The sequence below is a fragment of the Pontibacillus yanchengensis Y32 genome (assembly GCF_000770635.1).
GTDB classification, from domain to species: domain Bacteria; phylum Bacillota; class Bacilli; order Bacillales; family BH030062; genus Pontibacillus; species Pontibacillus yanchengensis.
In genome coordinates, this window is sequence record NZ_AVBF01000004.1 from 1 (window position 1) to 57,671 (window position 57,671).

Annotated in this window: 50 protein-coding genes (1 of these 50 running past the window's edge); 10 read left to right on the plus strand and 40 right to left on the minus strand. The window is 41.6% G+C overall.

What is annotated here, in order from left to right; translation table 11 throughout:
- Positions 1-574: 574 nt before the first annotated feature.
- The 5 genes from glpX to N782_RS02410 form a co-directional block, all read right to left on the minus strand.
- Positions 575-1,543, minus strand: coding sequence for a class II fructose-bisphosphatase (glpX, locus tag N782_RS02390; RefSeq protein ID WP_036815724.1), 969 nt, complete (start codon positions 1,541-1,543; stop codon positions 575-577).
- Between the two features lie 319 nt (positions 1,544-1,862).
- Complete coding sequence (locus N782_RS02395; RefSeq protein ID WP_036815726.1) at positions 1,863-3,149, minus strand: UDP-N-acetylglucosamine 1-carboxyvinyltransferase; 1,287 nt, start codon at positions 3,147-3,149, stop codon at positions 1,863-1,865.
- Between the two features lie 73 nt (positions 3,150-3,222).
- Positions 3,223-3,864 (minus strand): fructose-6-phosphate aldolase, encoded by a 642-nt coding sequence (gene fsa, locus N782_RS02400; RefSeq protein ID WP_036815727.1) that lies wholly within the window; start codon positions 3,862-3,864, stop codon positions 3,223-3,225.
- Between the two features lie 177 nt (positions 3,865-4,041).
- Positions 4,042-4,905, minus strand: coding sequence for a class II fructose-1,6-bisphosphate aldolase (fba, locus tag N782_RS02405; protein WP_036815728.1), 864 nt, complete (start codon positions 4,903-4,905; stop codon positions 4,042-4,044).
- Between the two features lie 194 nt (positions 4,906-5,099).
- The gene (locus tag N782_RS02410; RefSeq protein WP_036815729.1) at positions 5,100-5,459 is read right to left on the minus strand and encodes a response regulator; all 360 of its coding nucleotides are present in this window, start codon (positions 5,457-5,459) and stop codon (positions 5,100-5,102) included.
- Positions 5,460-5,725: 266 nt separating this feature from the next.
- Between N782_RS02410 and N782_RS02415 the strand changes: the two genes are divergently transcribed.
- A complete protein-coding gene (locus N782_RS02415) occupies positions 5,726-6,241 on the plus strand; it encodes a DUF2529 family protein (protein ID WP_036815730.1) in 516 nt (171 codons plus the stop codon).
- A 275-nt stretch (positions 6,242-6,516) separates the two neighbouring features.
- Here N782_RS02415 and N782_RS02420 read toward each other — a convergent pair whose 3' ends face one another.
- From N782_RS02420 to N782_RS02470, 10 genes are all read right to left on the minus strand, one after another.
- Entirely contained in the window at positions 6,517-8,121 is a 1,605-nt protein-coding gene (locus N782_RS02420; RefSeq protein WP_036815731.1) for a CTP synthase, read from the minus strand.
- Positions 8,122-8,476: 355 nt separating this feature from the next.
- Positions 8,477-9,079, minus strand: a complete 603-nt coding sequence (rpoE, locus tag N782_RS02425) for a DNA-directed RNA polymerase subunit delta (protein WP_036815732.1) — start codon at positions 9,077-9,079, stop codon at positions 8,477-8,479.
- A 651-nt stretch (positions 9,080-9,730) separates the two neighbouring features.
- Positions 9,731-12,973 carry a fused isobutyryl-CoA mutase/GTPase IcmF gene (gene icmF, locus N782_RS02435; RefSeq protein ID WP_036815734.1) on the minus strand — a complete coding sequence of 1,081 codons (3,243 nt, stop codon included), beginning with the start codon at positions 12,971-12,973 and terminating at the stop codon, positions 9,731-9,733.
- 18 nt (positions 12,974-12,991) lie between these two features.
- Complete coding sequence (locus N782_RS02440; RefSeq protein ID WP_036815735.1) at positions 12,992-13,609, minus strand: TetR/AcrR family transcriptional regulator; 618 nt, start codon at positions 13,607-13,609, stop codon at positions 12,992-12,994.
- A 10-nt stretch (positions 13,610-13,619) separates the two neighbouring features.
- Positions 13,620-14,558, minus strand: coding sequence for a methylmalonyl Co-A mutase-associated GTPase MeaB (gene meaB, locus N782_RS02445; RefSeq protein ID WP_036815738.1), 939 nt, complete (start codon positions 14,556-14,558; stop codon positions 13,620-13,622).
- 14 nt (positions 14,559-14,572) lie between these two features.
- On the minus strand, positions 14,573-15,715 hold the full coding sequence (locus N782_RS02450; RefSeq protein ID WP_036815739.1) for an acyl-CoA dehydrogenase: 1,143 nt from the start codon (positions 15,713-15,715) through the stop codon (positions 14,573-14,575).
- An 11-nt stretch (positions 15,716-15,726) separates the two neighbouring features.
- Positions 15,727-16,872: an acyl-CoA dehydrogenase gene (locus N782_RS02455; RefSeq protein WP_036815740.1), complete on the minus strand. Its 1,146-nt coding sequence runs from the start codon at positions 16,870-16,872 to the stop codon at positions 15,727-15,729.
- 15 nt (positions 16,873-16,887) lie between these two features.
- On the minus strand, positions 16,888-17,742 hold the full coding sequence (locus N782_RS02460; RefSeq protein WP_036815741.1) for a 3-hydroxybutyryl-CoA dehydrogenase: 855 nt from the start codon (positions 17,740-17,742) through the stop codon (positions 16,888-16,890).
- Positions 17,743-18,169: 427 nt separating this feature from the next.
- Positions 18,170-19,357 carry an acetyl-CoA C-acetyltransferase gene (locus N782_RS02465; protein ID WP_036815742.1) on the minus strand — a complete coding sequence of 396 codons (1,188 nt, stop codon included), beginning with the start codon at positions 19,355-19,357 and terminating at the stop codon, positions 18,170-18,172.
- Between the two features lie 196 nt (positions 19,358-19,553).
- Positions 19,554-21,692 carry a (Fe-S)-binding protein gene (locus tag N782_RS02470; protein ID WP_036815743.1) on the minus strand — a complete coding sequence of 713 codons (2,139 nt, stop codon included), beginning with the start codon at positions 21,690-21,692 and terminating at the stop codon, positions 19,554-19,556.
- A gap of 230 nt (positions 21,693-21,922) precedes the next feature.
- Between N782_RS02470 and cls the strand changes: the two genes are divergently transcribed.
- Together cls and uvsE are read left to right on the plus strand one after the other, a co-directional pair.
- Complete coding sequence (gene cls / locus N782_RS02475) at positions 21,923-23,116, plus strand: cardiolipin synthase (RefSeq protein WP_052111121.1); 1,194 nt, start codon at positions 21,923-21,925, stop codon at positions 23,114-23,116.
- Positions 23,117-23,393: 277 nt separating this feature from the next.
- Positions 23,394-24,347 carry a UV DNA damage repair endonuclease UvsE gene (gene uvsE / locus N782_RS02480; protein ID WP_036815745.1) on the plus strand — a complete coding sequence of 318 codons (954 nt, stop codon included), beginning with the start codon at positions 23,394-23,396 and terminating at the stop codon, positions 24,345-24,347.
- A gap of 3 nt (positions 24,348-24,350) precedes the next feature.
- Here the strand turns inward: uvsE and N782_RS02485 are convergent, their stop codons facing one another.
- From N782_RS02485 to speE, 9 genes are all read right to left on the minus strand, one after another.
- A complete protein-coding gene (locus N782_RS02485) occupies positions 24,351-24,530 on the minus strand; it encodes a XapX domain-containing protein (protein ID WP_036815746.1) in 180 nt (59 codons plus the stop codon).
- A 356-nt stretch (positions 24,531-24,886) separates the two neighbouring features.
- A complete protein-coding gene (gene argS, locus N782_RS02490) occupies positions 24,887-26,557 on the minus strand; it encodes an arginine--tRNA ligase (protein ID WP_036815747.1) in 1,671 nt (556 codons plus the stop codon).
- Positions 26,554-26,994 (minus strand): YwiB family protein, encoded by a 441-nt coding sequence (locus tag N782_RS02495; protein WP_036815750.1) that lies wholly within the window; start codon positions 26,992-26,994, stop codon positions 26,554-26,556. Before N782_RS02495 ends, argS begins: the two co-directional genes overlap by 4 nt.
- A 615-nt stretch (positions 26,995-27,609) precedes the next feature.
- Positions 27,610-28,701, minus strand: coding sequence for an AimR family lysis-lysogeny pheromone receptor (locus tag N782_RS02505; RefSeq protein WP_036815752.1), 1,092 nt, complete (start codon positions 28,699-28,701; stop codon positions 27,610-27,612).
- 9 nt (positions 28,702-28,710) lie between these two features.
- Positions 28,711-29,802, minus strand: a complete 1,092-nt coding sequence (locus N782_RS02510; protein WP_036815754.1) for an AimR family lysis-lysogeny pheromone receptor — start codon at positions 29,800-29,802, stop codon at positions 28,711-28,713.
- Positions 29,803-29,948: 146 nt separating this feature from the next.
- Complete coding sequence (locus N782_RS02515; protein ID WP_036815757.1) at positions 29,949-30,698, minus strand: alpha/beta hydrolase; 750 nt, start codon at positions 30,696-30,698, stop codon at positions 29,949-29,951.
- 111 nt (positions 30,699-30,809) lie between these two features.
- Entirely contained in the window at positions 30,810-31,772 is a 963-nt protein-coding gene (locus N782_RS02520; RefSeq protein WP_161783064.1) for an AimR family lysis-lysogeny pheromone receptor, read from the minus strand.
- Between the two features lie 454 nt (positions 31,773-32,226).
- Positions 32,227-33,099: an agmatinase gene (gene speB / locus N782_RS02525; RefSeq protein ID WP_036815760.1), complete on the minus strand. Its 873-nt coding sequence runs from the start codon at positions 33,097-33,099 to the stop codon at positions 32,227-32,229.
- Between the two features lie 10 nt (positions 33,100-33,109).
- Positions 33,110-33,937 carry a polyamine aminopropyltransferase gene (gene speE / locus N782_RS02530; protein ID WP_036815761.1) on the minus strand — a complete coding sequence of 276 codons (828 nt, stop codon included), beginning with the start codon at positions 33,935-33,937 and terminating at the stop codon, positions 33,110-33,112.
- A 265-nt stretch (positions 33,938-34,202) separates the two neighbouring features.
- On the opposite strand from speE, the gene N782_RS02535 reads away from it, so the two are divergent.
- The gene (locus N782_RS02535; protein ID WP_084102953.1) at positions 34,203-36,275 is read left to right on the plus strand and encodes a transglycosylase domain-containing protein; all 2,073 of its coding nucleotides are present in this window, start codon (positions 34,203-34,205) and stop codon (positions 36,273-36,275) included.
- 344 nt (positions 36,276-36,619) lie between these two features.
- Here the strand turns inward: N782_RS02535 and N782_RS02540 are convergent, their stop codons facing one another.
- The 5 genes from N782_RS02540 to N782_RS02560 form a co-directional block, all read right to left on the minus strand.
- Positions 36,620-38,788: a TRAP transporter permease gene (locus N782_RS02540; RefSeq protein ID WP_052111122.1), complete on the minus strand. Its 2,169-nt coding sequence runs from the start codon at positions 38,786-38,788 to the stop codon at positions 36,620-36,622.
- A 5-nt stretch (positions 38,789-38,793) separates the two neighbouring features.
- On the minus strand, positions 38,794-39,276 hold the full coding sequence (locus tag N782_RS02545; protein WP_052111123.1) for a DUF1850 domain-containing protein: 483 nt from the start codon (positions 39,274-39,276) through the stop codon (positions 38,794-38,796).
- Between the two features lie 43 nt (positions 39,277-39,319).
- Positions 39,320-40,327, minus strand: coding sequence for a TAXI family TRAP transporter solute-binding subunit (locus N782_RS02550; RefSeq protein ID WP_036815763.1), 1,008 nt, complete (start codon positions 40,325-40,327; stop codon positions 39,320-39,322).
- 251 nt (positions 40,328-40,578) lie between these two features.
- Positions 40,579-41,283, minus strand: a complete 705-nt coding sequence (locus N782_RS02555) for a response regulator (protein ID WP_272913635.1) — start codon at positions 41,281-41,283, stop codon at positions 40,579-40,581.
- Entirely contained in the window at positions 41,273-42,883 is a 1,611-nt protein-coding gene (locus N782_RS02560) for an ATP-binding protein (RefSeq protein ID WP_152600699.1), read from the minus strand. Before N782_RS02560 ends, N782_RS02555 begins: the two co-directional genes overlap by 11 nt.
- Before the next feature lie 94 nt (positions 42,884-42,977).
- Here N782_RS02560 and N782_RS02565 point away from each other — a divergent pair, with 94 nt between their 5' ends.
- Positions 42,978-44,036, plus strand: coding sequence for a DctP family TRAP transporter solute-binding subunit (locus N782_RS02565; RefSeq protein ID WP_036815765.1), 1,059 nt, complete (start codon positions 42,978-42,980; stop codon positions 44,034-44,036).
- 245 nt (positions 44,037-44,281) lie between these two features.
- Here the strand turns inward: N782_RS02565 and N782_RS02570 are convergent, their stop codons facing one another.
- From N782_RS02570 to N782_RS02585, 4 genes are all read right to left on the minus strand, one after another.
- Positions 44,282-44,806 (minus strand): YwhD family protein, encoded by a 525-nt coding sequence (locus tag N782_RS02570; protein ID WP_036815766.1) that lies wholly within the window; start codon positions 44,804-44,806, stop codon positions 44,282-44,284.
- Positions 44,807-45,430: 624 nt separating this feature from the next.
- The gene (locus N782_RS02575) at positions 45,431-45,931 is read right to left on the minus strand and encodes a YwgA family protein (RefSeq protein ID WP_036815768.1); all 501 of its coding nucleotides are present in this window, start codon (positions 45,929-45,931) and stop codon (positions 45,431-45,433) included.
- A 13-nt stretch (positions 45,932-45,944) separates the two neighbouring features.
- Positions 45,945-47,240 carry an HD domain-containing protein gene (locus N782_RS02580; protein WP_036815771.1) on the minus strand — a complete coding sequence of 432 codons (1,296 nt, stop codon included), beginning with the start codon at positions 47,238-47,240 and terminating at the stop codon, positions 45,945-45,947.
- 393 nt (positions 47,241-47,633) lie between these two features.
- Positions 47,634-47,876, minus strand: a complete 243-nt coding sequence (locus tag N782_RS02585) for a YuzB family protein (protein WP_036815773.1) — start codon at positions 47,874-47,876, stop codon at positions 47,634-47,636.
- Positions 47,877-48,117: 241 nt separating this feature from the next.
- On the opposite strand from N782_RS02585, the gene lipL reads away from it, so the two are divergent.
- Entirely contained in the window at positions 48,118-48,960 is an 843-nt protein-coding gene (lipL, locus tag N782_RS02590; protein WP_036815774.1) for an octanoyl-[GcvH]:protein N-octanoyltransferase, read from the plus strand.
- 204 nt (positions 48,961-49,164) lie between these two features.
- On the opposite strand, the gene pta is transcribed toward lipL, so the two are convergent.
- Positions 49,165-50,139, minus strand: coding sequence for a phosphate acetyltransferase (gene pta / locus N782_RS02600; RefSeq protein ID WP_036815777.1), 975 nt, complete (start codon positions 50,137-50,139; stop codon positions 49,165-49,167).
- A gap of 255 nt (positions 50,140-50,394) precedes the next feature.
- Between pta and hemQ the strand changes: the two genes are divergently transcribed.
- Positions 50,395-51,138, plus strand: a complete 744-nt coding sequence (hemQ, locus tag N782_RS02605) for a hydrogen peroxide-dependent heme synthase (protein WP_036815779.1) — start codon at positions 50,395-50,397, stop codon at positions 51,136-51,138.
- Positions 51,139-51,224: 86 nt separating this feature from the next.
- Here the strand turns inward: hemQ and N782_RS02610 are convergent, their stop codons facing one another.
- On the minus strand, positions 51,225-51,515 hold the full coding sequence (locus N782_RS02610) for an EMC3/TMCO1 family protein (RefSeq protein WP_036815780.1): 291 nt from the start codon (positions 51,513-51,515) through the stop codon (positions 51,225-51,227).
- A gap of 199 nt (positions 51,516-51,714) precedes the next feature.
- Between N782_RS02610 and N782_RS20925 the strand changes: the two genes are divergently transcribed.
- The 3 genes from N782_RS20925 to N782_RS02635 all read left to right on the plus strand — a co-directional run bounded on the left by N782_RS20925 (position 51,715) and on the right by N782_RS02635 (position 53,914).
- Positions 51,715-52,206: a hypothetical protein gene (locus N782_RS20925; RefSeq protein ID WP_161783065.1), complete on the plus strand. Its 492-nt coding sequence runs from the start codon at positions 51,715-51,717 to the stop codon at positions 52,204-52,206.
- A gap of 414 nt (positions 52,207-52,620) precedes the next feature.
- The gene (gerQ, locus tag N782_RS02630; RefSeq protein ID WP_036815786.1) at positions 52,621-53,136 is read left to right on the plus strand and encodes a spore coat protein GerQ; all 516 of its coding nucleotides are present in this window, start codon (positions 52,621-52,623) and stop codon (positions 53,134-53,136) included.
- Between the two features lie 478 nt (positions 53,137-53,614).
- Positions 53,615-53,914: a hypothetical protein gene (locus N782_RS02635; protein WP_036815792.1), complete on the plus strand. Its 300-nt coding sequence runs from the start codon at positions 53,615-53,617 to the stop codon at positions 53,912-53,914.
- On the opposite strand, the gene N782_RS02640 is transcribed toward N782_RS02635, so the two are convergent.
- From N782_RS02640 to N782_RS02660, 5 genes are all read right to left on the minus strand, one after another.
- On the minus strand, positions 53,911-54,276 hold the full coding sequence (locus N782_RS02640) for a DUF423 domain-containing protein (protein ID WP_036815797.1): 366 nt from the start codon (positions 54,274-54,276) through the stop codon (positions 53,911-53,913). The two genes, N782_RS02635 and N782_RS02640, sit on opposite strands and share 4 nt — an antisense overlap.
- 32 nt (positions 54,277-54,308) lie before the next feature.
- Positions 54,309-54,626, minus strand: coding sequence for a YwdI family protein (locus tag N782_RS02645; RefSeq protein ID WP_036815801.1), 318 nt, complete (start codon positions 54,624-54,626; stop codon positions 54,309-54,311).
- A gap of 13 nt (positions 54,627-54,639) precedes the next feature.
- A complete protein-coding gene (locus N782_RS02650) occupies positions 54,640-55,623 on the minus strand; it encodes a potassium channel family protein (protein ID WP_036815807.1) in 984 nt (327 codons plus the stop codon).
- 273 nt (positions 55,624-55,896) lie between these two features.
- Complete coding sequence (locus N782_RS02655) at positions 55,897-57,255, minus strand: sodium-dependent transporter (RefSeq protein ID WP_036815808.1); 1,359 nt, start codon at positions 57,253-57,255, stop codon at positions 55,897-55,899.
- 200 nt (positions 57,256-57,455) lie between these two features.
- Positions 57,456-57,671 carry the end of a LysR family transcriptional regulator gene (locus N782_RS02660; RefSeq protein ID WP_036815809.1) on the minus strand. The gene runs 624 nt beyond the window's last position, so 216 of the gene's 840 nt are visible here — the last part of the coding sequence; its start codon lies beyond the right edge, outside the window; its stop codon occupies positions 57,456-57,458.

Consider the following 57,671-nt stretch of genomic DNA (forward strand, 5'->3'; position numbering starts at 1 on the left):
AACTGTATGTCCCTTTCGAATGCAAATTAGCCTTCAAATCGAAGAATAAGAGACTATATGTCCGCGAGCATAGCATCACACTGCCTCGCAATCCATTCCTCGCTTCGTGGATACCACCATTTAGAAAACGTCCCCTTCTAATCAGGCCATGTTTCCGTTCTTCTCAATAAAAGCAAAGGTGGCCGTGGAACAAGGAGACTCCCGCCGGAGAAAGAGGTAGGCGAGACCCCGGAAACCCCCGAACTTGGGCTTGAGGAGGCTTGGAAGGGGAGGTTCGACTAAGATTGTCACATCGTGTGACAACGTCGAACGACCCTACATCGTGTAGGGCCGCCGGCAGGACGCGAGTTGTTCCACGGCCACCTTTATTCACTAAAACAACGGAAACATCTCTCTCCCACATAATATCTCGAATCCAAGTCTTCAACATAATGATGCTATTATGGAGGAACAAAAAACTATTTCTTTATTATCTCAACAACAAACTTTAACATAGCCTAATAAAAAGGCTTGGGGTAACCCCAAGCCTTCTGTGCGTTAGATAGTATAACTCTACAACAATACTATTACTTATCTATGGTCTAATAACTAAGTTTGGTTTTTTCTTCAAGGAGTGGTTACCGTCAATGAAGCGTACGGTTCCAGATTTGGCGCGCATGACTAAGGTTTGGGTGGTTGCTTTCATCCCTTTGAATTGTACGCCTTTAAGTAATTCGCCATCTGTTACTCCTGTGGCTGCGAATATAGCATCATCGCCTCCACACATGTCTTCCAAGTGAAGAACTCGGTCGATATCGTCGATACCCATGCCAGTACAACGAAGTCGTTGTTCTTCATTTTCTGGTAATAGCTTACCTTGGATTTCTCCTCCTAGGCATTTCAATGCTGCGGCAGCTAGCACCCCTTCTGGAGCACCGCCACTTCCAAGGAGAATGTCGACACCGGTGTGGTCAAAGGCTGTATTGATTGCGGCTGCAACATCGCCATCCGAAATCAACTTAATTCGAGCACCTGCTTCACGAACTTCATCGATAATAGCTTGATGTCGTTCCCGATTTAATATAATCGCTACCACATCTTCTACATCTTTATTCTTCGCTTTTGCTACGGCTTTTAAGTTTTCTGTTACGGAGGCATTGATATCCACTTTTCCCACGCATTCAGGGCCGACAGCGATTTTGTCCATATACATATCAGGAGCATGTAGTAGCTTACTATGATCCGCTACGGCTAGCACGGAAAGTGCATTCCATGTCCCCTGAGCTACAATATTGGTTCCTTCTAATGGATCAACGGCTACATCCACACGTGGACCATAGCCATTTCCTAGCTTCTCGCCGATATATAACATCGGTGCTTCGTCCATTTCGCCTTCCCCAATGACAACAGTACCTTTCATTGGAATGGTATCAAAAACGTCACGCATTGCGCTTGTTGCAGCGTCGTCCGCTTCGTCTTTTTTCCCTCTTCCCATCCAACGTGCGGATGATAATGCTGCTGCTTCTGTTACTCTTACTAACTCCATTGATAGGCTTCTTTCCATGGTTAAGTTCCTCCTCTTATCCTTTGAAATGATCCTAAACGTAACGGCGTATCTGAAGGTCCCTCAACCTTCAAACGCATACCATTATCGTTATATTGGTTTACCAATTGAGATCATCTTTGAATGAATAGTTGAAAAGACTTTACTCCCTCATCTCCATGGATCTTGAAGTACCCATCTCCTTTATATGGATGAACACGAAACATATAGCACCAATCTGCTGAGAGGCATGATCGACTTTTCCCTCAAAAAGTCTAGCACTCACCAGCAGATAGATGCTTTATCATTATTCTACTTTTGTGCACATGAAAGCCTGGACCTAAGAATTCTGAAATTGTTCAATCTCAGCTTCTGTCATTTTTTCACGCCAAATATTAGCGCCTAGATCTTGTAGTTTCTCGACAATGTTCTCATAGCCACGATCTATGTGGTCTAATCCAGTAATTTCTGTGACTCCGTTTGCAAGCAATCCTGCTACAACAAGCGCTGCACCGGCACGTAAGTCACTTGCTTTCACTTTAGCGCCTTCCAATACTACAGGGCCATTCACAATTGCTGAGCTACCTTCTACTTTGATATCAGCATTCATGCGACGAAGTTCATCGATATGCTTAAATCTTGCTTGATAAATGGTGTCAGTCACAACGCCAGTACCACTAGCCTGTGTTAGCAAAGAAGTAAATGGTTGTTGCAAATCCGTTGGAAATCCTGGGTGAACAAGTGTCTTAATATCTACACTTTTCAATGGATTTGACCTGCGAACAATCAATTGATCATTTAAACTCTCAATTGTTACACCCATTTCTCTAAGCTTAGCGAGCAAGGATTCCAAGTGTTGAGGAATAACGTTATCAATTAACACTTCCTCCCCTTTTGCTGCTGCCATAATTGTGTATGTTCCTGCTTCAATACGGTCTGGGATAATTGTATGACGGCAACCACTTAGAGACTCAACACCTTCAATGCGAATCACATCTGTGCCAGCGCCTTTAATTTTTGCACCCATACTAGTCAGTAAAGTGGCTACATCAATGATTTCAGGCTCTTTTGCAGCATTTTCAATGATGGTTTTCCCTTTCGCCTTCACAGCGGCAAGCATTATATTGATCGTTGCTCCAACACTTACAACATCTAAGTAAATGCGAGCGCCACGTAATTCCTCGGCACGCAAATAAATCGCGCCTTGTTCATTCGTAACCTCTGCACCAAGTGCTTCAAAGCCTTTAATATGCTGGTCAATTGGACGTGGGCCAAGATGGCAACCTCCTGGCAATCCGATGACCGCCTTTTTAAAACGACCAAGCATTGCGCCCATAAAATAATAAGAGGCACGCAGCTTTTTCACTTTTCCATTTGGTAGTGGCATTGAAATCATACGGGACGGATCAATATAAACGTCTTGTCCTTGCTTTTGGACTGTGCCGCCAATTTCTTCTAACAATTGACTTAATGTGCCTACGTCAGATATATTCGGTAACCCTTCAATCGTAACAGGAGACTCAGCTAGTATAGCAGCAGGCAATAAAGCAACTGCGCTATTCTTAGCTCCGCTTACGCGTACGCTCCCGTTTAAAGAGTGACCTCCTTCAACAAGCAGTTTTTCCATGGTGGACTCCCTTCTAATCTAGGCAAACCCATAATTTGTTACGCTTATTTTGCACAAAATTTCCATTATCATACTAGTTTTGTTTCTTCCAGTCTGCAAGAAATTTTTCAATTCCAGCATCTGTTAATGGATGCTTTACTAATTGTTTTAACACTTTTAGTGGTACCGTTGCAATATGAGCACCATGACTAGCTGCGTCTGTTACATGAACTGGGTGGCGGACGGAAGCTGCGATGATTTCTGTTTCAATTCCATGAAGATCAAATATTTCAGCGATTTGACTTACTAAGTTCATACCGTCTTGTCCGATATCATCAAGACGCCCAATAAATGGGGATACGTATGTAGCACCTGCACGAGCAGCAAGTAAGGCTTGGTTAGCAGAGAAAATGAGTGTAACGTTTGTTTTGATGTTCATCTCAGAGAATTGCTTTACTGCTTTTAGCCCTTCCAATGTCATTGGAACTTTTACAGTGATATTTGGAGCAATAGCAGCTAAGTCTTTCCCTTCATTGACCATGCCTTCTGCATCTTCTGAAATAACTTCTGCACTTACAGATCCATCTACTTCATTCGTGATTTCTTTTAAACGATCATGAAACGAAATGTTTTCTTTCGCTACTAGTGATGGGTTCGTTGTTACTCCCGCTAATACACCTAAAGCATTTGCCTCACGGATTTCTTCGATGTTCGCTGTGTCTACAAAAAATTTCATTTGTTTATTCCTCCCCATTTTGTGTGCGTTTTCAAATTTCAGAAAAACATGACTTTTCACCAGTTACGGAGAAAAGTCGATGTGTTTTCATATTCATGATACTTTAAAGAAAGCCATTCTTTAAAGGGAAAATAATAAAAGGGAACCGCCTAGGGCGGCTCACTTTTCATTTAATAGTTATGCTTTTTGAGAAGAACCAAATTCACGCATCTTGCCGATAACCGTTGCTTTGATGGCGTCACGGCCAGGTCCAAGATATTTACGTGGATCGTATAGGTCTGGTTTTTCAGCTAATGTTTCTTTTACTGCGTTCACTTGTGCTACTTGGTTTTCTGTATTCACGTTAATTTTAGCAGTACCGAAACGGATTGCTTTCTTAACGTCTTCAGATGGGATGCCTGTACCACCGTGAAGAACTAGTGGCTTATCTACAAGGCCCATGATTTCTTCCATGCGGTCGAAACCTAAGTTAGGCTCACCTTTGTAGTGGCCGTGTACAGAACCTAGTGCCGGTGCGAATACGTCAACGTTTGTTTCGTCAACAAGTTGCTTACATTCAGAAGGAATTGCGTATGCTGCTTCAGCATCTTCCACAACGATATCATCTTCTTGACCACCAACACGGCCAAGCTCTGCTTCAACAGATACACCATGAATGTGAGCAAGCTCTACAACTTTACGAGTTAGAGCAATGTTCTCCTCCAGTGGATCGTGGGAAGCATCAATCATAACGGAAGTGAAACCAGCATGAATGGCTTCAGCACACTTCTCGAAACTAGAACCATGGTCAAGGTGAATCGCTACTGGAACAGTAGTACCGTAAGAATTCATAAGCTCTCTAACCATAGCAACAACTACGTTAAAGCCACCCATGTAACGGCCTGCACCTTCAGATACACCAAGGATAACAGGAGACTGTTCTTCTTCAGCTGCTTGAAGAATCGCTTGAGCGTATTCTAAGTTATTTAGATTAAATTGGCCAACGCCGTAGCGTTCTTCTTTAGCCTTTTCTAACATTTCTTTCATTGAAACTAGTGGCATGACTAGATCCTCCTTTATGTTCTTTCACACAGAATATGTCAACTGTTCCAACGTGCACCTGTCAGTTGGCAACATTCCGTTATGTACGTGTTTTCATCAACATTAATAGCATACCAAGTCCATACCACTGGTGCAAGAACACATTGTAAAGATAGCGTTTACATCCATAAATTTCACCAAATTGACATCTTTTCCTACTCTAATAGGCCTATAATCATTTCTCTTACATCTTGTATATTAAAAGGTTTGGCAATAACACCTTTAATATTTGAGGAGAATTCTTTCCCTTCTAGTTCATCCTCTGCCAAACCACTCATGATAATAGTAGGAACAATTCTCTCTTCCTCTTCTAGTTCCTTTACTACCTGCATTCCATCTTTAATAGGTAATTTTAAATCAACCAACATCAAGTCTGGTTGGTGTTTCAATACTTGATCAATCGCTTCTTGTCCCGTTTGTGCTAGTAGAATTTGATACCCCTCGGTTTTAATAACCTCTTCTAATAGCATGCGTATTCCTGGTTGATCATCTACTACTAATACTGATTTCGTCATAATTGCCCTCCAAAAATCAAAAGTGTGTTTTCTTCTATCTATTTCCATCCCAACTATCATCTTTCTCCCTAGGAGGGCTATTTTCCTGCTTTGTATAAAAATACAATTGTTTCCAATTAGAAAGTAGAAAAGTAGGTATGCTATGCTTACATACATGATTGTTTTTATAGGAATAAGTCTTAAGACAATGCTAAGCCAATTTGCTTATATGCGTACCCTTCCATAAATGTAGAGTTTTTATATTGAACTAAAAGGAGGAGCTTCTTATGATGAAGATGCTAACCACCCAGTTAAATGGTGCATTTGAACGAATTTATGAAAAAGAGGAATTGCGAATCGAGGATGCTGCTCGTGCCCTCTCTCAAGCTATTGTGGGAGAAGGTCATGTGTATGTGATAGGGACTGGAGAAATGCAAGCATTGCATAACGAGGTAGAATCAGGACCTGAAGCATTGCCGAAGACTGTATTGTACACAGATGATGCGGAGCTTTCTCATATTGACCGAGTCATTATCGCATCTCGTTTTGCAAATGATGAAGAAGCACTAGCGCTTACGAAAAAAGTCCAAGCCCAAGATGCCCAGGTCATCCATATTTCTGCTTCAACGAAAGAAGAAAACCCAATCCAAGAGTTGGCTGACTTCTACATCGACACACACATCTCTGGTCCCATGCTACCATTTGATATGGATCGTATTGGGTTCCCATCTATTATGGGGATGCTGTATGTGTATCATGCTCTATTTGTTATTACGAAAGAAATTACGTCGGAGTATGAATAGGAATAGAGATGAAGGGCGAAATCTTATGCGATTTCGTCCTTTTTTTGATAGTTGGCATCGTGAAGTGCGGTGGTGATCTGGGCGGAAAAGGGCGGTCGCTCATATATTTAGGATCTCGATCATATATCGAGGATGTCGCTCATATTTTCAGGATCTCGCTCTTATATTGAGAATGTGGCTCATATATTCAGAATCTCGCTCATAACGCCACTCCCTTGTATGCAAAAAAGCTCAGAGTATTCTACTCTGAGCTTTTCTTTATGCTAAAACTGCTATTATTCACCTTTATATTGAATACTTGCGCCAACAAAGTCATGGAATAGGCTTTGTGGGTTAGTTGGTCTTGACTTGAATTCTGGGTGGAATTGGCAAGCCACGAACCATGGGTGGTCGCTAAGTTCAATGATTTCAACGAGGCGGCCATCTGGGCTTGTACCAGAGAAGACCATGCCTGCATCGGTCATTTGTTCACGGTACTGATTGCTAAATTCGTAACGGTGGCGATGACGTTCGTAAATGACTTCTTCACCGTATGCCTCTTTCGTCTTCGTACCTTCTGTTAGCTTACAAGGGTACACGCCAAGACGAAGTGTTCCACCTAAGTCTTCTACATCTTTTTGCTCAGGAAGCAGGTCGATGATTGGGAATTCTGTAAGTGGATCAATTTCTGCAGAGTGAGCCCCTTTATGACCTAGCACGTTACGCGCGAACTCTACAGAAGCTAATTGCATTCCAAGGCAAATACCGAAGAATGGTACTTGTTCTTCACGAGCATAGCGAATTGCTTCAATTTTTCCTTCAATGCCACGATCTCCGAAGCCACCTGGTACTAGCACGCCGTCGACATTTTGAAGTTTGTCCGCGACGTTCTCTGCAGTAATCTCCTCAGAGTTAATCCATTCAATGTTAATGTCACTATCAAAAGCATAGCCTGCGTGCTTTAATGCCTCGACAACAGAAATATACGCATCTGGTAACTCCACATATTTTCCAACCAGACCTATGGTTGTTACCTTATTCAAGTTTTTCACACGATTAACGAGCTCATTCCACTCGGTCATTTCAGCTGTGCCGCAGTCTAGTCCAAAGTGTTCACACGTTAGTTGGTCGAGATTTTGTTCTTGAAGGGTAAGTGGTACATCGTATAATGTTTCCGCATCCCCAGCTTCAATAACGGCATTTTCATTAATGTCGCAGAACAAGCCAATCTTCTGTTTCATCTCTTGGCTGATTGGCATTTCTGTACGGAGCACAATGACATCTGGCTGAATTCCTAATGAACGCAATTCTTTTACAGAGTGCTGCGTTGGTTTGGTTTTCATTTCCCCTGCTGCTTTGATGTAAGGTACTAGCGTACAGTGAATGTACATCACATTATCTTTTCCAATATCACTCTTGATCTGACGGATTGCTTCTAGGAATGGCAAGGATTCGATATCTCCAACCGTACCGCCAATTTCAGTTATAACAACATCCGCATTCGTTTCATTACCAGCGCGGAATACACGTTCCTTGATTTCATTCGTAATATGCGGAATAACCTGAACCGTACCGCCAAGATAGTCGCCGCGACGTTCTTTTTTGATAACGGTTGAGTACACTTTACCTGTTGTTACGTTGCTGTACTGACTTAAATTAATATCAATAAATCGTTCATAGTGACCTAAGTCCAAGTCCGTTTCTGCACCGTCTTCTGTTACGAAAACTTCACCATGCTGATATGGACTCATCGTACCTGGGTCCACGTTAATGTATGGGTCAAACTTCTGAATTGTCACTTTTAGGCCTCGGTTCTTCAATAAACGACCAAGAGATGCTGCTGTAATTCCTTTACCAAGAGAAGAAACAACGCCACCTGTTACGAAAATATACTTTGTCATATTTACCCCTCTTCCATTCGATGTTCTAAGGAGACTTGTGTGTCATTATCGTTCACGTACTCCACATGTTTTATTAGAAAAAATTCTATACCTGAAAAGCTCAGGGCGCCTTGGTCACCCCCGACAGGCTTAAGACAAGCCTCGAAGTGGCGTTTTTTGCCACAGCGAGGATTGACTTAAGACCCCGAGGGGGTAGGCGCTGGAGCTAGACATATATGCGCCAGAAACTTATACTTTCTATTCTATAAAATAAGAAAGGCGCCCCCGCAATAATACGGGAGCGCCTTTACATAACGATCTCAATTTAAGAGCCCAAATAAAATAATACTTATATCACTCTATAAAGTCAAGATGATTATGAATTATCGTCTTCTTTATCATTGTAATAGCTATTTTCCTCGCTATCATCGCCATCATCACTATCATCTTCTTCGTCATCATCACCAAAGACGTTATTATCCTCTTCGCCTTCAGTATAGCCGGATTCTGTTTCTTCGTCTAAGTCAAAGTCTTCATCCAGACCACTGTTTTCTTCGCCGTCTTCATCTAGGTCTAGTTCTTCATCATCTAGGTCTAGATCCTCTTCAATATCGTCTTCTACGATATCCTCTTCTTCTTCCACTTCTTTTGCTTTCTTCTTGCTCTTAGCAGCTGCTTTTTTCTTTTTCTTCTTCACAGGAGCTTGTACTTCTTCTTCTTGCTGTTCTACTGGGTACCATCGCTTTAGCCCCCACATATTAGAGCCGATTGTCATAAAACGACCATCTGTATTCATGTCAGTGTACAACTGGGCAATACGAGCTTTTTTCTGCTCCTCATTAAACCCTTTTGCTGCAGCTACCTTATCCATTAATTCGTTAAAATCTAGCGCTTGCTTTTCGTCTGATAGAATCTCATTCGCGATCTCAATCATAGACATTTCAGCAATTTCGTCGTGGCTATAGTTTTTAAAGCTCACGTCCAGCACTCCCTTTATATCAAAAATTTATTCATAAACATGTAAAGAAAACTTGCCGAGTGACAAGCCTTTGTCGCAGTCAGAGACTCACTCTACAAGGTGATAAAATCCTCTGAAAGTGTAAAAAGACGGAGAAGTTTATTACCGCTCCTCCCATACTTTTCTATTTTATACGCTTTGTAAGTATAAAATCTATAGTTATCCGAATCAAGCCTACCATACATTATAAACAATTCAATAATGTTTATGCTAGACATAAACGCTATTATTTCAGATTTTACTATTACCTTTTTTAATGTTGGGAAAACATTTTAGGCTCAATCTGGTCTAATATGGTGATTTTTATACTTTTGATTGGGTTGCTATCGGGCAGGGATTGATTGCGAATATTGGGGCGACTGTCCGAGCGAGCGCGGCTCATTCCCAATTCGCAGCTCCACCATGGGGTTGTGAGCGACTTTTTCCATTTTGGAGCGACTACGACCGGATTCCGAGCAACTTTTCCAAATTTGGAGCGACTTCGCCTGTTTTGCGATCAACTTCGCGAATTTTGGAGCGACCGCCCACGCTGGTCGTCTCGCAAATATCTGTGCTCCTACCGAAACGACCCCGCCCAAACAAAAAGGCGCCCCCTAGATGGGCGCCTCCTCTTTACATATTCCTGCGATATTGTCCGCCTACTTCATAGAGGGCGTTGGTGATTTGGCCTAGGCTTGCGACTCTTACGGTTTCCATCAATTCTTCGAATACGTTGCCACCTCCAGCGGCTACTTGCTTGAGGCGTTGGAGTGCTGCTTCTGTTTCGTCGGAGTGGTCTTGTTGGAACTCGCGTAAGGAATTGATTTGGTGCATTTTTTCTTCCTTAGAAGCACGAGCTAATTGCATGGAGTTAATGTCATCCTCTGACGATGGTTTTGGATTCAAGTACGTGTTTACGCCTACGATTGGAAGCTCACCACTATGTTTCTGACCTTCATAGTATAGAGATTCTTCTTGAATCTTGCCTCGTTGATACTGACGCTCCATCGCTCCTAGTACACCGCCACGGTCGTTAATGCGTTCAAACTCTTGTAAAACGGCTTCTTCTACTAGTTGCGTGAGCTCCTCTACAACAAATGATCCTTGTAGCGAGTTTTCATTCTTCGTTAAGCCAAACTCTTTGTTAATGATCATTTGAATCGCCATTGCACGACGAACCGATTCTTCTGTAGGTGTGGTAATCGCTTCATCATACGAGTTGGTATGCAAGGAGTTACAGTTGTCCTGGATCGCAATAAGTGCTTGTAGCGTTGTACGGATATCATTAAAATCAATTTCTTGCGCGTGTAGGGAACGACCAGATGTTTGAATATGGTATTTCAACTTTTGGCTACGTTCGTTCGCACCATATTTATCGCGCATTGTAATGGCCCATATGCGTCTAGCTACACGGCCAATCACAGTATATTCAGGATCTAATCCATTGGAGAAGAAGAAAGATAGGTTTGGTGCAAATTTGTTAATATCCATTCCTCTACTTAAATAGTACTCTACATACGTAAATCCGTTAGCGAGCGTGAAGGCAAGCTGTGTAATAGGATTTGCGCCGGCTTCGGCAATATGATAGCCGGAGATTGATACAGAGTAATAGTTTTTCACTTGTTGGTCAATAAAGTATTGCTGGATATCGCCCATCATACGTAGTGCGAATTCAGTCGAGAAGATACAGGTGTTTTGACCTTGGTCCTCTTTTAAAATATCCGCTTGCACCGTACCTCGAACGACGGAAATCGTTTCATCTTTTATCTTCGCTCGTTCTTCCGCGGAAGGTTCTCGCCCTTCTTTTTCCTTAAACATGTCGAGTTGCTGATCGATGGCTGTGTTAAAGAACATCGCCAGAATAATTGGAGCTGGCCCGTTAATCGTCATCGATACGGACGTTGTAGGATTACATAGATCAAATCCTGCATAAAGCTTCTTCATATCGTCTAGTGTACAGATGGATACGCCGCTCTCGCCGACTTTTCCGTAAATATCCGGACGCTCATTTGGATCTTCTCCATACAACGTAACTGAATCAAATGCTGTACTTAAGCGCTTCGCTGGCTCTCCTTCAGATAAGTAGTGGAAACGACGATTCGTTCGTTCTGGCGTGCCTTCTCCTGCAAATTGGCGCGTTGGATCTTCTCCTTTTCGCTTGAACGGGAATACACCAGCTGTAAACGGAAACGCGCCTGGTACGTTTTCTTTTAACAGCCAAAGTAAACGATCTCCCCAGTCATGATAGTGAGGCAAGGCTACTTTAGGTACTTTCAAACCGGATAAGCTTTCGGTGTTCAAGTCCATCGTGATTTCTTTGTCGCGAATCTTGAACGTCATTTCGTCTTGAGCATAACGCTCCTTAACCTCATCCCACTCGTCAAGCATTTGCTTATTCGCTGGCTCTAGCTTTTGTTCGTACTCTGCTGCAAGGTTCTCCATTGTTTCTTTGGAAGACTCATCTTCAATAAGCTCTGAAGTCCCCTTCACTTGATACCATTTACGAGCAAGATCACTTTGCTCTTCCGCCTTTTCATGATAATTGTGAACGGTTTGCACGATGTCGCGTAAGTATTGACGGCGTTCTGGAGGGATAATCAGGTTTTGCTTTTCAACATCTGTTACTCGTTCAAAAGGCGTCGATTCTTCCCATCCATATGCTTCATTTAATTTATCGATTAGGGCTGCAAACAGCGTGTTTGTGCCGGGATCGTTAAACTGACTCGCAATGGTCCCAAACACAGGAAATGCTGTTTGGTCTTCGTGGAACCTCATATGGCTACGCTCGTATTGCTTACGAACTTGACGAAGCGCATCTGCTGAACCTTTTTGTTCAAATTTGTTAATGACGATAAAGTCAGCGAAGTCGATCATGTCGATTTTTTCAAGTTGTGATGGAGCTCCGAATTCAGCTGTCATCACGTACATGGAAAGGTCTGTTACATCGGTAATCGCTGCATCCCCTTGGCCGATACCACTCGTTTCTACGATGATAAAATCAAACCCGGCAGCTTTCACGACATCAATCGCTTCTTGTATGGCTTTGGAAAGCTCGCTTCTGGAATCACGGGTTGCTAGGGAGCGCATATATACCCGGTCCGAGAATATCGCGTTCATACGAATACGGTCTCCAAGTAATGCGCCACCGGTTTTCTTTTTGGTAGGGTCAACGGATAGAATCGCAATTTTGCGGTCCGGTACTTCGTTTAAAAAGCGACGGATCAGCTCATCCGTTAAGGAGCTTTTTCCTGCGCCACCCGTACCTGTGATACCTAGCACTGGAGCTGCTTTCTTTTGAGAATCGAGCACTTTTTCCAGAGCGGCAGCTGCGCCATGCTCCTGACCTGCAGTATTTTCTACATAGGAAATAAACCGTGCAATGGATTGGCTATCTCCTTCTGTGAGGCGCTGTAAATCTTTTTCTACATCTAATGGTGTTTGAAAATCGCACTGCTCCAGCATGAGATTGATCATGCCTTGTAGGCCAAGTTCGCGACCATCTTCTGGAGAATAGATACGTGCTACCCCGTAATCATGCAGTTCGGTAATTTCTCGAGGGATAATAACCCCGCCACCTCCGCCATAAACGCGGATATGGGATGCTTCTTTTTCCTTCAATAAATCGACCATGTATTTAAAATATTCGACGTGTCCACCTTGATAGGATGAAATTGCAATGCCCTGCGCATCCTCTTGAATCGCTGCATTCACTACTTCTTCCACAGAACGGTTATGTCCTAAATGAATCACTTCGGCACCGCTAGACTGTAGGATACGGCGCATAATGTTAATCGATGCATCATGGCCATCAAATAAGCTCGACGCTGTCACAAAACGTACAGCATTCTTGGGCTCATACACTTGTGCTTGTTCCATACCAGTTCCTCCTGTCTATTATGCTTTTTCAGGAATCGGTAGTCCCTGAAATAAAAAATGCATTTGTCTTTCTGTGTAGCTCTCGATTGTGAAATGCTTATGTAGCATCCAACGGCGAAAGCCCCACATTTGTCCTTGAACGAAAATGTTGTTGGCGATCAGTTCAATGTCGAGATCAGAAAGTGGTTCAGGTAAGCTATGACGAATGACGTGTTCAAGTAAATTCAACATATCTCGCTCTTTTTTCAGCACATATTCCTGCGCTTCTTTTGATAAGGATTTCACTTCTTGATACATAACGACGACTTCATCTTGCATCTCATCCATTAACTGAAAATAGGACTGAATGGCACCCTTTAGACTATGTGAATTAGTGTCATTCATATCAATGGCGTCTTCCATCCGTTCTTTTACATGCTCATAAATAAAATCGCATACAAGAAAAAGAACATCTTCCTTCGTTCGAATGTATTCATATAGGGTGCCAATACTAAACCCAGAAGCTTTGGCGATCTCACGAGTCGTCGTTTTGTGAAATCCTTTTTCTTTAAATAAAGCAACTGCTCCTTTGATCATTTGATCTCGTCGCATTTTAATGAGCTTCTCGTCTTTGATTGATGAGGGTACTTTTTTCATGACTGCATTCTCAACCTCCCCCTTGCTTCCACTCCTCTAACCAAGTCTTCGCCATTTGATAAGGGTCAGCATCCGCGTCTTCCAACTGATTACGCTTTGTGTTATCGCTTTCAACAAAGGCTTCAACTGATTGCCACAGCTCTTCTCTCATTAATTCGTACACTTCATGAACGAGCTGCTGTTTTCGCTGTTCTTTACCTAAATTCGTTTCATATAGATACGTGCGATGCCGCTTCATTTCTTCCCATAACGACTCTATCCCTTTGTTTTCTGTAGATACCGTTTGGACGATAGGAGCTTGCCAACCTTTGGAGTGACTGATCATCATAAACTCCTCGAGCTGAGTCTTTAATTTTCGAACTCCAGGTAGGTCAGCTTTATTGATAATAAATAAGTCGGCAATTTCCATAATCCCTGCTTTGAAAATTTGCAGGACGTCGCCACTATTCGGCGTCAATACGACAGACGTTGTATCGACTACTTTCATAATGTCTAGCTCTGACTGCCCCACACCGACTGTTTCCACTAAAATGACATCAAACCCATACGCATCACAGACACGAATCGTATCCTTCGTCGCTCGAGATAATCCCCCTAGACTCCCTCTTGTTGCCATACTCCTTATAAAGACGCCAGGATCGGTAAAGTGGTCATTCATGCGAACCCGATCGCCCAGTAGTGCTCCCCCACTAAATGGACTGGTTGGATCGACAGCAATGACGGCTACCGTCAGTCCTTGAGCACGTAAGAAGGAAATCATCCGATTGACAAGCGAGCTCTTCCCGGCACCAGGTGAACCTGTTATGCCGATGTAATGAGCCTGCTTTTGTATCGAAAATAAATCACTCAGTAAATCGAGTTTGTCAGGATCATCATTTTCTATAAGAGTGATGGCTCTTGCTAGTGCTCGCAGATTTCGTTGTTGGATCCGTTCAGCAAGCTCGTGCATAATCGCCTTCCTCTCTACTCTTTCGTAAGCATTCGCCCGATAACTAGACGTTGAATTTCATTTGTACCTTCATAGATTTGAGTGATTTTCGCGTCCCGCATGTACCGTTCAACTGGGTAATCTTTTGTATAGCCATATCCTCCGAATACTTGCACTGCTTCGGTTGTAATACGCATCGCTGCATCTCCGGCGAAGAGCTTCGACATAGCGGAAGCTTTGCCGTACGGCTTTCCTTCTGATTCTAACCAGGCAGCTTGATACGTAAGTAAACGAGCTGATTCGATATCTGTTGCCATATCCGCTAGCTTAAAGGAAATACCTTGATTTTGTGCGATTGGTTTTCCGAATTGCTCCCGTTCTTTGGCATAGCCAACAGCTGCATCCAGTGCACCTTGAGAAATACCTAAGGCTTGAGCTGCAATACCGTTACGTCCACCATCTAGCGTGGTCATGGCAATTTTAAAGCCATCCCCTTCGTTTCCAAGCATGTTGGAAGCTGGAATCTTACAATCTTCGAAAATAAGTTCTGTTGTCGGAGAGGAACGAATACCAAGCTTCTTCTCTTTCTTTCCAAACGTAAACCCTGGTGTGCCTTTTTCTACGATAAACGCACTAATGCCTCTATGCTTGGCGTCCGCATCGGTTTTGGCGAAGACGATGTAAATATCGCCAACTCCTCCATTGGTAATCCAAACTTTATTGCCATTTAGAACATAATGGTCGCCATCTTTTTTGGCCATCGTTTTCATAGAAGCTACGTCTGATCCAGCACCTGGCTCTGACAACGCATATGCACCAAGTTTTTCTCCTTGAGCTAATTGATATAGAAATGTCTTTTTCTGTTCTTCGTTTCCGTATTTGAATAGTGGCCAGCTTGCTAGTGAGATGTGAGCGGATAGCGTTACGCCTGTTGAGGCACATACTCTTGAAAGCTCCTCGACTGCAATGACGTAGCTCAAGTAGTCCGATCCAATTCCCCCATATTCTTCCGGCCATGGAATGCCTGTAAGTCCTAATTCAGCCATTTGGTCAAAAATTTCACGGTCAAACCGTTCTTCTTCATCTCGCTCAGCAGCTGTTGGCTCGACTTCGTTTTTGGCAAAATCACGCACCATTTTACGAAGCATTTCTTGTTCTTCTGTTAATTGAAAATTCATGTCTTCTCCCCCTATTTCCCTTCGAATAAGTGTTTTCCAATGACAATACGCTGAATTTCATTTGTTCCTTCGTAAATTTCACACACTTTGGCATCTCGGAAAAAGCGTTCGACTGGATAATCCTCTGTATAGCCGTAACCCCCATGCACTTGGATGGCTTCAGTCGTAACACTCATTGCAGTTTGCGATGCATGCATTTTCGCCATGGATGCTTCTTTTCCACAATCTTTCCCTCGTGTGCGAAGACTTGCGGCATTGTACGTTAATAGTTTAGAAGCCTCAACAGCTGTCGCCATATCTGCTAGTTTAAAAGATATACCTTGATATTGAGCAATTGGCTTTCCAAATTGTTCTCTCTCTTTGGCATAGGCAACGGATTCCTCAAGAGCAGCTTCTGCAATACCTAGCGATTGTGCTGCGATACCAATTCGGCCAATATTCAAGTTCGCCATGGCAATCTTAAATCCTTCGCCCTCTTCTCCTAACAGTTGCGATGCTGGCACCTTACAGTTATCAAAGCTTAACGATACAGTACTGGACCCATTCATGCCCATTTTGTTTTCCTTCTTGCCGATTTCAAATCCAGGTGTTCCTTTTTCTAAAATAAAAGCGGAAACTCCTTTACTTCCTGCATCTGGATTCGTTCTTGCGAATACGATGTATGTATCCGCTTCGCCTCCATTGGTAATAAATACCTTGGAACCGTTAAGCATGTAATGGTCCCCATCTTTTATAGCCTTCGTCTTTAAGGAGCCTGCATCAGATCCTGCACCTGGTTCTGTAAGCGCAAATGCGCCAATATATTCACCTGAAGCAAGTTTTGGGATGTAGGTCTTCTTTTGCTCCTCTGAGCCAAAATATAGAATGGGATTGGTTCCGACAGAGGTGTGTACCGACAAAATAACACCTACCGAAGCACTCACTTTGGAAAGCTCATGAATGGCGATGATATACGATGTAAAGTCCATTCCCGCTCCACCATACTCTTCCGGAATCGGAATGCCCATCAGCCCAAGCTCTCCCATCTTCTTCACCACGTCTGTTGGATAATAATCTTCTTTATCCATCTTCTCGACAATAGGAGCGACTTCTTTTTGGGCGAAGTCACGAACCATTTTGCGCATCATCTCTTGTTCTTCTGTAAATTCTAGGTTCATGTTTTCCCTCCGCTCTTAGCTTTCGTATTGATAGAATCCTCGGCCTGATTTCTTACCAAGCCAGCCTGCTTGAACATATTGGCGTAGCAATGGACATGGACGATATTTGCTATCACCAAATCCTTCATGAAGCACTTCCATGATATAAAGGCATGTATCTAGCCCGATAAAATCAGCAAGGGTTAGAGGACCCATTGGGTGATTCATCCCTAGCTTCATGACTTCATCAACTGCTTCTGGCTCTGCCACCCCTTCATATACGGTATAAATGGCTTCATTGATCATTGGCATAAGCACCCGATTCGATACGAAGCCTGGGAAATCGCGCACTTCTACTGGTGTTTTGGAAAGTTGCTTGGTCATATCCTCAATCGCTTGATACGTTTCATCGCTTGTCTGGAGACCACGAATAATCTCAACTAACTTCATGACTGGAACAGGATTCATGAAGTGCATGCCAATCACTTGATCTGCTCGTTTTGTAGAAGCTGCAATTTCTGTGATTGGTAGCGAACTAGTGTTGGAAGCTAGTATCGCGTGAGCCGGTGCATGGGTATCCAGTTCAGAGAATACCTTTTTCTTCACATCCATGTTCTCTACTACCGCCTCGACAACAAAGTCACAATCATGGGCATCAGCCAGTGTCGTTGTCGTAGCTAAACGACTTAACCTACCCGTTTTCTCATCCTCAGTCATTCGGCCTTTTTCAACGGCTCGCGTTAACCGTTTCTCAATACCTGCTCTGCCTTTTTCCAACGCTTCCTCTTGAAGATCATTTAGCTTTACATCAAAACCAGATTGAGCAAAAACCTGTGCAATACCTGCCCCCATTTGACCTGCACCAATTACCATTACTGTGTTTATGGCCATCTATTTCTTACCCCTTTCTCTTTTTCTATGAATTGTTGTGGTATAGCTACTGTGAAAATTTTGCTAACATAAAACGTATAGAAGCGACGTTCAGCCACTCCAGCGCCTATCCCCTTTAGTCTTAAGTCAATCTTTACTGTGGAAAAGAACGCCACAATAAGGATTGCCTAAAGCCTGTCGGGGATGACCATTGCGCCCGGAGCTTTTGTCACGTCCAGCTCCAGCGCCCAGCGACTAGCAAACTTCCTGCTCCTCCTTACGATAAGTCAACATCGGATCGCTGTCGCTCTCCGTGTTTCCTTTATCTCATACGGTTTCAAAGGATGTTCGATTAAGACCGCTGCATCCTGCAGCAACATCGAACCAACCCACGTCGTGTGGGCCGCAGTTTGTACGTCGCTAATCGGGCGCCCTGAGCTTTTGTTCATTATTGCTGTGGTACTTCAATCATCACAGCGTCACCTTGACCGCCACCACTACAGATTGCTGCAATTCCGATGCCGCCACCTCGACGTTTTAGTTCGTACATCAACGTAAGGATGATGCGAGCACCACTTGCTCCAATTGGGTGGCCAAGTGCTACAGCTCCTCCATTTACGTTTACTTTATCTGGATCAAGACCGGCAATCTTACCACTTGCTAAAGAAACAGCAGCAAACGCCTCATTGACTTCGAATAAATCGATTTCTTCCATCTTCTTACCTGTTTTATCTAATAACTTGTTAATTACAAGGCCTGGCGTTTTCGGAAAATCTTTTGCCTCAACAGCTACTTCATCGTGAGCTAGAATCGTTGCCATTGGCTCATATCCATGCTCATAGGCATACTGATCAGACATTAAAAGCATCGCACCAGCTCCATCGTTCACTCCAGGAGCGTTTCCGGCTGTGATCGTACCGTTTGAACCAAACACAGGGCGAAGCTTGCTAAGTGCTTCTACCGTAGTATCCTGACGAGGAGCTTCATCAGTATCCACTTTAATTGGGTCTCCTTTTCGTTGCGGAACCTCTACTTCTGTAATTTCTTCTGCAAGCTTTCCGTCCTTGATTGCTTTCGTTGCTAACTGATGGCTTCGATAGGCCCATTTGTCCTGCTCTTCGCGACTTAATTCATATTCTTCAGCAGTCTCGTTACCGTAGTTACCCATGTGAACTCCGTTGAATGTACACGTTAATCCATCATGCACCATTAAATCTTTCACGGACTGATCACCCATACGAAAGCCCCAACGTGCTTTTGGCATAAAATATGGTGCATTGCTCATGCTTTCCATACCACCAGCTACAATGACTTGCTCATCGCCAACTCGAATCAGCTGATCAGCTAGCGTGACACTTCTCATACCAGATGCACATACTTTATTAATCGTTTCTGTCTTCACTTCCCATGGCAAGCCTGCGTGACGCGCTGCCTGTCTTGAAGGAATTTGACCTTGTCCTCCCTGAAGAACAGACCCCATAATCACTTCATTTACAAGCTCAGGATTAAACCCAACACGTGCAAGGGTAGCCTTAATCGCTGTGCCCCCAAGCTCCGAAGCTGTAATCGTACTTAAATGACCTCCTAGTTTCCCAAAAGGGGTTCTTGCACCCGATACAATTACTGTTTTAGCCATGTTTATTCCTCCTCATTATTGATAACGCTTTCACATTGCGTCAAAAGAATGCTTGTCGATGGACAAGCTCTTCATGCAGGTATAGGCCTGGTTGCGATTACTATTTTTTAAGAAATTGTTTTGATTGAACGCTCGCTCAATATACAATCATTAGGAAAGTGTACGGACCCCCTGTACACTTTCCTTGTTTCGACATTTATGCCGATTTATCCTCTTTTTCATCTCCAAAAATCGAGCGTGCTAAGATTTCGGCGATGTCGTTGGTGCTGACGGTTTCTTCTACTTCTTTCGCTTTTGTACCATCACTCAACATCGTTAAGCAGTATGGACAACCACTTGAAATCGTTGTTGGAGAAACATTTAATGCTTGCTCGGTACGGGCTTCGTTGATACGGTTACCGGACTTTTCTTCCATCCACATCATACCGCCACCGGCACCGCAACACATGCCGTTTTGTCGATTACGCTGCATTTCGACGACGTTTACACCTGGAATCATCTTCAGAATATCACGAGGTGGCTCATACACTTCGTTGTAGCGACCTAGGTAACAAGAATCGTGATAGGTAATCGTTTCATTTACATCGTATTTTGGCTGTAATTTGCCCTCTTTCACAAGTTCGGCTAATAGTTCTGTATGGTGATATACTTCCCCTTCAAAGCCGAAGTCAGGGTATTCTCGTTTGAACACATTATATGCGTGAGGGTCAATCGTTACGATTTTTTTCACGCCATGCTTTTCAAAATCTTTAATGTTCTTCTCAGCAAGCTCTTGGAATAAAAACTCATTCCCAATACGGCGTGCTGTGTCACCAGAGTTACGTTCTTTGTTTCCTAGAATGGCGAACTTAACGCCTGCTTTGTTCATAAGCTTGGCAAAAGACATGGCAATCTTTTGGCTACGGTTATCGTAAGAGCCCATGGAGCTTACCCAGAATAGGTATTCGAACTCTTCGCCTTCTTTCTCAAGCTCCTTAACCGTTGGTATGCGAACGCTTTCATCTTCGTCCTTCCAATTTTCACGTTCCTTCTTAGACAGCCCCCAAGGGTTACCTTGACGCTCAATGTTCATCATGGCACGCTGTGCTTCCTGATCCATCTTACCTTCTGTTAAAACTAAATAACGGCGAAGGTCGATGATTTTATCTACGTGCTCATTCATAACAGGACAAGCATCTTCACAGTTACGACATGTCGTACAGCCCCATATTTCTTCTTCAGTGATGACATCGCCAATTAAGGTAGTGCTTTCTACATTTTCTAAGCTAGCTGCTGTTTCTTGTTGGCCTTGGCCTTGAGCGGCTCGAGCCATTTGTGCTAGCTGATTTCCTTCTGTATTGGAGAATGCACCCGCTGGAACCCATGGGGATTGACCTGTGACAGCTGCACCTTTTTCTGTTAAGTGATCACGAAGGCGAATGATTAAGTCCATCGGAGATAGCATTTTTCCAGTACCTGTAGCCGGACAGACATTGGTACAACGACCACACTCTACACATGCATAAAGGTCAATCATTTGTAGATACGTGAAGTCTTCAATCTTTCCTGCTCCGAATGTTACGTTTTCTTCATCTTCTTCTTCTAAATCAAAATTAATCTTCTCTAACTTACCAGTGCGCTTGTCCTGGTTCATGAATACGTTTACAGGACCGGCTAATAAGTGAGCGTGTTTAGACTGAGGTACATACACTAGGAACGTTAGTAAAATTAGTAGGTGCACCCACCAGCTTAAGAAGAATACAACAGCAGCTGCGGTACTTCCCATCCAGCCAAATGCGGCAGCAATTGCGGAAGCTACTGGTTCTGTCCATGTTCCTTCTTCCCCGTGCCAGATAAGCTCCATTCCATTACCAATAAGTACGGAGAGCATTAACCCGCCAATAAAAATAAGTACAAGACCCGCTTTGAAGGATCGTTTCAAACGAACAAGCTTTTCTATATAACGACGATAAAACGCCCAAATGACGGCAACCACGATCATTAGCGTTACAAGCTCTTGGAAAAAAACAAATCCAGAATATAATGGACCAAATGGTAAGTGAGATCCCGGCGCCAATCCTTTTACGATAAAATCAATAGCACCAAACTGAACTAGAATAAATCCATAGAACATCATGACGTGAATCGCGCCTGATTTTTTATCCTTTATCAATTTTTTCTGACCAAAAACGTACACGATTAAGTCATTCACACGTTTTTTCAGTTGTAAATCAAAGTCAATCTTTTGCCCTAACTGAATATACGCGATTCTGGTTCGCACTACTCGAACGAATAGATAGAGTGCATAAACCGTAATTGCTACAAACAAAACCCAGTTCACCAACAGCAAACCCATCTTCCTTCCCCCTCCATATTTCTTTAGTTAAACCCCGATGTACCTTCCACCATAAAATCGTTCCAACAACAAAAATTTTCTGAATTCTATACTTTAATATTAATAATGAATGAACATTCAGTCAACAACTTTCCTACATAATTTCATGTTGATAATTTACCAATTCAGGGAATGCTAGTAGAGTATATCTTTAGAAAGGTTCTTATAGCGCGGAAAGGAGACGCTCTCATTTGTACGTACTTATTGTAATTATATCGATTATTTTTTTCCTAGCAGTTCTACTTTTCTTAGATTATCAATTAGGAAAACGAAACCATATTAAGAACCTTCGATTTTTAGACTTCGAACCTACAACAGGAGATTATAACCTGTACACAAACGGTAATCAGTTGTTTACTGATTTGTTCGAGGACCTTCGAAATGCCAAGCAGCAAATCAACGTCATGTTTTTCATCGTGAAAAATGATGATATAAGTCATGAACTGCTTGAATTGTTAAAAAAGAAGGCCCGAGAAGGGGTGCGAGTTCGGTTAATGGTGGATCGAATTGGAAGCTTTCGAATCAACAAGGCTACCATTAAGCAATTGGAACAAGCAGGGATAGAATTCACATTTTCTTCTACTCCGAAGCTTCCATACCTGTATTACCGAATTCAACGGAGAAACCACCGAAAAATCACCATCATCGATGATGAAATAGGATATGTTGGTGGCTATAATATGGGTCGTGAATATTTAGGACGTGACGCGGAGCTAGGCAACTGGCGCGATTATCATCTAAGGTTGGTTGGACATGTAGTGAAGGATCTGCAGCTTACATTTTTTGATGATTGGTATCTAAATACTGGTGAAAAGTATGACAACATCTCAGAACCTACAACAGAAGGAAATAAAGAAGTAGAAATAACGTCAACAGATGGTGGGCAACTGGAAGATGTGTTTATGACGTTGATTCAACAAGCTAAGGATGAAATTTTTATCGGAACACCATACTTCATCCCAAGCGAACGGTTGATGAAGGCTCTACTTGAGGCAATGGACCGTGGTGTAGATGTAAAAGTTATTGTTCCTATGAAAGCCGACCACCTTTTTGTGAAAGAAGCCGGTCTTCCCTACTTGTCCAGAGTCCGGAAAGCTGGCGGTGAAGTCTTCTTTTTTGATTTAGGCTTTTATCATGCCAAGGTTATTATTATCGATCAAGAACTATGTGACATTGGTACTGCCAATTTTGACCGAAGAAGCTTGTTTTTAAACAAGGAAGTCAATACGCTTATCTTCAATAAACGCTTTGTCGTTGATTTAAGGCTAGCCTTCTTGCGCGATGTTCAAGATAGCCAACCGTTTGATGACCATTACACTCAATTATTTAATTTTGGGACAAAAATTCGGATAGGGTTAGCTTATTTAGTACGGCCTTTGTTGTAGAGACTGCTAGTAGCGCGGGTATGCAGTGCTAGGACGCTACGCGGGGCGGTCAGATTGTGGGGCTTTGGTGATGCTAGGACGCTGTGCATGCGGTCGCTCATATATTGCGATTGTCGCTCTTATATTAGGAATCTCGATCATATATTGCGATTGTTGCTCTTATATTCGAATTCTCGCTCATATATTGAAAAAGTCGCTCATAACACGCCCTCACCCTACTTCATACGGAGCAGAACCAACCCTGTTGTCAAAATGAGATGTTTAAAGGAGTATGAAAATGAGAATTCGATTTGGCTATGTCTCCCACACCCTATCTTTATGGGAGGCGGTACCTGCCAGAACATTAACATTTAAACGATACAAGCAATTAAGTAAAGTGGAGCGAGAAGAAAAGCTTCGTGACGTGACATTGGCGAATTTATACAATACCAAGCGGGCGCTATGGTTCAATCGAGCAGCTGAGATTCCTCTTTATCGCTTATCCTCCTCCATCGTACCACTAGCTACACATCCGGAAGTACTTTGGGACTTTCAATCTCCTTTTAAGGAGCATTGGAAAGAGATTGGACAAATCGTTAAAGACGGACAACTGCGCATCAGTTTTCATCCTAATCAGTTCACGGTGTTTACAAGCGATAAGCAGCACGTCACCGAAAACTCCGTACGAGATATGACGTATCACTATCAAATGCTTGAAGCGATGGGGCTTGAGGATGAAGGGTTTATCAACATTCATATCGGTGGTGCTTACGGAGATAAGACCTCAGCAATGGAGCGTTTTAAAGACCAAATCCACCAGATGCCTGATGAAGTAGGAGCTCGAATGACAATCGAGAATGATGATAAAACTTATACCAGTCAAGAAACCTTGCAAGTGGCCGAGGAAAAGAACATTCCGGTTATGTTTGATTACCATCATGAGCAGGCGAATCCAAGTGAAATTCCGTATGAAGACCTTTTGGAGCGACTGTTTAACACATGGCAGCACACCGATTATCCGCCAAAAGTTCATCTATCTTCTCCTAAGAACGATAAGGAATACCGAAGCCACGCGGACCGGATCGACCTCCAATATGCTCTCCCCTTTTTGAAGGCATGCAAACAAAAAACGGATACGTTGGATGTCATGATTGAAGCAAAAGAAAAAGACCTAGCCCTCCTACAACTTGTAGAAGAGCTGGCCTCTATCCGCGGCGTAAAGCGAATCGCTGGTGGGGAAATCGAATTTTAGTCTTTATTTGAACATAGACTCAAGCATCGGTGACACCATCGTGTACACCTTGAATCCAGCATAAATCCCAACAATCCCCATCACCCCTGCAAGTGCTGGTGGGGCTGGGATAGGTAATTTAAATAGCGCAAACACAAATCCTACTATAAATCCTGTTATGAGTGCTAAAATGATTGTCTTCACTTTGTTGCCTCCTCTTTCTATGTAAGCTTCACCTACTATTGTATGCGATTTCACTAGTATCATAAATATTTTTTGTGGAGAGCGGGCTGAGATGGACGTAAAAATGGGAGCTCGCTCCTATTTGGAAAAAGTCGCTCCTGTTTTTTCATTCTCGCTCCTATTTCGGAGAAGTTGCTCCTGTTTTTCGATTCTCGCTCCTGATCTTAAAAAGTCGCTCCTGATTTTCCATTCTCGCTCCTAATTCCGAAAAGTTGATCCTATTTTTCGATTCACGCTCCAATTCTCCAAAAGTCGCTCAGACCACCAAGAGCAAAAAACAGCTCCCAGCATCATACATGCTGGGAGCTTCATTCTTTTTACATACGTTCTGGTGCAGATACACCAATTAACTTCAGTGCATTTTGAAGTGTTTGACGTGTTGCTTCCATTAACGCAACCCGTGCTCTCGTGCGTTCTGGCTGGTTTTCGTCGACTACTTTTTCTGCGTTGTAGAAGCTATGCAAATCAGATGCTAGGTCGAACACATATTGCGTCACGCGGTGTGGTGTGCGTTTTTGTGCTGCGTCTGCAACGGTTTGAGGGAAGTCTCCTAGACGCTTCAGAAGTGCTTCTTCTTTTTCAGAATTTAAGTGAGATGGATCGATGTCTTCGGTAAGTTCGAAGCCTTTTTCACTTGCCTGACGAAGCATCGTGCAAATACGCGCATGTGCGTATTGTACATAAAAGACAGGGTTGTCATTGGATTCAGATTTCGCTAGATCCATATCGAAGTCTAGATGAGAATCGCTGGAACGCATAACGAAGAAGTAGCGCATCGCATCAATGCCGACCTCTTCCATTAGTTCACGAAGCGTAACGGCTTTACCTGTACGCTTACTCATTTTCACTTTTTCGCCGTCCTGGAACAGGTTAACCATTTGGATAATTTCCACTTCTAGCGTATCTTCATCATAACCTAGAGCCTGGATAGCAGCCTTCATACGTGGGATGTAGCCATGGTGGTCGGCTCCCCAAATATTGATTAGCGTCTCGAAACCACGGTCCAGTTTATTTTTGTGATAAGCGATATCTGGTGTGAGGTACGTGTACGTATCATCATTCTTAATCAGCACGCGGTCTTTGTCATCACCAAAGTCCGTTGAACGGAACCATGTTGCACCGTCCTGCTCATAGACATATCCTTTTTCACGAAGTGTTTCCACGATAGATTCTACTTTACCTTCAGTGTATAGGGATGTCTCAGAGAACCAATGATCAAATGGAACACGGTACTCTTCTAGATCTTGTTCTATTTTGTTCAGCTCGTACTTCAAGCCGTATTCACGGAAGAAAGATAGTCGTTCATCTTCTGATTTATGCTTCCACTCGTCCCCGTACTCTTCGACGAGTTTTTCACCAAGCTCGATAATATCCTTGCCGTGGTAACCATCTTCAGGCATTGGGAAGTCGTCCCCAAGTGCTTGCATGTAACGAGCCTCAACGGAAGTCGCCAGGTTATTAATCTGGTTTCCTGCATCATTAATATAATATTCTCGAGCTACGTTATAGCCTGCTTTTGCCATAATGTTGCACATTGCGTCTCCAACAGAAGCTCCTCGAGCGTGTCCAAGGTGAAGTACACCTGTCGGATTCGCAGATACAAACTCAACCTGAACCTTGTGACCATTTCCAACCATGCTAGAACCATAGCTTTCGCCAGCTTTTAGGATGGTCGGAACTAAGTTAGTAAGGTATTGGTTGTCCATGAAAAAGTTAATAAACCCAGGACCTGCGATTTCCATTTTATCGATGGACGCTTTGGTTGTATCGAAATGTGCCACAATGTCTTCAGCGATTTGGCGAGGTGCTTTTCTAGCTACTTTCGCTAGTTGCATGGCCATATTGGTAGCGTAGTCGCCGTGATTTTTATCTTTTGGTTGTTCCAATACTACTGGTGGTAGCTGGCTTTCTGTTGCCAATTCAGCTTTTAAAACGGCTTGGATAATTTCATCCTTCAGCCTTTGTTCTGTTTGTTCTACAATATTCATGATTGGCCCTCCTCGTTATAACGTAATGATAAACGATGCCCTTGCTTGTCCTGTCCATTCATTTCTAAATCATAGCTGATCATCAGCTTACCCTTTATCTGATCGGAAGATTCCTCAAGCGAAATGGATTTCGTCGTTGTTTGCATATGAAATTTACCATAAGGATGGTAATACACATTTTCCGTTATGGCGTTCTCACGGAACACTTGATTCATACGAACGGGTCCGGTCCGACGTACAATCACTTTGTCCGGGTGGATCGTGACTAAATTATCGATAGGTTGCTCTTCATCATGATGCTCCGTAAAACGTAAAATATAAGCATTGCCTTTATGAATAAAATCACCTGATTCTTCTACAACAATCTCATCTGTTTGGTCTTGGTTCTTAATTTCGGTCACCAATTTAACCTGTATCGGCGTGCGTTCATCTGACAATTCGGATGTCACCTCTTTTTACGATTTGCAAACGTACAATGTCCTTAACTTAACCATTATAAGAATTCCACGTCAAAAATACAATAGATGGAGGTTAGGTAGTAGCTTGTAAATGATGGTTTTTGCTTTAATGGATTAAATGAATAGCTTACATTATTCCATAATCGATGTATAATCTTGAAGACTTGGATTCGAGATGAATTGGATTTCTGTTGATTGGGTGAGAGAAAAAGATGGGCTCTGGAGCGACTTTTCCTGAATTCGGAGCGAGTTTCAAAAAATAGGAGCAACTTTCGAAATATTGGAGCGAGAATTCAGATATGGGATCAACTTGTAAAAAATAGGAGCGACCGCGATTTTTGCGACGTTCAACTCACTGGCTGGGGCCGGATGTGCGCACGGGTGCCATGGAACCCTTTGCGAGCGAGTTTTCGAAATTAGGAGCAAGTTTCTGAATATAGGAGCGACTTTTTGATTTTTGGAGCGACTCTCGCCAAATTCCGAGCAACTTTTCCAAAATAGGAGCGACCCGCCCCACTTCCCCTTCCTGCCCATGTTTCCGTTCCTCCCAAAACAGCTAAGGCTCAAAAATAAATAACGGCTCGCTCCAATAAGCTAGCCGTTTTGATAGTAGGTATGTTGTTGTAGTTTTTGTAATTCTCGCAAGGGTAATCTTGCGAAAAAGTAATCGCTTTGCTCGTTTAAGAGGCGATAATGGGCTTTTTGTAGATATAGTTTGTTTTGGGTGGCTTTTCCTAAGTAATATTGCTGAAATGGGGTGAGTTCTTCAAAGCTTTCTAGTATTTCGATGCCTGTTTCCACATCTCCATTAACAATCGCCACGTGGGCTTTTTCTGGAAGGTACGATGTTTCAATGCCTTCTGCCCTTTCATTCACTGCTGCAATAAACGGGATGGTTCGACTTTCTATTAATTGTGTGGAAAAGCTGTCGTTGCGTCGTTTTGCAATCGAACGTGCTTCGTTGATATGAAACATTGCTTGTTCATAGCTCTCAAACACATAGGTTTCCGCAAGCTGTATGTGCATTTGTGTTTTTTTAAAGAGATTATTCGATCGATTGATAAACGTGTACGCATATTTTCGTCCAATTAATAGCTCATTTCTGCGCCAATGATATTGAAACACTAATTCATAATAACGATCGGTAAACATGTCTTGTAAAAAGCTCTGTCCCATCCGCTCTAGATGGGATTGAATTTGCTCCAAATACGCTCCCAGCTTTCCAAATTGATGCAATTCAAAATATGCATAAATCATTAGGAACGTAGCTAAACATTGTAAATCCGGGTCCATGAAGCCTTTCTTCTTCACCTTATCCATGTATTCATATGGGTCAGGTCTATTTTTCAGACGATCCAACATGACGCCATAAATCCACGCCCATTGGTGATTTATTGGATTTTCAGATTGATGATTTTTTTCAATCAAAGAAGGCAACTCTGTAAAAAAACCATTCCAGTACAAGAACTCAAGACCTAAACGTTTATTCTCATCACACGTGGTTATAAAACAATACTGCTTCACTAAATGTATGGCTTGGGTCTCTTCATACAATACAAACAGAATCTTGTTCATATGATATAAGGACATATCAAATTTCCCGTTGGTTACTTGCTTTAACCTGCTATAATCCTGGTGAGTAACCTGTTCATCCTCATCTATAAAGTTTTGTTCGTTATTTGTCATCGTAACCACCTACAGTGTAATGGTGTTCTGCGTTTTGATTCGTTGCAGTTCTTGGAATGGTAGCATTGCGTAATAGTAATCACCATATTCATTCATTAATCGACGGTAAGAGCTTGTCAGCAGTCTTACGCTTTGGGTCGCTAATCCTAAGTAATATTCTTGAAAGGGCGTTAGTGATTCAAAATCATCCAGAATCTCTTGTACTTTTGCAGTATCTCCACGAGCTGCAGCAAGATGTGCTTGTTCTGGAAGGTCTGTGGTTGTTACCCCTTCCATTTCTTGATGCACAGCGGAAACAAACGGATATAGTCTTGTTCTTATCGCATCACGAATACCGAATTGGTGATGATCTGCTATCTTCAAAGCTTCATTCATATGGAATATGGCTTGGTCGTAATCTGTTATGGAATAGGATTCTGCTAACGCTACATGAAGGTGGCATTTTTTGAATGAGGACATGGTTTTATTCAAAGCACGAAAGGCATGCTTTCTAGCAATAATGACCTCATTTCGCTTCCAATGATAGTAAAACTGAAAATCCTCTAAACGAAGTTGAAAATAGTAGGATAGAAACGGTGAATCGATTCCACTTACCTGGTCAACTAAGCGTTGATAGTAATTTCCAAACTCGCCATATGCCAATAAGTCGAAGTAGCTATACTGAATCAGAAAAGTCTGGAGCACCTGTGCCCCTTCATCTAAAGGAGTAAGCTGTTTAATTTGTTGAAGTGTAAGGTTCGGGTCTGGTTTCTTTGCGATTCGATTCCAAATCAGTTCATAAATAAATGCCCACTGCTGGTTCGTTTGGTTTGAGGATGCTTTATTTTTTTCAATCATGTCCAATAATTCTTGAAAAAAAGCGTTCATATACATATATTCTAATGCGTGGCGTTGCTGTAAATCACAGTTCGTTTGTAGACATAGGGCTTTCATAAGTTGGGCGGTCACTTCAGCATCATATTGGACAGAGAACATACGTTGGACATTCTGAAGGGAAGCTTCGACGCCTTCTTGCAGAAAAGGAGCAATCGCACGCTTCACATCTTCTTCGGTCCACTGGTGCCATTGAATGGTTGAGCTATTATGTTGTGGTTGAATCATGTAACCATCCCCAAAGCATAAAATAGAAAATCATGATGAGATCTTTATTCGTTCATATACTATTAAGTTTAACATAGCTGTTTGTGTCATCACCGATTTAGAAATAAATACCATTATACCATTAACGTAACTTCTCCGTACAACCTTTATCTCATGCTCGACAACCACGTCAGTACATGCTGAATCTGTTCATCCCAGTATCCCCACTCATGGTCGCCGGGGCCGAATTCGGATGTATATTCTATAGACGTTTTCTCGACTTGCTCTTTGAAGGTAAGGTTATGGTGAAAAAGAAAATCCTCCGTCCCACAAGATTGGTAGATAGCAGGCTTCGATCCATCAAAAGAATCCACCTGCTTCAGCAGCCACAGCGGGTCATCTGCTGTTCTAGCAATAGTTCGATTACCGAAAATCAAATCGAATTTGTCACTACCTGTCTCGCGCACTTCTTTCACATAACTAGCAAGATCTGTTACCCCCGATAAAGTTGCCACAGCCTTGAAGGATTCCGGCTCGGATAAGGCCCATTTAAGTGCGCCATAACCGCCCATCGACAAACCAGCTACAAACGTCTCTTCCCTTTTGGTCGTCAAAGGAAAATAAGCATGAACGATGGAAGGAAGCTCTTCAGTGAGGAACGTCCAGTATTTTTTCCCATACATCATGTCTGTGTAATAGCTGTGATCCATCCTCGGCATGACGACAGCAATCCCATGCTCCTCGGCATAACGCTCGATGGAAGTACGACGCGTCCAGGTGGTTTCATCGTCGCTGTAACCATGAAGTAAGTAGAGAACCGGAAAGGGTGTGTTATCGTCAGGCTGCGGTAGAATGACTTGTATGGAAGTTTGAATGTTCAGCACCTCTGAGAAAACGTGGCAGGTGATGTGAGCCAAAAGATCGCCTCCTTCTTTTTTCCATGACTTTCAGTAAATACTAGGCGGTCAAAATAGCATCGAAAGCGTATCTTAAGGCCGATTTCTAACCATACAAATCATGCTCCCTGTTTATTCACCTTTCAGTTTCCGTATCTCATTTAAAGGCAACCTGGCAAAGAAATAATCACTTTGCTCTTGAATAAACCGATTATAGGACCGCTGCAATAAATCTATATTTTGTTCTGCTTTCCCTAAATAATATTCCTTAAATGGGGATAGGTTGGTGAAGGAACGTAAATAGTGAATAGCTTCTTCAACTTCCCCTCTAGCAATGGCAAGATGCGCTATTTCTCCCTTATCCTTAGACGAGATACCTTCTGCTTTTCCATAAACACTAGAGATAAAGGGAATTGTATTTTGTGTGACGAGGTATTCCAAGTCTTTAAATGGACAGTTTTTGGACAAGGACAATGCTTGGTAAGCGTGATACATCGCATGCTCATAGCTTTCAAATATATATGTGTAGGCTAGTACATTGTGAATTAGCCCGACTTTATAATCATTATGAAAATGATTGATTAATCGAAACGCATATTTTCGCCCGATTACTAACTCATTTCGTTTCCAATGGTAGTGAAAAAGGACTTCATCGACACGAAATTGGAATAACTCCTTTAGAAACATGTTCTCCATATTTCGGAGGTATTCTTGTACATCATCGAGGTATAAGCCAAATACATTATATCGGTGAAGAGCATTGTTGCCGTATATGTTCATTAGCATTTTTAAATACGCCATATGATCTTCAAGAGGATGTATGGTTGCAACTTTTGCTAAGAAAATATTTGGGTCCGTCTGATCACGATATCGTTCTAGTAATAGTTGATATACCCATCCCCACTGCTGATTTACCTCATGGGGTGAGGCAAGATTGATATTTATTAATTTAGGAAGCTCATGAAAAAAACCATTTAAATATAGATACTCTAATCCATATCGCAATTCACAAGGAGTAGTGGAGTCCAGTATATACTCCTTCATTTTGTGGATGGCTTCCTGATTTGAATATGTAGCTTTTAAGTGCTTATCCATTAAGAATAGCGAGTTGCATATAGGATCTAGGTCACTATGTACTCCATGGTTCTCCATTCTCTTACATTCATCCCTTTCAAACTATATGCTAGCCCTGAAACGATGCATGATATGTATGAAAGGCTAGTTTCCTTTAGTAGGATGTGATTTCCAAATGACATTATTCGGAAAACCAACTTCCTTTTTGTCTGTATGGACATTATTGTCGACTTTTTCGAGAAATAGTTATTATGCCCAAGCAAAGATTTGGAAATATGCTGGGACATTGCTACCTTTCCATTATCCTTTTCCATCACATAAAGGTCAAATCATTTCCAGAATTAAATGAATAATTGAAATATGCCATACTTTACAGGTTTACACAAGTATACATGTTTCTTGGGTGGAGGGTTGATTAACAGATACAAAAATAAAACTTCCTGAAGGGTATTCCATACCTTCAGGAAGTCATCCATTACTTCACCCAGCCTAATAGCATCTCTCGAATACATTTACTGGCTGTGATTTGGGTTTGTTCTGTTGGGTCGTAGGCCGGGGCAACTTCAACCAGGTCTGCGCCTACAATATGAATGTTCGCTTCAGCTAACATGTGGATGGCCTCCAATAATTCTTTAGAGGTAATCCCTCCTGCTTCTGCTGTTCCCGTTCCAGGTGCGTAGGCAGGGTCTAACACATCGATATCAATCGTTACATAGACATTCCGATTTTCAAGCGACGGTAGTGCTCTTTTTAGCGGCTCTACCACGTCATACTTGGCCATGTGCATGCCGCTTGTTTTGGCGTACTCAAATTCCTCTCTCATTCCTGATCGAATACCGAAAGAGTACACATTTTCAGGACCAATCAACTCGCATATTTTCCGAACAGGTGTCGAATGAGATAATGTCTCTCCCTCATATTCCTCTCGTAAATCAGCATGAGCATCAATATGGATGAAAGCCATATCTGGATATTTTTCATACATTGCCTTGATAACTGGCCATGTAACCAGGTGCTCCCCACCGATACCTAATGGAAATTTATCTTTGTCTAAAATTTGTTGGACATAGTCTTGGATCATATCCAGGCTTCGGGCAGGGTTGCCAAACGGGAGTGGGATATCACCCGCGTCAAAATACGAGACTTCCTCTAGATGTTTGTCTAAATAAGGACTGTACTCCTCTAGACCCAGGGATGCCTCGCGAATTCGATTGGGACCAAAACGAGAGCCCGGACGAAAGCTTACCGTCCAATCCATCGGCATGCCATACATAACGACATTACAATCCGCTACCTCTGGACGACTCATGATAAATACTTTGCCTGAATATGCTTCATCAAATCGCATGCTTTTCCCCCTACTCTGTTAAATCTTTAACGAATTTCGGTAATGCAAAAGAAGCTTTGTGGAGCTCCTTCGTATAGTATTTTGTGTCCAACTCGTGGAAGCGTTCCTCGCTAACCTCTAACGGATCATGTTGTTTACTGCCTATGGTGAACGTCCATAAGCCGCTCGGATAGGTTGGAATATTCGCTGTATAGAGGCGTGTAACTGGGAAAATTTCTTTTACGTCACGAAAAACCTGGCGAATAAGGTCCGCTTTAAACCACGGATTATCCGTTTGGGCTACAAAGATACCATCCTCTTTAAGGGCGTTTGAAATGCCAGAATAAAATCCTTTTGAGAACAAGCTCACAGCTGGTCCAACAGGTTCTGTAGAATCGACCATAATGACGTCATAGGCCGCTTCACTCTCAGCAATATGAATGAACCCATCAGCCACCTTCACTTCGACACGTGGATCATCCAGGTCCCCAGCAATTTCAGGGAGATAATGCTTCGAATACTCAATCACCTTCCCATCAATCTCAACGAGTGTAGCTTTTTCGACACTTGGATGCTTAAGAATCTCGCGAATCACGCCGCCGTCGCCACCACCTACAACAAGGACGTCTTTTGGATTAGGGTGCGTAAATAATGGAACATGCGCGACCATTTCATGATAGACGAATTCATCTCGATCTGTTGTCATCACCATGCCATCCAGTGTCAGCATAGTGCCCCACTCTTCCGTCTCCAGCATATCCAGTCGTTGATAATCTGTCTCTTCTGTATGATAGGTTTGCTTCACCTTCGCCGTAATTCCATAATTCTCGGTTTGTTTTTCTGTGTACCAAAGATCCATTTCATTGCCCCTCTCGTTATTTAAATGAACGTAACCATTCACTATGTATTGGAATCTATTGTTTAATCATACCATGCTCTCAAATCTTTCAAACAATCAAATTACAGATAATCTCAAAAAAAGTGGGATGGGGGGACAGGTCCCTCGTCCCATTTTTTGGGATGAGGGACCTGTCCCCCCATCCCACTCCATAGGTTTAGAATCTTGTTTTTTAGCCATACTGGTTAAAAAAGCACGTTGATTGGGTATGGGGAGATGATCGAGTATGGATAGAATACTCTCTACCTTCAAGCGCACTGGTCCCTGGAAATGGATAACGATCGGGATGGTTTCTGTGACAGGGTTAGGCTTAAGTGCGATTGCGGGAGTTTTACTCTATTGTTATCTATTAGGGGCGCCCCCTCTAAAAAACCAACAGAATACGATTTTCTATGATGATAACGCTCAGGTCATAGGTGTGGAGCATGGTAGTGAGAACCGCTACTGGATTGAGTTAGATGAGATGACCCCTGCCTTTATTCAAGCTACGATTGCGACTGAGGATCGGCGCTTTTATGAGCACTTTGGCTTTGACTTCAAGCGAATTGCAGCAGCTATTTACCATGATATCCAATCTATGTCGAAAGCTCAGGGCGCGAGTACAATCACGCAACAATATGCGCGTAATCTTTACCTATCCCATGAGAAAACGTGGACGAGAAAAATAAAAGAGGCTCTTTATGCGGTACGACTTGAGATGTTTTATGATAAGGATGAGATACTAGAAGGCTATTTAAATACGATCTACTACGGTCACGGTGCCTACGGAATCGAGGCAGCTAGTCGGTACTATTTTCAAAAAGATGCTCATGAATTAAATTTAGCTGAGTCAGCTCTATTGGCCGCTATCCCAAAAGGCCCCTCTTACTATTCCCCTTATACGCACATGGAGAATGCAAAGAGACGGCAGCATCTTATTCTAGAAAACTTACAAAAGACAGACTATATTACGGAACAGCAAAAAGTTAGAGCACTACAGGCATCTCTAGAGCTTGCCCCTCAAGAAGAACAGTACCAGAAACAAGTTGCTCCTTATTTTCAGGATGTGGTGATGAAGGAAGCAGAGCAACTTTTACAGTTAGATGAGGAATCAATACGCGCTGGAGGCTATCATGTGTTTACGAGTCTTGATACGGACCTACAAAAAGAACTCGAGACCATCGTTGAAGAGACGATTCCTAATAGCACGGACCTCCAAGTAGGTGCAATGAGCATGGACCCGCAAACGGGCGATATTGTAGCGATGGTGGGTGGTCGTGATTATGAGGAAAGCTCATACAACCGGGCTGTTCAAGCCAAACGTATGCCAGGCTCCACCTTCAAACCGTTTCTTTACTACGCAGCGTTAGAAAATGGCTATACACCAGCTACTACCCTGATGAGTAAGCCAACCTATTTTGAATTAGAAGATGGCAATGTATATGAGCCTAGCAATTACAACGGGTACTATGCGTATGAACCGATTACACTTGCTCAGGCAATTGCGTTATCCGATAATGTGTATGCTGTTAAGACGAATGTATTTTTAGGTGAAGAAACGTTAGTAGAAACAGCTCAACGCATGGGGATTTCAGGCTCCTTACCAGCTGTTCCATCTCTCGCACTAGGGACTGCCTCTGTCTCGGTTCAGGAAATGGTCGGAGCGTATAGTTTATTTGCTAATGGGGGTAAGGAAGTGACGCCTCAAACCATCCAACGCATTACTGACTCCCACGGCCATACCGTTTATGAACGAAATGAGGAGGCTGGGGAGCAGATCATCGATGAAGATAATGCTTTTGTCATGGCTCACCTTATGACAGGAATGTTCGATGAATCCTTGAATGACTATATGAAGGTAACCGGTTCATCCATTACGGACAAATTATCGCGCCCGTTCGCTGGTAAATCGGGCACTACTCAGACAGATAGCTGGATGATCGGGTTTAGTCCAGAATTAACGACTGGCATTTGGACTGGCTATGATCAAAACAAACCTATTGATAAAGTAAAAGAACATCAATATGCAAAAGATATTTGGGCTGATTTCATGGAAAACTCCCATAAAGATCTCCCATATGATCAATTCACTCCAACAGATGGCGTAGTGGGTGTGTACATTGATCCTGATAGTGGTCATTTAGCAACACCATACTGTGCACACCACCGATTAGCTTATTTCGTAGAAGGAACAGAGCCTTCAAGCTACTGTGAGCTTCACCTGCCAATTGATGAAAACGGGGAACGTCAAACCCCTGAAGAAGTGGATAAGAAAAAGAATAAAGGTGGTCTGAAAAACTGGCTGGATATTATGTTTTAGTCCAAAAGACCCGAAAGCTATCATGCAAATGTGTCTGATTTTTGAATAAATTACGAAATTCTTGAGGTTTGCTTTGGAAATTTGTAAAATATGAAGCACATGGTTTATTCACATGTTTACTAGGACACAGAAAAAGGCCGGCTACCCACACAGTGCCGGCCTTTTTCTAATTTAAATAGGGATTGTAAATATTATTTTAAGTTATAAAAAATCCGAACTATAATTCGAAAACCTCTTTTTAGGATTCGAAATAGCTCGGATTTCTTTCTATATTTATTCTTTCTTAATATCATTCTGCTTTAGAACTGGTAATTATAGTTTTGTCTCCCAACTCTTCACAATTTTTATGAACTATACTCAGATTGCACTTGTACATGTTCCTTTTCATTTTTTACGTTTAATCCAATTACTAGAATAAGCACCAGTAATCCTACGGCATCAGTGAGTAAACCAGGATAAATTAACAACATTGCGCCTATACCTGATAGAATTCGTGCCCATATAGGAACAGGTTTCATAAAGTAACCTTCTGCCATGATGGACAAGAGTAACACCCCTATGACTGATGTGATCGTAATTAAGATAATATTCATTAATGTGGCGTCAATCATTAACATCTCATGAGAAAAGACGAACATGAATGGTACGATAAAACCTGCTATGGCTAGTTTCATTGCTTGAAAGCCTGTCTTATTCGGGTCTCCTCCAGATATTCCTGCACCAGCAAAGGCGGCTAACGCAATAGGAGGCGTTATATTTGCAAAAATACCAAAGTAGAATACAAACATATGAGCCACCAATATGGCTGTTGTATTTGAGCCTGCTAGCTCTTGATATAAAGGGAGCTGTAATAGAATAGGCGCAGCCATTGTACTTGTAATGATATAGGTTGGAATACTCGGCAGCCCCATCCCTAAAATAATGGCGGTAATCATTGTCAGGAATAGTGTAATGACAAGTTGTATAATTGGGCTCTCTACTGCAGCCCCAATACCTACTATACTGTTGGCTATTTCAAGTGCTACCCCCGTCAATGAAGCAATTCCAACTATGATGCCAACTGCTCCACAAGCTACAGCTACTGGAATCGTTGTTTTTGCACCATCTTCTAGAGCCTCCATACATTCCTTCCATCCTACTTCTTCTGACTCTATTCGTAAACGTTTCCTCCATACATTAATGACAAGAGGAATGGCAACGATTAAGAGAAGCTCCCACCAATCGCTACGCACATTATCTAAGGTACTTCCTGTAATTAGAGCTGTAATCTGCGCTTGGAATATTAAGAATAAGGAAACAGCTGTAATGATTGGAAGCATACGCTTAGAACCAGATATGACAATCGTAGCTATAATAGCCCAAAATGCCGCATAAAATGGAGTTTTTCCAGTGAAGAGTAAGTATAACAATACAATCATTGGAAAAATCAAATGACCTCGCTCCATAAGTACTTCTTTTAAATTTGGTAATTCACTCTTTGGTAGACCCTGTAATCCTCTTTTGGCAGCTCTAAAATGAACTTGTAATAAAACGCCAAGATAGAATAGAAGTGCTGGAATAATACCTGCTAATATGATAGTTGTGTAGGGGACATTTAAGTTTTCGGCCATAATAAAAGCAGCTGCTCCCATAATTGGTGGTAAGATTTGTCCACCTACACTAGCAGCGGATTCCACGGCACCAGCAAAATTCTTTTTATAGCCTATCTTCTTCATCAATGGAATGGTAAATGTACCTGTTGTAACAACGTTCGCAATCGCAGCTCCGTTAATTGATCCCAAAAAACCACTTGCAATTACTGCTACCTTTGCAGGGCCACCCTTCGTATGTCCTGCTACTGCAAGAGCTAAATCATTAAACAGCTGCCCCATACCTGAACGTCTTAAAAAAGCACCAAATAGGATGAACAGAATAATATAGCTTGCAGATACCCCAATGGCTGTACCTAATACACCTTCTGTTATAAATACCACTTGAGAAATAATTTGCTTTGATACTGTAAAGATAATTTCCGGGGTGAGCTGTGGATAAATGGAAAGCTTCACATAAAAACCGTAAATAAGAAAACCAAAACCTAGTAATGTTAACCCCCATCCTGTCACTCTTCTAGTAATTTCAAACAATAGTAGTAGCACTAACAATCCTATATAAAAATCCATAGTATTGATTTGACCACCAGATTGAATAATCCTCTCTGCAGTAGATAACATATAAATGCCAACAAACAATGATATCCCTGCTAAAATGTAATCGAAAAAAGGAACTCCTTTATCTTTTGCATCTCCTTTTCGGACAAATGGGTACAAAAGAAATCCTAATGTCATGAGCGTATATAAATGTATACTGCGTTGCTTGATATCCACTAAAGAACCAGCGTAAGAAGTGTATAAATGAAATATCGATAATAAAATGCTTAATACTGTGATGGTTAGTGCGATATACTTCCCAAAATTCATTCTGACAGAGCTTTCACGATCATATTCTTCCGCTGAATATTCCTGTTTCTCAGCCATTCTCATCACCTCATTCTTGTTGAAACCTTCAGCCAAATAAAATTAGCTAGAGACCTCTCTTCTGTTCTTATGTTATAAGCTTCTTGTTTATCTAAATGTATGGTTTCGTTCCCATAGATAAAACGATGCTGTGTAGTTTTACCTGTTCTTATAAATAGTTCATCCCCTATCTTCCTACTAATCCCAGTCATATACACCCAACCATTTTTAATAAATGTATTATTTCCAGCATTACTCGGTACTCCAGCGCCGAATGTCTTAAATCGAGTAGAATCAATATAGATGGTAGTTCCTTTCACCTGGAACATTTCTTCCCACTCTTCCTTTTCGACTGAATGTTTCCACCTAACCGAAAAATCTGTTTCATCATGATAAACAAAAGTTCTTAGAACCCCGTTGTAATCGTGGAGGGTAATAACAGAAACAGAAATGAACCATAATATCCCTATTAGTAAAACTGTTATTGGTAGTAGAAGTTTATTTTTCATGGTATAAAAAGGGCACCAAACGGATGATGCCCTTTTCCCCTCCTTACTCTTCTAGCAGACCTTTTTCTTTATAGAATTTCTTAGCACCTGGATGAAGAGGGGCAATCAGCCCGTTACCACTTTCATCACGGTTGATTTGCTTTAAAGCTCCAACAGAAATTTCGTCAGAACCAAGGTATTCGTAATATCGCTTTGTTAAGTCATATACTAAATCCTCGCTTAAGTCTGGAGATACAATAAGCATATTCTGAATTCCTACAGTTTGTACTTTAGAATCAAGATTGTATTTAGCTTCTTCCCCAGCAGGAATTGTATAGTCTTTATAGAATGGATATTTTTCCTTTAAGCTTTTTGCTATATCTCCTTTAATTTCCACAAATTTAACATCCTGTTGTTGCATTAAATCAGTGATATTACTATTAGGTACTCCAGAAGTGAAAAAGGCAGCATCTAGATTTCCATTTTTCATTTCTTGAACACTATCCGCATACCCAGTATGTGTAACTTTTCCAAGATCGTCATATGTTAAATCTACTGCTTCTAACACCTTTTGAGCACTTTGCTCCACACCAGATCCAACTTTTCCAACTCCCACTTTCTTACCTTTCAAATCCTTAATAGACTCAATTCCACTACCTTCAAGAGCAACGACTTGCACGACGTTTTGATACATCCCCGCCATAGCTTCTACTTTTGTTTCATTTCCTTCGAATTGTCCATTACCATTTAATGCACTGTGCGCTACATCACTCATTACAATGGCCATTTGATTTAGTCCATCTTTTATATTCTGAATGTTTGCGACAGAAGCACCTGTTGATTCTACAGTTACATTTCCTACAGATTCACTTTCTTCAAAGATTGGCTTAAGTGAACCTCCAATTGGATAGTAAGTACCAGATGTACCTCCAGTACCGAATACTAGTGACTGTGCTCCACTATCACTTGAGCTTCCCTCATCGTTTCCATTTGCTTGGCTATCACTACCACCACAAGCAGCCAAAATCATAGATAAAGCTAGCATCATTACTAGAATTAATTGTTTTTTCATAATGAAACCCCTCCGTTTTAATTTTCTAACTTTTCTATATGTTATCGCTTACATGTTTGAAGATAAATATTATGAACATATTGAACATTTTGGTCTTTTTGGTCTTAAGAATAAGCGAATTCTCACGTTACCCTTTTAGAAGCTAAAAACAATAATTTCACTAACTCATTCCTTTTTTGTATTTTAATAAAATCGGAAATTCAAAACATGGAAAGCAAAAAACCTTCCTATGATTTATACATAGGAAGGTTTCACACCATTTTATAGCGATTTATCGGTCGACCAACGCCACCATATTGAATATCAATTTCCACTTGACCATTTTTTTGTAAATAATCCAAATACCTTCTAGCGGTCACTCTTGCTATGCCGATATGATCTGCTGTTTCTTCTGCAGAAACAGGTTGAACTTGTTCAGTTAAAAAGGAAAGAATTTGTTTTAGCGTTTGCTTATTTAATCCTTTCGGTATTGATTGCTCTATATCATTATCTTCTCGTGTTGGTAATTTTGTTGAGGAAGGAGAAAGGATATCATCTATTTCTTGCTGTTTCATATCTCCTTCTCCTGTTAAGTGAGCTTGAAAATTTTTATAATCCAGCAAAGCTTGTTCCATTCGTTCATATTTAAATGGCTTCACTATATAATCAAATGCCCCATTCTGCAACATCCAACGAATGCTCCCTTTGTCTTTCGCTGCAGTAATCACAATTACATCAACTTCAATCTTATCAGCTCGTATTTGCTTGAGTGTTTCCATTCCATCCTTTTCTGGCATATAAATATCAAGAATAATTAAATCGGGATTTTGCCTTTTAGCTAGTTCTAAACCCTTTGTACCATCAGAAGCGACATCAATAACTTCAAAACCATCTACACGTTCAATAAATTGCCGATTTACTTCTTGTACCATTGGATCATCTTCCACTAGCAAAACCTTTTTAGTACTATTCCCCACCACTAACACCTTCCTCTTCATACATTGGAAATGTCAGAACAAAGCTAGATCCTTTTCCTGGGCTAGAGATTACATCTATGGATCCTTTTCCTTTATGAACTACATTATTGACGAGGTACAAGCCTACTCCAGACCCTTTTTTGCCCTTTGTTGTGTAACGTTTTTCAAAGATATTCGCAACTTTTTCATCTTCTATTCCTTCCCCGTTATCTTCCACTTGGAAGGTACATGTCAAGTCGGATTGAATAATAGAGATATGAATAAACCGATCTTTATGATTTGTAGTATCAAATGCATCAAAAGCATTTTCTATTAAGTTTCCTAATAGTAAGACTATATCGTGCTTATCCAATAAAGGAGGATAATCTTCTAAAATGCTATACTCGTCTATCGTTACTTCAATTCCTAACTCTTGCCCTCGCATAACCTTACTAAGTAATAATCCAGCTATACTATAGTCATTCATCCGCTCCACCAGAAATCTTGTTAACTCTTCTTGGCGTTCTGTTATATCAAATACAAACTCTAACGCTTTCTCTTTTTGATCCAACTGAATTAACCCTGAAATCGTATGCAATTTATTTAAATGTTCATGGTTTTGAATTCTTAATGCCTCTACAAATGCTTTAACGCCTGTTAGCTCTTCTGCTAATTGAGTAACGTCAGTTCGATCTTGAAAAATCGCCAATGCTCCAATCACTTCTTCGTTCACAAAAATGGGGACACGAGTACTCAGCACTACCTTCCCTTTCACTCTAATTTCCTCATTGTAAATAGGCTGACCATTTTGTAAAACGGCTGGAAGTCTAGAATCCTCGATGACATCCTGAATAGGTCTTCCTGTTTGAGAAGCAGATATATCTAATAGGTTCTGTGCTTTCTCATTAAGGAGAGCAATCCTTCCTTCTCGATCTATTGATATAACTCCATCATTCATGGCGTGAAATGTGGCGTTTCTTTCTTTAAGAAGTTGTCCGATTTCATGTGGTTCAAGATGATAGGTTTGGCCTTTTAAATGATTTGCTAGCATCCATGAACCAAACACTCCAAATACTGAAGTTAAAAATAATATAAGTAAAATTTCATTTTTCATCCCCATGATTACCTCTTGTAACGTTGGGATAACATTACCTACAATCACCACACCGATTTGCTCTTGCTCCTCATTCATTATAGGAACAAATGCTCTAATCGCTGTTCCAAGCTCTCCTTCTCCTTTTGAGGTGTAGCTATGCTCCGCAAACGCGGGTCCTTCGTCTTTTCCTGAAGATATGGTCCCTAACTTGTCTTCTACAGGGTGGGAAAAACGGATTCGATTCATATTTAGTACAACGATATAATCAGAACCGTTTATTGTTCGTATCCTTTCAACGATAGGATTTATTTGTTTCCAACCTTTGGATTTTGTCAGGTTATTTTTTACACCAGGTAAATTAGCAACGGTTCTACCTGTAATCATAGCACGCTCCCCTAGCTCTTCTTCTTTGTTGTCAATCGTATTACCTATTAAGATAATCCCACCAATCACAATAGAAAAAAGAACAATTCCAAATGAGAGAATCGTAATTTTCCACCGTATCGGCATACGGTTCAGGGACATAATCATCGTCCTCCCAAAAATATTACACCGATTGTACCACCTTTAAATATGTATGATACACTATTGAAAACGTTCTCGATAGAGGGGTGTGACCATGAAAACCATTTTGCCTATTACTCTATTCATATTTACTGGGATAGCTACAGCCTTATTTATTGGATTTGATTTAGGGAATACCTCTGAGACAATCGCCCAAGATGATGAACAAGAAGGAATAAAAGAAAATGTTGTGATTAACTTTAGTCATGTTGTAGCTGAAAACACCCCAAAAGGCAAAGCTGCTAGAAAATTTGCGGATTTAGTAGAAGAGCGTACAAATGGAAAAGTTAGCGTTAAAATATTTTCAAATGGTTCGTTATATAATGATCAAAATGAATATCAAGCGCTAAAAGATGGAAGAGTTCAAATGATTGCACCTGCCACCTCAAAATTGACTACTCACTTCCCTGAATGGCAAGTATTGGATCTCCCATTTGCGTTTCCTTCGCACGAAGCAGTTTGGGAAGCTTTTCAAGGGGAAATAGGAACTACCCTTTTAGACGACCTACATAATACGGAGATAAAAGGATTAGACCTTTGGTACAATGGTTTTAAACAAATTACTACCAACGAAAAAGCTATTCTTTCTCCTAGTGATTTTAATCGAAAACATTTTCGTATTATGCCAAGCCCTGCTATTGAAGAGATGTATAACACCCTAGAAGCCAGCACAAGCACTTTTCCTTTTAACAAAACTTATAAAAATTTAGAAGTAGATTTTATTGACGGGCAAGAAAATACAATATCTAACATATACACAAAAAAATTATATAAAGAACAAAGCTCACTCACCCTTAGCAACCATGGATATTTAGGCTATGCTGTATTAATAAATAGGGAATTCTGGAACAACCTTTCATCTGAAGTACAACAAGTGATAAAAGAAACGCTTACCGAAACTACCGATTGGGTGAGACGCCATTCGATTGAAATAAATGATTCATATAAACGAAAACTAGCGTTAAACTCTAATTTAGACATACACTACTTAACAAACCAAGAAGAACAAGCGTGGAAAGAAGCGATACAGCCTGTTTACGAAGAGGTTGAATCAAAAGTGGGACAAGATTTGATGAACGAGGTTTATAGATTAAAAGAAAAGTATGAACAATAAACAAGGAGAACTTAGTTGAACAAGCAATAAATGGTAACCCCTGCAAGGGCTGTCACAATTAGATTCATCCTAATACATAAAAAATGGGCCCATTTTTTAGGAACTATTATAGAAACTATTTGTTTTAATTACTTTCTTGCATTCAAAAGCCTAAGATTCAAGTAAAAACCTACTTATAACTTTATACTTTTAGAACTCATAAAAATGCCTCCACCCGCTAATTACGGGCGAAGGCATCATCTTTTTTACACATCTAACGCTTGTTTCAACTCATCAGGTGAGTTGTTCCACATATCTTCGCTGTGCTGATGCAGAAATTCCCCTAATAGACGCTTTGATTCATCGTCCATCTGCTCCACCACAACTTTTCCTTTCATCGATTTATCCATATTGTTCACATGTTCTGGCATGGATTTATAGCCACGGCGATTTTCTTTATCGACGAGCATTTCACAGCCAGCTACACCTGCATAGTAAGGACCGTTTTCATTATGTTCTACTGTTACCCATACAAGCCAATACAACGTTGGGTTGGGTACAATACTTTTGTCCGGCTTAAATTTCACACGCTTTTCCACTTGGCTTCTGGCGTGTAGCGCCCCCATATCTACTTCTGCTGTTCCAGCTGATGGGCAGACAAATACAGGCGAAATGTTTTCTAAGCTTAACGTACCTGCTCCATAACCGCCATGACCATCGGTGGAATCATCATTAATGATAGTAAACTGGTTGTTCTTTTTATTGGAATTGGATTGATCAGATGATGACATCTTTTCATACTCCTCCTTCATTACACCGTTTATTTTATTATTCTAACACACTACCAGGGCCAACATCACGTCTGCCGAAGCTACAGATTCACGCTTCTTATTTTATGCGACTTTTCGTTATCTATGAAGGGAAACGAATTGGTATCGGGTGTAGGGGCAAAAGGTTGTGGCGAGGGGGCTTTTCTCACTCTGAGATGGCTTTTGCTCTTCACATACTACTTATTCTTGGTTTAGAATACATTATGCTTGCTTCACCACTACTTTTGCTCGCTCTGAGTTGCTTTATGCTCGCTTCGATTTGCTTTATGCTCCCTTCATCCCAACTTTTGCTCGCTCCAATTTGCTTTATGCTCGCTTCATTCCCACTTTTGCTCGCTTCGATTTGCTTTATGCTCTCTTCCTCTCAACTTTTGCTCGCTCCGATTTGCTTTATGCTCGCTTCATTCCCACTTTTGCTCGCTCCAATTGCGTTATGCTCGCTTCATTCCCACTTTTGCTCGCTCCAGTTTGCTTTTTGCTCTCTTCATCTTTACTATCTCAAGTCTTCTAACACTTAAAAACACAAAAAAAGCATCCCTTGCTTTCTGGTGCAATAGAAAACAAGAGATGCTTTAGAAAATAGGTTTATTGTTGGAGCATGCGGTCAATGAAGCTCCATGCTTCTTGGAGTTCTTCTTCTGTATAATTTTGCTTACTCTTAACGGCTTGTACTTTTTCTTCGACTTCTTCTCTTGTGAGATCATCGAAGTACATCATCGTGGATACAAGTTCTAGAAAACGAGAGCTTTTGCCGTTCATTCCTTCGATGAGGCCTGTCATACGAGGGAATGTCATGTTTGGATAATGCTCTAGAAACTCTTCGCCACCCTCAGTCAGGGCGTAGCGATACTGGGAGTAATTGCTTTTCTTTTCCCACGTTTCTTGTAGGAATCCAAGGTTACATAGCTCTTCCACACGTAATGTTAACTCCTCTGAGTATGGTCCATAAAAGTGGAATTGATAGCGTTCTTCAAATGGGAAGCCAGCCTTCTTTAAAATATAAATCATTTTCTGCAGTCTTTTTCTTCCTACGACTTCATCACACTGCGAAAAAAACTTAACCAATTTGGCGTGATCATTCAACAAAACGGTTCCTCTCCTATCCGTACAAGATTTCCATAATTCGCTTCTTCGTCTTACTTCGATTGGATAACCCTTCGATTAGGTCTTTTGGAAAATATAATTTATGATCCGTTCGTTTTTTCCCTGAGATAGCCTCTACAATCTCTGATTTTCTGGAGAGTTCCTTCAGCTCATTGTTTGGTTGCAATAGATGAATAGGCAAACGCTCTCCATCTTCTCCAGGTCGATAAAAATCATATGGTAAGTCCGAGGAGGAGTCTACAACCAAGTAGTATTCAGGGTCAATCCCAGCTTTTTGAAATAGCTGATGAAGTTCCATCCATTCACTCATGTGAAGATTCGGGTTAAATTCCACATACTTAAATAGGTGACGATTGACAAAACGGTCACACAAATCGCTCAAGATGGGATCTTCTTCTTCTCTCCAGATTTGGAAATAATATAGCGTAACTGCTTCATCGAGCTTCAAATACGCTTCAAGATCAGCTTCCCCTTTGAAAAAGGAAGTGAAGTGATAAGGCTCAAGGAAAAACGTATAATCATTTTCATACAGCTCTTTCGCTCTATGTAGAATCTTCGTCAAAATCACTTCAGCACTACGTGTTACAGGGTGAAAGTACACTTGCCAATACATTTGATAACGGCTCATGATGTAATCTTCCACAGCATGCATCCCGCTTTCTTTCACAACGACCTGGTCTTCCATAGGGCGCATCACACGAAGGATTCGCTCCATATCAAAGTGTCCATAACTAACGCCGGTAAAATAAGCGTCTCGTTGTAAATAATCCATGCGGTCCGCATCAATTTGACTTGAAATCAAGCTAACAACCAGCTTATTTTCATACGTTTTATTAATGACGTCGGCAACTTTTTGAGGAAAGGACTCTTCTACTTTTCGTAAAATGGCATTTACTTTTGTGTCCCCTAGTATAATCGCCCTTGTATAATCCTCATGATCAAGCTTGAACACCTTCTCAAAAGAATGGGAAAACGGACCATGTCCTAAATCATGAAGGAGTGCAGCAGTTAGGCATAACAACCGCTCCTCGTGGTTCCAATAAGGACGATTTTCAAAGTTTTCGATAATCCGTCTCACAATCTCATATACACCAAGGGAATGATTAAAGCGACTATGCTCCGCTCCGTGGAACGTCAAATACGAGGTCCCAAGCTGCCTCACCCTACGTAAGCGTTGAAACTCGGGTGTACCAACTAAATCCCAGATGACACGGTCACGAACATGGACATAGCGATGGACAGGGTCTTTAAAAACCTTTTCTTCATGTAATTTTTCGTCTTTATACGCCATAGATAAATGCCCTTCCTCATTCGAGATATACTTTTACTTATTATATACGAAACATTCCAAATCTGAAACATGTAGAATTTTTTAACCTTTTCCCTATTTTAAATAAGAAAAGCGCAAGCGCCCGCTTAGCGACGTACAAACTGGACGGCTCCGTATGAGATAAAGGAAACACGGAGAGCGAAAGCGAACCGATGTTGACTTATCGTAAGGAGGAGCAGGAAGTTTGCTAGTCGCTGGGCGCTGGAGCTAGACATATAAGCGCCAGAAATTTATACTTTCATCCTATAAGGAATTTTAAACCCTTTGAAAGTGAAAAAACACCTTGACTTATGGCAAGGCGTCTGTATCATTCGCTAACATCGTATCCAAAACTTGGGAGCACAGGCTTTCACACTATCTACTTTTTTTCGCATCTTTTTTTAATTTGGATTCGATTTTGTCGATTAATTCATCTTCACTTAATGCAGAAACAGGTCGATTATTTACAAACGTAAACGATTTCTTTCTCCCTGGTCCACAATAGGATTGGCACCCTACTTGCACCTCTGCATCGGGGTCAATCTGTTCTAGGCGAGGAAGCAACGTTTTGATATTAGTTGCCTGGCAATCATCACATACTCGAAATTCGTTAGCCACTATGCTTCCCTCCTTACCTATTCCGTTTGATAAGACTAAATGGTATTGTACAAAGAAATAGGTTCGTTTGCAAGGTGTTCCTTATCTATTGTATCAAGGAGAAGCGATGATCAACATGGCGCATCATTCCTTCTATGCCATTTGAATATCCAGACAAGTGTGAATGTTATCTCCACCAGACTTTTGTCCATCATTTTTGGTATAATAGAATGTAATGCAACGAGATAAAGGAGAACGGAATATGCAAGATATACATCATTTATTACGCCCATCTACATACCGTTTTATCGATCAAAGCGAAATGGGGTCGACCTTTTCTGCCCTTCAATCCTTTGCAACGGATGATACTCTTGCCATGTCGGTAGGAAAAGGTGACTCGCCTACGACTGCACGCCTTTGGGTCCATCACAACACGATTGTGCTCGGAATTCCGGACGCGCGACTTCCTTATATTGGTGAGGGGATAGACTATTTGAAGGAACAGGGATTCCAGGCTATTGTTCGTAATTCAGGTGGACTTGCCGTCGTGTTAGATGATGGCGTGCTGAACCTGTCATTTATTTTTCCAGACGCAAAAGAGGTCAATATCCATGACGGTTACGAAGCAATGGTGCAGTTTATTAAGCTGTTATTTCAAGAAGAAGGCTTTCCGATTGAAGCATTCGAAATCACTGGCTCCTATTGTCCCGGTACGTACGATTTAAGTATAGAAGGGAAAAAATTCGCCGGCATTTCTCAGCGAAGAGTGAAAAATGGCAGCGCGGTACAAATCTATTTGTGCGTAACAGGAAGTGGTCAGGAACGAGCCGCATTGCTACGCCACTTTTATGATATTAGCAAAAAAGGGGAAGAAACACGCTTCGCTTACCCAACTATCGAACCGGAGACGATGGCTTCCTTGGAAGAACTTTTTCAAAAAGAACTATCCGTGCAAGACATTCGCAACCGCATGCTGTATAAGCTACACGAGTTAAGCGGTCATATTGTAACAGACCCTTTATCCAATCAAGAAATGGCATGGTTTGAACAACGATTCGAACATATGGTGCAACGCAACGGAAAAGCACTGGATCACCTGGAATAGGTGCCAGTGCTTTTTTTGTATGGAGGGGGCTTTGAAATGGAGGGGCGCTTTTGATTTTGAAATGTCGCTCCTAAATTCTGATTCTCTCTCCAATATCCTAACACTCGATCTAACCCCAATTTCTCGTCCGTCATCAAAAATGTCACCACTAATCCATCAAAAAAAGCCCAGCCACATTAGTGGTCTGGACTCTCTTCCTATCATTTATTTTAAAGACTGAGCTGCTGTGATAATGGAAAGCTTGTACACTTCATCTGCACTACAACCGCGGGATAGGTCGTTTACAGGTGCATTTAGTCCTTGAAGTACAGGGCCTACAGCGTCAAATCCACCCATGCGTTGTGCGATTTTGTAGCCGATGTTTCCTGCTTCTAGGCTTGGGAATACGAATACGTTCGCATCTCCGTTTAATTCGGAGTTCGGTGCCTTTTTCTCTGCTACAGATGGAACGAATGCTGCGTCAAATTGGAACTCACCATCAAGGGTAAGGTTTGGATTTTGTTCTTTGGCAATTTGAATCGCATCGGTTACCTTTTCTGTTTCAGGTGATTGAGCAGATCCTTTTGTGGAGAAGCTTAGCATCGCAACTCTTGGATCGATGTCGAATAGTTCCGCTGTTTCCGCACTTGCTAATGCGATTTCTGCAAGATCCTGGCTGTCTGGAGAAATGTTGATGGCGCAGTCAGCAAATGCATACTTTTCATCGTCTCGAACCATGATGAAGATACCAGATGTCTTCTTGATGCCTGGCTTCGTTTTAATGATTTGTAGAGCTGGACGTACGGTGTCAGCAGTGGAATGCGCTGCACCACTTACAAGACCGTCTGCTTTACCCATATAGACAAGCATCGTTCCAAAGTAGTTTCCGTCCAATAGAATTTCGCGTGCTTTTTCCTCTGTTGCTTTGCCGTTACGACGTTCCACAAAGCTTTGTACCATCGTATCAAATTCTTCGTAATTGTGAGGGTCAAGAATATCTGCACCGCTAACATCTACATTTAAATCAGAAGCCTTCTGTTTCACTTCATCTTCATTTCCAATTAATACAGGTGTGATATAACCTTCCTCTGCTAACTTAGAAGCTGCTTCTAAAATTCGTTCGTCTAAACCTTCCGGAAGTACGACACGCTTGTTAGAACCGCTTAATTTATCGCGTAAAGAATCAAACAGATTGCTCATATTTTATCCCTCCATCAGTGTATCTGTTATATATGATAAATCGTTTTGTGTTTAAATGAAAGTCAAGACATGCCTATACAAAAATGTCTTTATTTTCACACGATTGTTAAACAATCACTAATAACGCTTTCCTATACCGTTGTTCCCGCTTCCACCCTTTTCTAAGCGTTTCCTAATTGGTTAAAACTTATGTTATAGTTGACACAGTTGCATAAAAGAAACATTCGATTTTTACATGTAAAGGAGCGAATCATAATGCCAGAAGCAGCTACTACAATGGAAGGCTGGTATTGCCTTCATGATTTACGCACAATGGACTGGACATCCTGGAAGCAAGCTTCTAGTGATGAACGAGAAACAGCTATACATGAATTCAATCAACTTCTAGATAAGTGGAAGGATACAGAGGATAAGAAAGAAGGTAGCCATTCCTTATACACTGTGGTTGGCCAAAAAGCTGACTTTATTATGATGATTCTTCGACCAACATTAGAAGAATTAAATGAAATTGAGAACGAATTTAACAAAACGAAGTTAGCTGAATTTACGACGAAAAGCTATTCTTACGTTTCCATTGTAGAACTATCTACGTATATGGCGAAAGGTAAGGACGTGGACAATGATCCTGAGATTCAAGCCCGCCTTAAGCCAATCCTACCTAAGTGGGATTATATCTGCTTCTATCCAATGGACAAGCGTCGTGACGGGGAAGACAACTGGTACATGCTACCGATGGAAGAACGCAGCAAGCTAATGTATTCCCACGGCATGATCGGCCGTAAGTACGCTGGTAAAGTACGCCAAATCATCACCGGCTCCGTTGGTTTTGACGATTGGGAATGGGGCGTAACGCTATTCGCACACGACCCACTTCAATTCAAGAAACTCGTTTATGAAATGCGCTTTGACGAAGTGAGTGCTCGTTATGGCGATTTCGGTTCTTTCTATGTAGGTAACTTATTGAAGCCAGAACAGCTTCCACAGTTTTTACACGTGTAGGCTGAGGAAACAAGGAACACATGAAACGTCTAGGGATACTTTTCCCTAGACGTTTTTTATTGATGCTGATGTATGAAAAAGCTTTGTTATTTCATATTATTTTGTTGGGCAGAAATATTCGATTGCGCACGAGTCATTTGCTGCTCATACTGTTCTAACCGTTGTTGTGCATCAAACAACTTCATATTGGATTGGTCATTTGACTTTGTTGCTTTGCCTTGAGCCTTTTGTACTTTTTCCTGCAATTCTTGTAGTTTTTGTTGGGTTTCCTGAATCTGCTGAGGATCTCCACTATTTTGAGCTTGTTGTACAGCATTTTGCATCTTGCCGTATGCTTCCATAATTTCACGGATTTCATGTTCGTTTTGTAGTGTCATACTTCCGCTACCTCCAATATTAGATTTACATCTATTTTGCGCAGAATCACTTTAATCTACTCTATAGAATTTGCGGGCATAGCTACAGTTTTAGTTGAACCTCCCCTTGATCTTGATCTTTGCAGGATAGGTAGAAGATTGCTCGATGATAAAAAAAGATTGGGGTATCCTCTCGGGATATGCGTGGCTTTCCTTTTGAATGCGTGGCTTTTCTCTCGATATGCGTGGCTTTCCTCTCGATATGCGTGGCTTTCCTCTCGATATGCATGGCTTCCCTCTCATTATCCGCTTCTTTCCTCTCGTTATCCGCTACTTCCCTCTCATTATCCGCTTCTTCCCTTTCGTTATCCGCTTCTTCCTCCTCTTTATCCGCTTCTTCCCTCTCGTTATCCGCTTCTCCTCTCTTGTTATCCGCTCCTTCCCTCTTGTTATCCGCTCCTTCCCTCTTGTTATCCGCTCCTTCCCTCTCGTTATCCGCTCCTTCCCTCTCATTATCCGCTTCTTCCCTCTCATTATCCGCTCCTTCCCCTTCGTTATCCGCTTCTTCCTTCTCTTTATCCGCTTCTTTCCTCTCGTTATCCGCTACTTCCCCTTCGTTATCCGCTCCTTCCCCATCATTACCCTCTCCTTTCCTCCCAACAGCTTATATTTTGTTCATAATCAGCATTTTGGTACATACACATGGTTCTAAGAGGATTGTGAGTAGTCGTAAGGAACGAATCCTCCTTTAGGGCATATGCTGATGTCAGGTTAAAAAGGGGTGAACCTATGGCCGTCGTTCCTTATATTCAAAGTGATTTGAAGTTGCTGGTTAGCCCTATGCGAGCTGAAGGTGATGGGAAACTTGGGATGCTGATGGTAGGTAAACACCGGCGTTACGCGTGCGGGTAAACTGCCTCGATTTCAAAGACATCAGTCGTCGATCTATCAAAGCCCTGGAGGATATGAGGCGACCCAGCTAGCAATTCACTATGGTTCTTCAGACCAGAAGGCGATTGTCCTTTGGGCAATCCATTATTGGCCGATACAAATCTCACTGTTTCTAAACCCATTACGTTCTGAATGCCCTAAAGCGTTTTAACATCTGAAAGGAGTGCATTGAAGAATGACACCTACACATCAAGGAGGCTCATACGGTCAAGGGAATAACCCTTATAGCTATGGGCAATATCGTCAACAAGGTCAAGGGGGGCAGCCTATGATGTACCCTTATCAAAGTCAAATGGCGACCCAACAGCAGATGCCACAACAAATGCAACAACCGAAACCTCAACAGCAGGGACAATTTCAAGTTCCTCCATTCCCACAAACACAAAGTCCTGGCTACACCAATTTTCCTGGAATGCTACCAGAAGAAGAATCCTATATTGAGAATATCCTGCGTTTGAATAAAGGGAAGCAAGCAACCGTTTATATGACCTTTGAAAATAATGAGAATTGGAATGCTAAAGTTTTTAAAGGCATTATTGAAGCGGCAGGAAGAGACCATATCATCCTAAGCGACCCCGAAACCGGAATTCGTTACCTGTTACTGATGGTTTATCTTGACTACATTACCTTCCCAGAAGAGATTAATTACGCTTACCCATATGGTGGGAACACAGGTAGTAGCCAGCGATAATAGCAACCGTCTCTTTTAATTGTTTGCAGATTTTCTGATCCCTTTCATCAGAAAATCTCGCATTTTATTCTCTTTTCATCATTACTATTAAATGTTCAGCACATGTTCATGAATAATCCTTTATCCCATATGTTTTGCTGATGTAGAGTAATAGCTTTTCTTCCACTCGACGAAGAAAAGTATGAATCATAGAACAAAAGCGCAAGCGCCCGGGTAGCGACGTATATGCTGCTGCCCACACGACGTGGGTTGGTTCGATGTTGCTACGTGATGTAGCGAAATTAATCGAACTTCCTCTAAGTCTTTTGAGATAAAGGCAACACGAAGAACGTAGTGATTCGATGTTAACTTATCGTACGGAGGCGAGGGAAGCATACTAGTCGCTGGGCGCTGGAGCTGGACGTGGCCGCATCACTTTTTTAGTTATACACAAGCATTGATTTTATAATTTCCTATAAAGAAAAAAGGAGTATCCTCTATGGATACTCCTACTCTTCTATTTCAACTGAATCGAAAGGAGTGCATGTCGTTGCAGCATCCTTCTCAAAAATTTGTACAGCTTCAGTTCGTTATGCTAGGTGTAGCATTTTTATTTGGTATTATGTTTTTTATTAAAACGAGTTTTGCGTTCTTTTTGCTGTTTGTATTTTATGCCCTAGCATTCAGTCTTGTTTTTGAAGGCTTAGCCCACTACTCCAGACAGGAAATGCTTCCGTTTATCGAGCAAGTCATCCGTGCTTTATTCATCGTCATATTCGCTACCATCTTATACTTTTAAAGATACTTTACTACAGCATATCCAAGCAACACCCAACCGATTAGGAACGATACGCCACCTAGTGGTGTGATCATCGCAAAGGTCTTGATGCTTGTTACACTATAAATATATAAGCTACCCGAGAACAGGATAATTCCGACTAAAAACGCCCAACCTGCAGCGCCAAGGTTACCTGTTATTTTACTCATTAGTAATCCAACGATAAACAACGCCATTGTATGGAACATTTGGTAATCGACTGCTTTTTCCCATGTTTTCAGCATTTTCTCAGATACTTTTCCTTCTAACCCATGGGCACCAAATGCACCAAGCGCAACGGAAATAAACCCATTTACAACGGCTATAATTAAAAACAATTTCATGCTCGAACTCCCCTTTTTCTATCTATTGCTTCTTAAAAATCAAATAATGACTCTCCGTTTGCTTCCTCATGATTAATGGAAGGCTCGCTCTTCGGAGCTGGTTGAGGTGATGGAGAGGCCGTGGGTTGTTGAGACTGTGTTGATGTCATCATTTGCTGAGCGGCTGTAGATGGTTGCTGCATCGTTTGCATGGATGAGATGGATGCTCCCTCATCATCTACAATTAAATCACCCAATAACTTTACCGCTCGGACATGCTCTTTTACCTTCTCTGGATGTTGCTTCACCAGATTGGCCTCCTGAAGCTCCTTCATCATTTTTTGTAAAATTTGATCGTATGAAACAGACATGATGTTATCCTCCTTACGCTTGCTTTTCAAATAGCTCTAGTCTTGATTGTTCACCGAATACAATGAGTACATCACCTGTATGGATATATTCATCAGGATCAGGGTTTCGTATAAATTGCTCGCCTCGTTTTATACCAACAATCGTGATCCCATAAATCGCTCGAATATTAAGTTCTTTAATACTTTTTCTATGCCAGACGGAGCTACTGGATACCACAATCTCCTCTACATTATAATCCTCATAGCCTGCATGTAAAATAGTATCTATATATTCTATACTAACTGGCTTCAAAATAGACAAGGCCATACGTCTTCCACCTAAATGAGATGGATTGATTACGCGGTCCGCTCCAGCCCGTTTTAGTTTCTCTTCACTTGCTTGTTTCTCCGCACGTGCAACGACTTGGAGTCTATCATTTAACCCTTTTACCGTTAAGGTTACAAACACATTATCAGCATCATTGGGTAATGTCGTCACGAGTCCAGCGGCTTTTTCCACGCCAGCCTTCAAAAGCGTTTCATCATCTGTTGCATCTCCAGTCAGAAGTAGCACCTGATCATCCAGATGACTTTCCACCTCTTCGTTTCGATCGATGACTACGACTGTATGATCATGTTTAAGCAGTTGTTCATAAACCTGCTCTCCCACTCTACCAAACCCACATAATATAAAGTGATTTTCTAATCTGGATAGCTTCTTCTCCATTTTTCTCATCCTTGCTTCTTTTGAAAAAGTGCCTTCAATAATCGTTGCGGCAGTAATACCTAGACTATAGGTGACAATGCCAATTGCTATCGGAATCAACGCGAGTGTAAATAGCTTCCCTCCAAGCGTTGAAGGGACAGCATCACCATATCCAACCGTAAGAACCGAGACAACCGTAAGCCATAAGCTATCAAAAAAATCCAGATTCTCTAAGAACATATATCCTATCGAACCTATCAGTATTAAAAAGGTAGATAACAGAAATATAAGGATTAAGCGCTTTTTGACCACAATGAACAATCCCCTATGTACTTTTTTCTAGTATATCAGATTACTACCACAAACGCCTGCTGTGCTTGCTTTTCTTCCTATTATATTATTACAGCAATAAGAAAAGCACTGGCACACCATATAGAGGTGCTCCAGTGCTTTGGACTACCGATTTGCAGTCGCTCCTATTTCTCAAAAGTCGCTCCTGATTTTCGATTTCCGCTCTTATATATTAAAAGTTGATCCTATTTTTCAAAAGTCGCTACTGATATTGTAAGAGTCGCTCCTAATCGCCTACAACAAAGACAGCAGCCAACTAAGCAATCCAACCGACTGTAGGAAAATAATGATGATTAATAATGGTGCAACGAACTTAATCAAGCCATACCATACAAATCGAAGTTTGGACGTTGCCATATCACTTGCTTGGAAAGCTTCGTCCTTCTTCCATTGCCAGCCTACAAACAGGGCGATGACTAAGCCTCCAAGTGGTAAGAAGATATTCGATGCAATGTAGTCCATCGAATCCATGATATTGTTCTCCCCAATGATCGTTACACCTGACCAGATGCCCATTCCAAGGGATACAAAGATTCCTAATACGAACATGATACTTCCAACCAAACCACTGCTGAACGTACGGGACCAATTAAATTTACGAGTGAAGTAGGCTACAGGTACTTCTAGAATGGAGATTGCAGATGATAACGATGCAATCGATAAGAGTAAGAAGAACGTAAAGCCGACGACATTGCCAAACGGCATTTCTGCAAATATACCTGGTAACGTGATAAACACAAGGCTCGGCCCGGAGCTTGGCGAAATACCGAATGCATATACAGCTGGAAAAATAACGATACCTGAAATGATGGCAAATACCGTATCCATAATGCCAATGCCAACCGTAGCAGACGGTAGAGATTCTTTTTTGGATAAATAACTTCCATAGGTCATCATGCCACCCATCCCGATACTAAGGGAAAAGAAAGCCTGTCCTAACGCCCCTAAATATACAGAAGGTTCTGTTAAACTACTCCAATTCGGTTGAAAAAGGAACTTCAGCCCTTCCATTGCTCCATCTAAAGACACGCTATAGATCGCTAGAGCAATCATCATAACCGCTAACGCTGGCATAAAGATTTTGTTCGCTTTTTCGATCCCCTGCCTAACACCGGTAAGAACGACTGAAATCGTAAGCACCATAAATAATGCATGCCAAAACAGTGGCGTGTAGTTATTGGAAATTAACGATTGGAACGTAGCTCCATATCCTCCATTTGGGAGTACCCAGAATGTGCCGTTGATATAATTCCATAAATAATATAAAGACCAACCCGCAACAACACTATAAAAGGACAATATTAAAAAGGCACTTCCAATACCCATAAATCCCGCTAAATACCATGGTTTTTTTGGTGCTAAATTCTGATAAGCCCCAACCACATCTCCTTGACCTTGTCTACCTATACTAAACTCCGAAAGCAAAACCGGAATTCCGATTAGAAAAACAAAGCCCAGATATAGAAGTAAAAAGGCACCTCCACCATTTTCACCAGCTACATAGGAAAAGCGCCATATATTACCGAGACCGACCGCAGACCCCATAGCCGCAAGCATGAAGCCTAGCTTTGATGCCCATTTTTCTCTTGCCATGTCCCATAACCTCCTTACGTATCAAATACTCATCACTATAGCACATAATCGCGCTAAAGAATATATGAATTCTGAAATTTCAATTATATAACAATTGGGTTTTATCACGTAAAAAAGGGATATAACCAGCCGTTATACCCCTATAAAAAAACCGTATTTCTTCTATTATGTTCAATAGCTGTACGATAGATTCATACACCTTATCGAGAGGGAAGAAAAGCTTGATACAGTGTCTCTACAATATCTTTTGTCGTCGCATACAAATACATCTTCCTCGTTAAAGGAGCTTGCTGGAGTTTTAAAAATACAACTCCGATATGTGACGTATTTTCAGCTAATAATCCCGGTATGTAGGCTACCCCATCCCCTAAATATGCGTAGCCAAGCATTTCATAATAGTTCATCTCTTTAATTGG

What these genes read in the sequence shown, in the direction of transcription:
- glpX (WP_036815724.1), bottom strand. Translation starts at nt 1,543, where the DNA reads ATGGAAAGAAGCCTATCAATGGAGTTAGTAAGAGTAACAGAAGCAGCA.
- N782_RS02395 (WP_036815726.1), bottom strand. Translation starts at nt 3,149, where the DNA reads ATGGAAAAACTGCTTGTTGAAGGAGGTCACTCTTTAAACGGGAGCGTA.
- fsa (WP_036815727.1), bottom strand. Translation starts at nt 3,864, where the DNA reads ATGAAATTTTTTGTAGACACAGCGAACATCGAAGAAATCCGTGAGGCA.
- fba (WP_036815728.1), bottom strand. Translation starts at nt 4,905, where the DNA reads ATGCCACTAGTTTCAATGAAAGAAATGTTAGAAAAGGCTAAAGAAGAA.
- N782_RS02410 (WP_036815729.1), bottom strand. Translation starts at nt 5,459, where the DNA reads ATGACGAAATCAGTATTAGTAGTAGATGATCAACCAGGAATACGCATG.
- N782_RS02415 (WP_036815730.1), top strand. Translation starts at nt 5,726, where the DNA reads ATGATGAAGATGCTAACCACCCAGTTAAATGGTGCATTTGAACGAATT.
- N782_RS02420 (WP_036815731.1), bottom strand. Translation starts at nt 8,121, where the DNA reads ATGACAAAGTATATTTTCGTAACAGGTGGCGTTGTTTCTTCTCTTGGT.
- icmF (WP_036815734.1), bottom strand. Translation starts at nt 12,973, where the DNA reads ATGGAACAAGCACAAGTGTATGAGCCCAAGAATGCTGTACGTTTTGTG.
- N782_RS02440 (WP_036815735.1), bottom strand. Translation starts at nt 13,609, where the DNA reads ATGAAAAAAGTACCCTCATCAATCAAAGACGAGAAGCTCATTAAAATG.
- meaB (WP_036815738.1), bottom strand. Translation starts at nt 14,558, where the DNA reads ATGCACGAGCTTGCTGAACGGATCCAACAACGAAATCTGCGAGCACTA.
- N782_RS02450 (WP_036815739.1), bottom strand. Translation starts at nt 15,715, where the DNA reads ATGAATTTTCAATTAACAGAAGAACAAGAAATGCTTCGTAAAATGGTG.
- N782_RS02455 (WP_036815740.1), bottom strand. Translation starts at nt 16,872, where the DNA reads ATGAACCTAGAATTTACAGAAGAACAAGAGATGATGCGCAAAATGGTT.
- N782_RS02460 (WP_036815741.1), bottom strand. Translation starts at nt 17,742, where the DNA reads ATGGCCATAAACACAGTAATGGTAATTGGTGCAGGTCAAATGGGGGCA.
- N782_RS02465 (WP_036815742.1), bottom strand. Translation starts at nt 19,357, where the DNA reads ATGGCTAAAACAGTAATTGTATCGGGTGCAAGAACCCCTTTTGGGAAA.
- N782_RS02470 (WP_036815743.1), bottom strand. Translation starts at nt 21,692, where the DNA reads ATGGGTTTGCTGTTGGTGAACTGGGTTTTGTTTGTAGCAATTACGGTT.
- uvsE (WP_036815745.1), top strand. Translation starts at nt 23,394, where the DNA reads ATGAGAATTCGATTTGGCTATGTCTCCCACACCCTATCTTTATGGGAG.
- argS (WP_036815747.1), bottom strand. Translation starts at nt 26,557, where the DNA reads ATGAATATTGTAGAACAAACAGAACAAAGGCTGAAGGATGAAATTATC.
- N782_RS02505 (WP_036815752.1), bottom strand. Translation starts at nt 28,701, where the DNA reads ATGACAAATAACGAACAAAACTTTATAGATGAGGATGAACAGGTTACT.
- N782_RS02510 (WP_036815754.1), bottom strand. Translation starts at nt 29,802, where the DNA reads ATGATTCAACCACAACATAATAGCTCAACCATTCAATGGCACCAGTGG.
- N782_RS02520 (WP_161783064.1), bottom strand. Translation starts at nt 31,772, where the DNA reads ATGGATAAGCACTTAAAAGCTACATATTCAAATCAGGAAGCCATCCAC.
- speB (WP_036815760.1), bottom strand. Translation starts at nt 33,099, where the DNA reads ATGCGATTTGATGAAGCATATTCAGGCAAAGTATTTATCATGAGTCGT.
- speE (WP_036815761.1), bottom strand. Translation starts at nt 33,937, where the DNA reads ATGGATCTTTGGTACACAGAAAAACAAACCGAGAATTATGGAATTACG.
- N782_RS02535 (WP_084102953.1), top strand. Translation starts at nt 34,203, where the DNA reads ATGGATAGAATACTCTCTACCTTCAAGCGCACTGGTCCCTGGAAATGG.
- N782_RS02540 (WP_052111122.1), bottom strand. Translation starts at nt 38,788, where the DNA reads ATGGCTGAGAAACAGGAATATTCAGCGGAAGAATATGATCGTGAAAGC.
- N782_RS02545 (WP_052111123.1), bottom strand. Translation starts at nt 39,276, where the DNA reads ATGAAAAATAAACTTCTACTACCAATAACAGTTTTACTAATAGGGATA.
- N782_RS02550 (WP_036815763.1), bottom strand. Translation starts at nt 40,327, where the DNA reads ATGAAAAAACAATTAATTCTAGTAATGATGCTAGCTTTATCTATGATT.
- N782_RS02560 (WP_152600699.1), bottom strand. Translation starts at nt 42,883, where the DNA reads ATGTCCCTGAACCGTATGCCGATACGGTGGAAAATTACGATTCTCTCA.
- N782_RS02565 (WP_036815765.1), top strand. Translation starts at nt 42,978, where the DNA reads ATGAAAACCATTTTGCCTATTACTCTATTCATATTTACTGGGATAGCT.
- N782_RS02570 (WP_036815766.1), bottom strand. Translation starts at nt 44,806, where the DNA reads ATGTCATCATCTGATCAATCCAATTCCAATAAAAAGAACAACCAGTTT.
- N782_RS02580 (WP_036815771.1), bottom strand. Translation starts at nt 47,240, where the DNA reads ATGGCGTATAAAGACGAAAAATTACATGAAGAAAAGGTTTTTAAAGAC.
- lipL (WP_036815774.1), top strand. Translation starts at nt 48,118, where the DNA reads ATGCAAGATATACATCATTTATTACGCCCATCTACATACCGTTTTATC.
- pta (WP_036815777.1), bottom strand. Translation starts at nt 50,139, where the DNA reads ATGAGCAATCTGTTTGATTCTTTACGCGATAAATTAAGCGGTTCTAAC.
- hemQ (WP_036815779.1), top strand. Translation starts at nt 50,395, where the DNA reads ATGCCAGAAGCAGCTACTACAATGGAAGGCTGGTATTGCCTTCATGAT.
- N782_RS02610 (WP_036815780.1), bottom strand. Translation starts at nt 51,515, where the DNA reads ATGACACTACAAAACGAACATGAAATCCGTGAAATTATGGAAGCATAC.
- N782_RS20925 (WP_161783065.1), top strand. Translation starts at nt 51,715, where the DNA reads ATGCGTGGCTTTTCTCTCGATATGCGTGGCTTTCCTCTCGATATGCGT.
- gerQ (WP_036815786.1), top strand. Translation starts at nt 52,621, where the DNA reads ATGACACCTACACATCAAGGAGGCTCATACGGTCAAGGGAATAACCCT.
- N782_RS02635 (WP_036815792.1), top strand. Translation starts at nt 53,615, where the DNA reads ATGGATACTCCTACTCTTCTATTTCAACTGAATCGAAAGGAGTGCATG.
- N782_RS02640 (WP_036815797.1), bottom strand. Translation starts at nt 54,276, where the DNA reads ATGAAATTGTTTTTAATTATAGCCGTTGTAAATGGGTTTATTTCCGTT.
- N782_RS02645 (WP_036815801.1), bottom strand. Translation starts at nt 54,626, where the DNA reads ATGTCTGTTTCATACGATCAAATTTTACAAAAAATGATGAAGGAGCTT.
- N782_RS02655 (WP_036815808.1), bottom strand. Translation starts at nt 57,255, where the DNA reads ATGGCAAGAGAAAAATGGGCATCAAAGCTAGGCTTCATGCTTGCGGCT.